General features: G+C 71.4%; 55 protein-coding genes (1 of these 55 cut by a window edge). 28 read left to right on the forward strand and 27 right to left on the reverse strand.

Annotation, left to right across the window (positions count from 1 at the left end; genetic code table 11):
- Positions 1 to 125: 125 nt before the first annotated feature.
- Positions 126 to 1,361, reverse strand: a complete 1,236-nt coding sequence (locus AB0M83_RS31360; protein WP_364522335.1) for an alpha/beta hydrolase — start codon at positions 1,359 to 1,361, stop codon at positions 126 to 128.
- 65 nt (positions 1,362 to 1,426) lie between these two features.
- Here AB0M83_RS31360 and AB0M83_RS31365 point away from each other — a divergent pair, with 65 nt between their 5' ends.
- Positions 1,427 to 2,812, forward strand: coding sequence for a wax ester/triacylglycerol synthase family O-acyltransferase (locus AB0M83_RS31365; protein WP_364522338.1), 1,386 nt, complete (start codon positions 1,427 to 1,429; stop codon positions 2,810 to 2,812).
- On the opposite strand, the gene AB0M83_RS31370 is transcribed toward AB0M83_RS31365, so the two are convergent.
- Positions 2,796 to 3,293 (reverse strand): nitroreductase family deazaflavin-dependent oxidoreductase, encoded by a 498-nt coding sequence (locus AB0M83_RS31370; RefSeq protein WP_364522340.1) that lies wholly within the window; start codon positions 3,291 to 3,293, stop codon positions 2,796 to 2,798. The genes AB0M83_RS31365 and AB0M83_RS31370 overlap by 17 nt on opposite strands.
- 15 nt (positions 3,294 to 3,308) lie before the next feature.
- Positions 3,309 to 4,163 (reverse strand): alpha/beta hydrolase, encoded by an 855-nt coding sequence (locus AB0M83_RS31375; protein WP_364522342.1) that lies wholly within the window; start codon positions 4,161 to 4,163, stop codon positions 3,309 to 3,311.
- A 90-nt stretch (positions 4,164 to 4,253) separates the two neighbouring features.
- On the opposite strand from AB0M83_RS31375, the gene AB0M83_RS31380 reads away from it, so the two are divergent.
- The 6 genes from AB0M83_RS31380 to AB0M83_RS31405 all read left to right on the forward strand — a co-directional run bounded on the left by AB0M83_RS31380 (position 4,254) and on the right by AB0M83_RS31405 (position 9,555).
- Complete coding sequence (locus AB0M83_RS31380; RefSeq protein WP_364522344.1) at positions 4,254 to 5,324, forward strand: acyl-CoA dehydrogenase; 1,071 nt, start codon at positions 4,254 to 4,256, stop codon at positions 5,322 to 5,324.
- Positions 5,309 to 6,463, forward strand: coding sequence for an acyl-CoA dehydrogenase family protein (locus tag AB0M83_RS31385; protein ID WP_364522346.1), 1,155 nt, complete (start codon positions 5,309 to 5,311; stop codon positions 6,461 to 6,463). The genes AB0M83_RS31380 and AB0M83_RS31385 overlap by 16 nt, the downstream gene beginning before the upstream one ends.
- Complete coding sequence (locus AB0M83_RS31390; RefSeq protein WP_364522348.1) at positions 6,460 to 7,377, forward strand: OB-fold domain-containing protein; 918 nt, start codon at positions 6,460 to 6,462, stop codon at positions 7,375 to 7,377. The genes AB0M83_RS31385 and AB0M83_RS31390 overlap by 4 nt, the downstream gene beginning before the upstream one ends.
- Positions 7,374 to 7,760, forward strand: a complete 387-nt coding sequence (locus AB0M83_RS31395) for a MaoC family dehydratase (RefSeq protein ID WP_364522350.1) — start codon at positions 7,374 to 7,376, stop codon at positions 7,758 to 7,760. Before AB0M83_RS31390 ends, AB0M83_RS31395 begins: the two co-directional genes overlap by 4 nt.
- Complete coding sequence (locus tag AB0M83_RS31400; RefSeq protein WP_364522352.1) at positions 7,757 to 8,926, forward strand: lipid-transfer protein; 1,170 nt, start codon at positions 7,757 to 7,759, stop codon at positions 8,924 to 8,926. Before AB0M83_RS31395 ends, AB0M83_RS31400 begins: the two co-directional genes overlap by 4 nt.
- Positions 8,927 to 9,006: 80 nt before the next feature.
- Entirely contained in the window at positions 9,007 to 9,555 is a 549-nt protein-coding gene (locus tag AB0M83_RS31405) for a DUF5134 domain-containing protein (protein ID WP_364522465.1), read from the forward strand.
- A gap of 306 nt (positions 9,556 to 9,861) precedes the next feature.
- On the opposite strand, the gene AB0M83_RS31410 is transcribed toward AB0M83_RS31405, so the two are convergent.
- The 6 genes from AB0M83_RS31410 to kstD are packed head-to-tail and all read right to left on the reverse strand — an operon-like array spanning position 9,862 to position 15,285.
- Entirely contained in the window at positions 9,862 to 10,317 is a 456-nt protein-coding gene (locus AB0M83_RS31410; protein WP_364522354.1) for a riboflavin kinase, read from the reverse strand.
- A 34-nt stretch (positions 10,318 to 10,351) separates the two neighbouring features.
- Positions 10,352 to 11,200, reverse strand: a complete 849-nt coding sequence (locus AB0M83_RS31415; protein ID WP_364522356.1) for a MaoC/PaaZ C-terminal domain-containing protein — start codon at positions 11,198 to 11,200, stop codon at positions 10,352 to 10,354.
- A 9-nt stretch (positions 11,201 to 11,209) separates the two neighbouring features.
- Positions 11,210 to 12,241, reverse strand: coding sequence for a ferredoxin--NADP reductase (locus AB0M83_RS31420; RefSeq protein WP_364522358.1), 1,032 nt, complete (start codon positions 12,239 to 12,241; stop codon positions 11,210 to 11,212).
- Positions 12,234 to 12,491 (reverse strand): hypothetical protein, encoded by a 258-nt coding sequence (locus tag AB0M83_RS31425; protein ID WP_364522360.1) that lies wholly within the window; start codon positions 12,489 to 12,491, stop codon positions 12,234 to 12,236. The genes AB0M83_RS31420 and AB0M83_RS31425 overlap by 8 nt, the downstream gene beginning before the upstream one ends.
- The gene (locus tag AB0M83_RS31430; protein WP_364522362.1) at positions 12,488 to 13,624 is read right to left on the reverse strand and encodes a Rieske 2Fe-2S domain-containing protein; all 1,137 of its coding nucleotides are present in this window, start codon (positions 13,622 to 13,624) and stop codon (positions 12,488 to 12,490) included. The genes AB0M83_RS31425 and AB0M83_RS31430 overlap by 4 nt, the downstream gene beginning before the upstream one ends.
- Positions 13,621 to 15,285 carry a 3-oxosteroid 1-dehydrogenase gene (kstD, locus tag AB0M83_RS31435; protein ID WP_364522364.1) on the reverse strand — a complete coding sequence of 555 codons (1,665 nt, stop codon included), beginning with the start codon at positions 15,283 to 15,285 and terminating at the stop codon, positions 13,621 to 13,623. Before kstD ends, AB0M83_RS31430 begins: the two co-directional genes overlap by 4 nt.
- Before the next feature lie 100 nt (positions 15,286 to 15,385).
- Between kstD and AB0M83_RS31440 the strand changes: the two genes are divergently transcribed.
- The 8 genes from AB0M83_RS31440 (at position 15,386) to AB0M83_RS31475 (ending at position 25,166) form a co-directional block, all read left to right on the forward strand.
- The gene (locus AB0M83_RS31440) at positions 15,386 to 16,987 is read left to right on the forward strand and encodes an FAD-binding protein (protein WP_364522366.1); all 1,602 of its coding nucleotides are present in this window, start codon (positions 15,386 to 15,388) and stop codon (positions 16,985 to 16,987) included.
- Between the two features lie 31 nt (positions 16,988 to 17,018).
- The gene (gene hsaA, locus AB0M83_RS31445; RefSeq protein ID WP_364522368.1) at positions 17,019 to 18,182 is read left to right on the forward strand and encodes a 3-hydroxy-9,10-secoandrosta-1,3,5(10)-triene-9,17-dione monooxygenase oxygenase subunit; all 1,164 of its coding nucleotides are present in this window, start codon (positions 17,019 to 17,021) and stop codon (positions 18,180 to 18,182) included.
- Positions 18,182 to 19,027 carry a 4,5:9,10-diseco-3-hydroxy-5,9,17-trioxoandrosta-1(10),2-diene-4-oate hydrolase gene (gene hsaD / locus AB0M83_RS31450; protein ID WP_364522370.1) on the forward strand — a complete coding sequence of 282 codons (846 nt, stop codon included), beginning with the start codon at positions 18,182 to 18,184 and terminating at the stop codon, positions 19,025 to 19,027. Before hsaA ends, hsaD begins: the two co-directional genes overlap by 1 nt.
- Positions 19,027 to 19,938, forward strand: coding sequence for an iron-dependent extradiol dioxygenase HsaC (gene hsaC / locus AB0M83_RS31455; RefSeq protein WP_364522372.1), 912 nt, complete (start codon positions 19,027 to 19,029; stop codon positions 19,936 to 19,938). The genes hsaD and hsaC overlap by 1 nt, the downstream gene beginning before the upstream one ends.
- On the forward strand, positions 19,935 to 20,474 hold the full coding sequence (hsaB, locus tag AB0M83_RS31460; RefSeq protein ID WP_364522374.1) for a 3-hydroxy-9,10-secoandrosta-1,3,5(10)-triene-9,17-dione monooxygenase reductase subunit: 540 nt from the start codon (positions 19,935 to 19,937) through the stop codon (positions 20,472 to 20,474). The genes hsaC and hsaB overlap by 4 nt, the downstream gene beginning before the upstream one ends.
- A 60-nt stretch (positions 20,475 to 20,534) precedes the next feature.
- Complete coding sequence (locus AB0M83_RS31465) at positions 20,535 to 21,599, forward strand: hypothetical protein (RefSeq protein WP_364522376.1); 1,065 nt, start codon at positions 20,535 to 20,537, stop codon at positions 21,597 to 21,599.
- 121 nt (positions 21,600 to 21,720) lie between these two features.
- Positions 21,721 to 22,320: a hypothetical protein gene (locus AB0M83_RS31470; RefSeq protein WP_364522378.1), complete on the forward strand. Its 600-nt coding sequence runs from the start codon at positions 21,721 to 21,723 to the stop codon at positions 22,318 to 22,320.
- A 59-nt stretch (positions 22,321 to 22,379) separates the two neighbouring features.
- The gene (locus AB0M83_RS31475; protein ID WP_364522380.1) at positions 22,380 to 25,166 is read left to right on the forward strand and encodes a transcriptional regulator; all 2,787 of its coding nucleotides are present in this window, start codon (positions 22,380 to 22,382) and stop codon (positions 25,164 to 25,166) included.
- Between the two features lie 7 nt (positions 25,167 to 25,173).
- On the opposite strand, the gene AB0M83_RS31480 is transcribed toward AB0M83_RS31475, so the two are convergent.
- The 8 genes from AB0M83_RS31480 to AB0M83_RS31515 all read right to left on the reverse strand — a co-directional run bounded on the left by AB0M83_RS31480 (position 25,174) and on the right by AB0M83_RS31515 (position 32,379).
- Positions 25,174 to 25,428, reverse strand: a complete 255-nt coding sequence (locus tag AB0M83_RS31480; protein WP_364522382.1) for a Smr/MutS family protein — start codon at positions 25,426 to 25,428, stop codon at positions 25,174 to 25,176.
- A complete protein-coding gene (locus AB0M83_RS31485) occupies positions 25,425 to 26,486 on the reverse strand; it encodes an MBL fold metallo-hydrolase (RefSeq protein WP_364522384.1) in 1,062 nt (353 codons plus the stop codon). Before AB0M83_RS31485 ends, AB0M83_RS31480 begins: the two co-directional genes overlap by 4 nt.
- 9 nt (positions 26,487 to 26,495) lie before the next feature.
- Entirely contained in the window at positions 26,496 to 27,518 is a 1,023-nt protein-coding gene (locus tag AB0M83_RS31490) for an acyl-CoA desaturase (RefSeq protein WP_364522386.1), read from the reverse strand.
- A 340-nt stretch (positions 27,519 to 27,858) separates the two neighbouring features.
- Positions 27,859 to 30,234 (reverse strand): excinuclease ABC subunit UvrA, encoded by a 2,376-nt coding sequence (locus AB0M83_RS31495; RefSeq protein WP_364522388.1) that lies wholly within the window; start codon positions 30,232 to 30,234, stop codon positions 27,859 to 27,861.
- Positions 30,231 to 30,494, reverse strand: coding sequence for an AraC family transcriptional regulator (locus AB0M83_RS31500; protein WP_364522390.1), 264 nt, complete (start codon positions 30,492 to 30,494; stop codon positions 30,231 to 30,233). Before AB0M83_RS31500 ends, AB0M83_RS31495 begins: the two co-directional genes overlap by 4 nt.
- An 11-nt stretch (positions 30,495 to 30,505) precedes the next feature.
- Complete coding sequence (locus AB0M83_RS31505) at positions 30,506 to 30,916, reverse strand: VOC family protein (protein ID WP_364522392.1); 411 nt, start codon at positions 30,914 to 30,916, stop codon at positions 30,506 to 30,508.
- A gap of 10 nt (positions 30,917 to 30,926) precedes the next feature.
- The gene (locus AB0M83_RS31510) at positions 30,927 to 31,370 is read right to left on the reverse strand and encodes a helix-turn-helix transcriptional regulator (protein WP_364522394.1); all 444 of its coding nucleotides are present in this window, start codon (positions 31,368 to 31,370) and stop codon (positions 30,927 to 30,929) included.
- Between the two features lie 130 nt (positions 31,371 to 31,500).
- A complete protein-coding gene (locus tag AB0M83_RS31515; protein ID WP_364522396.1) occupies positions 31,501 to 32,379 on the reverse strand; it encodes a LysR family transcriptional regulator in 879 nt (292 codons plus the stop codon).
- Positions 32,380 to 32,490: 111 nt separating this feature from the next.
- Between AB0M83_RS31515 and AB0M83_RS31520 the strand changes: the two genes are divergently transcribed.
- Positions 32,491 to 33,903, forward strand: coding sequence for an MFS transporter (locus AB0M83_RS31520; protein ID WP_364522467.1), 1,413 nt, complete (start codon positions 32,491 to 32,493; stop codon positions 33,901 to 33,903).
- Between the two features lie 378 nt (positions 33,904 to 34,281).
- On the opposite strand, the gene AB0M83_RS31525 is transcribed toward AB0M83_RS31520, so the two are convergent.
- Genes AB0M83_RS31525 through AB0M83_RS31545 form a run of 5 tightly spaced genes read right to left on the reverse strand, consistent with a single transcriptional unit; the run spans position 34,282 to position 37,807 of the window.
- Positions 34,282 to 35,721: an FAD/NAD(P)-binding oxidoreductase gene (locus AB0M83_RS31525; protein ID WP_364522398.1), complete on the reverse strand. Its 1,440-nt coding sequence runs from the start codon at positions 35,719 to 35,721 to the stop codon at positions 34,282 to 34,284.
- A complete protein-coding gene (locus tag AB0M83_RS31530; protein WP_257922546.1) occupies positions 35,714 to 35,944 on the reverse strand; it encodes a ferredoxin in 231 nt (76 codons plus the stop codon). The genes AB0M83_RS31525 and AB0M83_RS31530 overlap by 8 nt, the downstream gene beginning before the upstream one ends.
- A gap of 1 nt (position 35,945) precedes the next feature.
- Positions 35,946 to 36,563, reverse strand: coding sequence for a ferric reductase-like transmembrane domain-containing protein (locus AB0M83_RS31535; protein WP_364522400.1), 618 nt, complete (start codon positions 36,561 to 36,563; stop codon positions 35,946 to 35,948).
- Positions 36,556 to 37,353 (reverse strand): DUF4142 domain-containing protein, encoded by a 798-nt coding sequence (locus AB0M83_RS31540; protein WP_364522402.1) that lies wholly within the window; start codon positions 37,351 to 37,353, stop codon positions 36,556 to 36,558. Before AB0M83_RS31540 ends, AB0M83_RS31535 begins: the two co-directional genes overlap by 8 nt.
- Positions 37,337 to 37,807, reverse strand: coding sequence for a hypothetical protein (locus AB0M83_RS31545; protein WP_364522404.1), 471 nt, complete (start codon positions 37,805 to 37,807; stop codon positions 37,337 to 37,339). The genes AB0M83_RS31540 and AB0M83_RS31545 overlap by 17 nt, the downstream gene beginning before the upstream one ends.
- A 357-nt stretch (positions 37,808 to 38,164) precedes the next feature.
- On the opposite strand from AB0M83_RS31545, the gene AB0M83_RS31550 reads away from it, so the two are divergent.
- From AB0M83_RS31550 to AB0M83_RS31565, 4 genes are all read left to right on the forward strand, one after another.
- Entirely contained in the window at positions 38,165 to 38,725 is a 561-nt protein-coding gene (locus tag AB0M83_RS31550) for a sigma-70 family RNA polymerase sigma factor (RefSeq protein WP_364522406.1), read from the forward strand.
- A gap of 7 nt (positions 38,726 to 38,732) precedes the next feature.
- On the forward strand, positions 38,733 to 39,530 hold the full coding sequence (locus tag AB0M83_RS31555; protein ID WP_364522408.1) for a zf-HC2 domain-containing protein: 798 nt from the start codon (positions 38,733 to 38,735) through the stop codon (positions 39,528 to 39,530).
- A gap of 490 nt (positions 39,531 to 40,020) precedes the next feature.
- Positions 40,021 to 41,523 (forward strand): DUF1996 domain-containing protein, encoded by a 1,503-nt coding sequence (locus tag AB0M83_RS31560; protein WP_364522410.1) that lies wholly within the window; start codon positions 40,021 to 40,023, stop codon positions 41,521 to 41,523.
- A 43-nt stretch (positions 41,524 to 41,566) separates the two neighbouring features.
- On the forward strand, positions 41,567 to 42,511 hold the full coding sequence (locus AB0M83_RS31565) for an SCO0930 family lipoprotein (RefSeq protein WP_364522412.1): 945 nt from the start codon (positions 41,567 to 41,569) through the stop codon (positions 42,509 to 42,511).
- Between the two features lie 771 nt (positions 42,512 to 43,282).
- On the opposite strand, the gene AB0M83_RS31570 is transcribed toward AB0M83_RS31565, so the two are convergent.
- A complete protein-coding gene (locus tag AB0M83_RS31570) occupies positions 43,283 to 44,347 on the reverse strand; it encodes an Lrp/AsnC ligand binding domain-containing protein (RefSeq protein WP_364522414.1) in 1,065 nt (354 codons plus the stop codon).
- Between the two features lie 68 nt (positions 44,348 to 44,415).
- Here AB0M83_RS31570 and AB0M83_RS31575 point away from each other — a divergent pair, with 68 nt between their 5' ends.
- From AB0M83_RS31575 to AB0M83_RS31590, 4 genes are read left to right on the forward strand one after another with little or no spacing between them, the layout of a single operon-like run.
- A complete protein-coding gene (locus AB0M83_RS31575) occupies positions 44,416 to 45,609 on the forward strand; it encodes a M20 family metallopeptidase (protein WP_364522416.1) in 1,194 nt (397 codons plus the stop codon).
- Positions 45,610 to 45,614: 5 nt separating this feature from the next.
- Positions 45,615 to 45,812: a hypothetical protein gene (locus AB0M83_RS31580; RefSeq protein ID WP_364522418.1), complete on the forward strand. Its 198-nt coding sequence runs from the start codon at positions 45,615 to 45,617 to the stop codon at positions 45,810 to 45,812.
- Positions 45,809 to 47,230 carry a sodium:solute symporter family protein gene (locus AB0M83_RS31585; RefSeq protein ID WP_364522420.1) on the forward strand — a complete coding sequence of 474 codons (1,422 nt, stop codon included), beginning with the start codon at positions 45,809 to 45,811 and terminating at the stop codon, positions 47,228 to 47,230. The genes AB0M83_RS31580 and AB0M83_RS31585 overlap by 4 nt, the downstream gene beginning before the upstream one ends.
- A complete protein-coding gene (locus tag AB0M83_RS31590; protein WP_364522422.1) occupies positions 47,227 to 48,429 on the forward strand; it encodes an amidohydrolase family protein in 1,203 nt (400 codons plus the stop codon). The genes AB0M83_RS31585 and AB0M83_RS31590 overlap by 4 nt, the downstream gene beginning before the upstream one ends.
- A 4-nt stretch (positions 48,430 to 48,433) precedes the next feature.
- On the opposite strand, the gene AB0M83_RS31595 is transcribed toward AB0M83_RS31590, so the two are convergent.
- Positions 48,434 to 48,796 carry a DUF2255 family protein gene (locus AB0M83_RS31595; RefSeq protein WP_364522424.1) on the reverse strand — a complete coding sequence of 121 codons (363 nt, stop codon included), beginning with the start codon at positions 48,794 to 48,796 and terminating at the stop codon, positions 48,434 to 48,436.
- On the reverse strand, positions 48,793 to 49,593 hold the full coding sequence (locus AB0M83_RS31600) for an alpha/beta hydrolase family protein (RefSeq protein ID WP_364522426.1): 801 nt from the start codon (positions 49,591 to 49,593) through the stop codon (positions 48,793 to 48,795). Before AB0M83_RS31600 ends, AB0M83_RS31595 begins: the two co-directional genes overlap by 4 nt.
- 64 nt (positions 49,594 to 49,657) lie before the next feature.
- On the opposite strand from AB0M83_RS31600, the gene AB0M83_RS31605 reads away from it, so the two are divergent.
- Positions 49,658 to 50,044 (forward strand): RidA family protein, encoded by a 387-nt coding sequence (locus AB0M83_RS31605; RefSeq protein WP_364522428.1) that lies wholly within the window; start codon positions 49,658 to 49,660, stop codon positions 50,042 to 50,044.
- Here the strand turns inward: AB0M83_RS31605 and AB0M83_RS31610 are convergent.
- Entirely contained in the window at positions 50,041 to 51,198 is a 1,158-nt protein-coding gene (locus AB0M83_RS31610) for a steroid 3-ketoacyl-CoA thiolase (protein WP_364522430.1), read from the reverse strand. The genes AB0M83_RS31605 and AB0M83_RS31610 overlap by 4 nt on opposite strands.
- Positions 51,199 to 51,426: 228 nt before the next feature.
- Between AB0M83_RS31610 and AB0M83_RS31615 the strand changes: the two genes are divergently transcribed.
- Complete coding sequence (locus AB0M83_RS31615; RefSeq protein WP_364522432.1) at positions 51,427 to 52,653, forward strand: cytochrome P450; 1,227 nt, start codon at positions 51,427 to 51,429, stop codon at positions 52,651 to 52,653.
- On the opposite strand, the gene AB0M83_RS31620 is transcribed toward AB0M83_RS31615, so the two are convergent.
- Positions 52,625 to 53,206, reverse strand: coding sequence for an alpha/beta fold hydrolase (locus AB0M83_RS31620; RefSeq protein WP_364522434.1), 582 nt, complete (start codon positions 53,204 to 53,206; stop codon positions 52,625 to 52,627). The genes AB0M83_RS31615 and AB0M83_RS31620 overlap by 29 nt on opposite strands.
- 22 nt (positions 53,207 to 53,228) lie before the next feature.
- Between AB0M83_RS31620 and AB0M83_RS31625 the strand changes: the two genes are divergently transcribed.
- The gene (locus AB0M83_RS31625) at positions 53,229 to 54,020 is read left to right on the forward strand and encodes a transglutaminase family protein (RefSeq protein WP_364522436.1); all 792 of its coding nucleotides are present in this window, start codon (positions 53,229 to 53,231) and stop codon (positions 54,018 to 54,020) included.
- Positions 54,021 to 54,076: 56 nt separating this feature from the next.
- On the forward strand, positions 54,077 to 54,994 hold the 5' portion of the coding sequence (locus AB0M83_RS31630; protein ID WP_364522438.1) for a YhjD/YihY/BrkB family envelope integrity protein. 102 nt of this gene lie beyond the right edge of the window; the window shows 918 of its 1,020 coding nt (coding positions 1-918); the start codon lies at positions 54,077 to 54,079; its stop codon lies beyond the right edge, outside the window.

Consider the following 54,994-nt stretch of genomic DNA (forward strand, 5'->3'; position numbering starts at 1 on the left):
CCCCACGCCTACGAAACAACAGCCCAGCCGGCTACCACACCTGCGATAGCCTGAGCTAACTCATCAACCCTGTCCGCCCAAACGGGGCAAGCCCAGCCAGGAATGAGTCATTCACTGCATAGCCACTACCGGTTCTCGGCCTTCCAGGCGTTGTACGTGTAGTCCAAGAACCGCGCCACCCCGCGGACCACGTGCGCCGACCGCACCGAAGTGAACACGTCGAACGCGTGCTGGGCCCCGGCCAGCTCCGCATAAGCCACCGGCTGCCGGGACTTCTCCCGCAACCGCCGCACGAACTCACGAGCCTCACGCACCGGCACCAAGGAATCGTCCCGTCCGTGGATCACGAAGAACGGCGGTGCCTCCGAAGAAATCCGGTCCAGCGGCGAAGCGGCGATGTAGTCGTCGAGGTGCCGCACCGGGTCGCGGTCCGCCGCGAACACCCGCCGCGCGATCAGGCTCTCCAACCGGTACTGACTCGCCCGGGATCCCGACGTCGCCGCGAAGTCGTACACCCCGTAGTGCGGTACGCATGCCTGAATGCTCGTGTCGACGTCCTCGAAGTCCGGCTGCAACGCCGGGTCGTTCTGCGACAACGCCAGCAGCGCCGATAGATGCCCTCCCGCGGAACCGCCCGTCACCGCCACGAAATCCGGGTCGCCCCCGTAAGCGGAAATCGAAGAACGGATCCACGCAAGCGCTTGCTTGGCCGCCACGATGTGCGCCGGCCAGCGGTGGGTCGGCGACAGCGGGTAGTTGATCGCGACGCACACCCAGCCCCGGCGCGCCAGGTAGCGCATCAGCGGCCGGCCCTGCTCCTCCTTGTTGCCGATCACCCACGCTCCGCCGTGGACCTGCAGGAGCACCGGGGCGCCGGTGACCGGCGACGAGGGCCGGTACACGTCCAGCAGGAACCGCTTGCCGCCCGGGGCGTACGCGATGTTGCGGTCGACGCGCACGTCCGGCGCGCCCATCCGGAACGGCAGCGCCAGCTCGCCCCACGGGAGCCCCAGGTCGGAGCGGCCCAGCTCGGCCGCGTAGTCCTCGCCCAGGGCGTTGGTCAGCGCCGCCTCGATCTCCTCGCGAGCGCCGTGACCCGTCCGGATCAGCGCGGCGAGCCCGGCGGCGGACGCGGCGGCCATCGCCAGCCCGGCCTGCGTCGAGCGGTCGCGGACGCCGTGGCGGGCCACCTGCACAGCGGTATCGGCGGCCGTCAACGCCAGGAACTGGGGTGCGAGCTCCGCGGTCAGCCACCCGGCGAAGAACGCCGGGATGGTCGTGGACCGGGCTCGCAACGGGCGGAGCGCGTTCGCGGTGAGGCCGAGCTGGACCGCGCGACGGATCAGGAAATTCGGCTGCACCACCGCGATGATACCGGCGAGTAGGGTGACGCGCCGCTCACCGGAAGTGGCTTACGCTGATCGTCATGCAGAGACTGAGCGGCCTCGACGCCAGCTTCCTCTACCTCGAGACGTCGTCCCAGGTCCTGCACGTCTGCGGGCTGCTCACCCTCGACGGCTCGACCGTTCCCGGCGGCTACACCTTCGCGAAGCTCGAAGCGCAGCTCGAAGAACGCGTCCGCAGGATTCCGGCGTTCCGGCGCAAACTGCACAATCCACTCTGGAACATCGGGCATCCCGTCTGGGTCGAGGACGAGGAGTTCGACCTCGACCACCACGTGCACCGCATCGGCGTGCCGGCCCCCGGTGACCGCACCGAGCTGGCCGCCCTGTGTGCCCACATCGCGGGGCAGCAGCTCGATCGCGCGTACCCGCTCTGGCAGCTGTACGTCATCGAGGGCCTGGCCGACGGCCAGATCGCCGTGCTGCTGAAGATGCACCACGCGAGCGTCGACGGCGTGAGCGGGGCCAGCCTGATCACCTACCTGGCCGGGCTGGAGCCCGACGCGCCGATGCCGGAGATCGAGGACCACCGCAACCCGGTGCTGCCCTCGCCGCTGAACCTGCTCCGCACCGGCGTCGAAAGCCTCGCGAAACGCCCGGCCGAAATCGCGCGGCTGCTGCCGGACCTGCTGGAGCTCGTCCCTCGGTGGCTCGGGAAAGCCCTGCGCGGCAAGGGGATGCCGATCCCGTTCACCGCGCCGCGGACGTCGCTGAACGGCACGATCACCGGGCACCGCAGCGTCGCGTTCGCCCAGCTCGACCTCGACGAGGTCAAGGACGTGAAGAACGCTTTCGGGGTCACGGTCAACGACGTCGTGCTCGCGCTCGTCGCCGGGGCGCTGCGGGAGTTCCTGGCTGCCCGCGGCGACCTGCCGGACGACCCCCTGGTGGCGACCGTCCCGGTGTCGGTGCACGACCGAACCGAGCGCGACCACGGCAGCAACAAGGTCTCCGCCTTCTTCGCCTCGCTCCCGACGCACCTGGCCGACCCGGCCGCGCGGGTGTTCTTCCTCGCCGAGGCCAACCGGCTGTCGAAGGACCACCACTACGACATCGACGCCGACATGCTCCAGGACTGGGCGCAGTTCTCGGCCGCGACGGCGTTCGGCCTCGCCGTGCGCGCGTACTCGGCGCTGCGCCTGGCCGAAAAGCACCCGGTGGTGCACAACCTGGTCGTCTCCAACGTGCCCGGCCCGCCGATGCCGCTGTACCTGCTCGGCGCGCGGATCACCGGCTTCTACCCGCTCGGCCCGGTCTTCCACGGCGCCGGCCTGAACGTCACGGTGCTGTCCAACGCCGGGAAGGTCCACGTCGGCCTGCTCGGCGCGCGGGAGCTGGTCAAGGACCTCTGGCCGCTCGCCGACGCGCTGCCGGAGGCCCTCGCCGACCTGGTCAAGGCCGCGGGCTGAGCACCACCACGGGAATCTCCCGCTCGGTCCAGGCCTGGTACTTCGCAAAGTCGGCGTACAGCTCCACCAGCCGCGGCCACAGGTCGGCGCGCTCTTCCGGCGAGGCCACCCGGGCCGTGACGGGCACGTCGCGCCGGCCCTTGAGGTGGACGCGGGTTTCGGGGTGCGCCAGGAGGTTGCGGTACCACTGCGGGTGCCGCGGCAGCCCGCCCTGGGAGCCGACGATGACGAGGTCCTCCCCGGACCGCAGGTAGAGCAGCGGCGTCGTGAACAGCCGGCCGGACTTGCGCCCGCGGTGCTCGAGCAGCAGCGTCGGCACGGGCTTGCGGAACCCGGCCCCGATCCGCCAGGTGCTGCCGACGCGCCCGCCGGTCAGCTTGAAGACCGCCACCTGGGCTTTCGACCCGTACTTCATGACGTTGGCCGTCACCGGTGAGTCCAGGCCGCCGGGCTTCTCATCGGGCAGGCTGAAGCGTCCCATCGTGAGTTCCTTCCTTCAGAGGGAGTGGACCGCAGCGAGCAGGGCGGGCACCCAGCGGTCGGCGGCGAGCACGCAGGCGGCGTGCCCGGCCGCGACCTCGTAGGTCGCCGCGCCGGGGATGCGGCGGGCCAGAGACCGCTGGTGGTCGGGGGCGATGAACCGGTCGCGGCTGGTCACGACGACCGCCGCGGGCAGCCGCACCGTGGGGAGCCAGCGCGTGGAGTCGAACCGGCCGATCTCGTCGACGGCGACCGCGATCTCCCACGGCGTCGTCGACCGGAACTCCCGCAGCCCCCACCGGTAGTCCCCGACGCGCTCACGCGGGACGGCGGCGGCCACGGCCGGCAGCTGCACGCGCTCGCGCAGCTGCCGCAGCGTCCGGCCGAACACGTCGAGCGCGACGCGCTGGCGCAGCCCGCGGCGGAAGTTGCTCGCGGTCGAACACAACACCAGTCCGGTAACACGTTCTGGTTCCGCGTGGGCGACGAGCTGGGCGACCATCCCGCCCATCGAGTACCCGGCGAGCGCGAACCGCCCGATGCCCAGCGCGTCCGCCACGGCGGTGACGTCGCCGGCGCAGTCGGCGAGCCGGAACTCCGGCGACCGGATGCCCCGGCCGTGCCACCGCTGGTCGAACACGACGACGCGGTGGTCCCTGGCCAGCCGGTCGAGCGCGGGGTACCAGGTCAGCAAGCCTGTGCAGGCCACCGAATGCAGCAGGACGAGCGCGGGCGCGTCCCGCGGGCCGACGTCGGTGACCACCGTCCGGCCGCGCCCGGGCAGGTCGAGGGGGACCGGTTCGGGCACACCCGCGGTCGGCGGCACGGTGATCCGCCGGCGGCGCGCGCCGCCGCGTTCGGTCACCGCCATCCAGGTCCTCCGCCGGGGGTTGCCGTGCTGACCCTTTCCGGTTAAGACTAGAACAGGTTTCAGTATTGCGCCGAACCCGGAGGGACGGGCGTGGACTTCACCCTTGACGATACGCAGACGGAGATCGCCGCCCTCGCCGCGAAGGTGCTCGGTACGGACGACGCTCCGTGGCGCGCGCTCGCGGCCTCGGGCCTGCTCGCCCTCGCGCTGCCGCCCGATCTGGAGGGTGACGGCCTGGGCATCGCGGAGATCGCGCAGGTCCTCACCGAGGTCGGCCGCGCCGCCGCGCCGGTGCCCGCCTACGCCGCCCTGGCGCTGGGGGTCCTGCCGATCGAAACCCTCGGCACGCCCCAGCAGCGCGCGGATCTCCTGCCGCCGGTCGCCGCGGGGGAGGCGCTGCTCACCGCCGCCCTGCACGAACCGTCCGCCCCGCTCGCCGCCGAGCCCGCGACGACCGCGCGCCCGGGCAACGGGAAGTGGCTGCTCACCGGCGTGAAGACCGCCGTTCCGTACGCGAGCGAAGCCGCCAGGATCCTCACGCCGGTGTCCACACCCCACGGCACCGCCGTCTACCTGGTCGACCCGCACGCCGACGGCGTCACGCTCGTGCGGACCCCCACCTCGGCCGGCACGCCCGAGTACACCGTGCGGCTGGCCGACGTCGCCGTCGAGGAGACGGACCTCCTGTTCGACCGGGGCGCCGTCGAAGCGCTGCACCGCCTCGCGCTCGCCGGCGCGCTGGCGGTCGGCGACGGCCTCCTGGCCGGCGCCCTCGCCCTGACGGTCAAGCACGTCGGCGAACGCGTCCAGTTCGGCCGGCCCCTCGCGACGTTCCAGGCGGTGGCCGGCCAGATCGCCGACGTCTACGTCGCCTCGCGGACCGTGCACCTGGCCGTGACGTCCGCGGTGTGGCGGCTCGCGGCCGGCCTGGACGCGGACGCCGAACTCGACGTCGCCGCCTACTGGCTCGCCGAAGAGGCGCCCAAGGCTCTCGCGACCTGCCACCACCTGCACGGCGGGGTCGGCGTCGACGAAACCTATCCACTGCACCGGTATTCGTCGGCGGTGAAGGACCTCGGCCGGACGCTCGGCGGCGCCGCGCACCGGCTCGGCAGGCTCGGCGAACGAGTGGCGGGGGTGCGCGGATGCACGTCGAACTGAGCGCGGCGCAGAAAGCACTGCGCGCCGAACTGCGTGATTACTTCGCCGGGCTGGTCAGCCCCGAGGAACGCCGGGCGATGCTGCGCGAGCGGCACGGGCCGGTGTTCCGCGAGATCGTCCGGCGGATGGGCCGCGACGGCCGGCTCGGCGTCGGCTGGCCGGTCGAGTACGGCGGGCAGGGCTTCGGCGAGATCGAACAGCACCTGTTCGTCGACGAGGCCGTGCGCGCCGACGTCCAGCTGCCGTCGGTGACGCTCCAGACCGTCGGGCCCACGCTGCAGCAGTACGGCACGGACGAGCAGAAGTCCTTCTTCCTGCCCAAGATCCTGGCCGGGGAGATCCACTTCGCGATCGGCTACACCGAGCCGGAGGCCGGCACCGACCTCGCGGCGCTGCGGACGACGGCGGTGCGCGACGGCGACGAGTACGTCGTCAACGGCCAGAAGATCTTCACCACCGGCGGCCACGACGCCGACTACATCTGGCTCGCCGTGCGGACCGCGCCGGACGCGCCGCGGCACAAGGGCATCTCGATCCTCATCATGGACACGAGCGACCCCGGTTACTCGTGGACGCCGATCATCACCTGCGACGGCGCCCACCACGTCAACGCGACGTACTATTCGGACGTTCGCGTGCCGGTGAACCGCTTGGTGGGTAAGGAGAACGAAGGCTGGCGGCTGATCACGACGCAGCTCAACCACGAGCGCGTCATGCTCGGCCCGGCCGGGCGGATCGGCGGGCTGTACGACCGCGTCCGCGCCTGGGCCGCCGCCCACGGCCTGCTCGACCTCGCCGACGTCCGGGCCGTGCTGGCCGAGACGTGGGCGGTGACGCGGGTGAACGAGCTGCTGAACTGGCAGGTCGCGGTGTCCTCGGCGAGCGCGCCGGTGGCCGTCGCCGACGCGTCCGCGACCAAGGTGTTCAGCTCCGAGGTCATCCAGCGGATCGGCCGGAACCTGGAAGAGCTGGTCGGGCGCCACGGCGACCTGGCCGACCCGGACACCGCCGAGCTGGCGGAATGGCTCGACGTCGCCGCGAAGCGCAACATCGTGCTGACGTTCGGCGGCGGCGTCAGCGAAATCCAACGGGAGCTGATCGCCTCGATCGGCCTGGGCCTGCCGAGGGTGCCGCGATGAACGACCAGGACATCATCGAAGCCGCCGAGAAGGTCGCCGCCCGCGGCGAGTGCGCGCCGCGGCTCGCGCGCGACCCGGTGAACCAGGCCATGGTGAACAACTGGGTCGAGGCGATCGGGGACGGCAACCCCGTCTACACCGACCCGGAGTTCGCCGCGCGGAGCGTCCACAAGGGACTGATCGCGCCGCCCGCGATGGCCCAGGTGTGGACGATGGGCGGCCTGAACGTCCCGCGCGGGACCGACGACCCGCTCGGCCTGATGATGGAGCTGCTGGACGAAGCCGGGTTCACGTCCGTCGTCGCGACGAACTCGGAGCAGACCTACCACCGCTACCTGCGCCCCGGCGAACAGGTCGAGGTGCGGACGGCGCTGGAAAGCGTCGTCGGCCCCAAGAAGACCGCGCTGGGGGAGGGCTGGTTCGTCACCACGCGGGCGCGGTGGTACGTCGGGGACGAGGCCGTCGCGGAGATGATGTTCCGCGTGCTCAAGTTCCGGCCGCCCGCCCCGAAGCCGCCGCCGGCGCCGGTGCTGCGGCCGGTGATCAGCCGCGACACCGAGTTCTTCTGGGCCGGCCTTCGCGAAGGCGAGCTGCGGATCCAGCGCTGGGGCGAGACCCTGCGGCACCCGCCCGGGCCGATGCCGCCCGACGGGTCGCTGGACGCGAAGCCGGACTACGTCGTCGCCAGCGGGCGGGGCACCGTGTTCTCCTACGTCGTGCACCACCACCCGCCGGTGCCGGGCAAGGATCTTCCGTTCGTGGTGGCCCTGGTGGAGCTGGAAGAAGGGGTCCGCGTGATGGCCGAACTGCTGGACGCGTCACCCGAGGAGGTCCACATCGGACTGCCGGTGGTGGCGGCGTTCGTCCGCGTGGACGACGACCTGACGCTGCCGGCCTGGAAGGTGGCGCGATGACCGTCATCGAAGGGACCGAGCTGCCGCCGCTGACGATCGAGGCGACGCCGACGTTCGTCGTCAGCACCGCCCTGGCCACCCGCGACTTCCAGGACGTGCACCACGACCGCGACGCGGCCGTGGCGCGCGGGTCGAAGGACATCTTCCTCAACATCCTCACCGACACCGGCCTGGTGCAGCGGTTCGTGTCGGCGTGGGCCGGGCCGGAGGCGCTGATCCGGTCGATCAAGATCCGGCTCGGCGTGCCGTGCTACGCCTACGACACGCTGACGTTCACCGGCCGCGTGGTTTCCCGTGCGGGCAATGACGTCGTGATCTCGGTGTCCGGAGTGGACTCGCTCGGCGAGCACGTCGCCGGGACGGTGGAGGTGACGCTGCCGTGACGCTCTCGGGCAAGGCCGCGATCGCCGGGATCGGCGCGACGGAGTTCTCGAAGGACTCCGGGCGCACCGAACTGCGGCTGGCGGCGGAATGCATCTCCCACGCCTTGGCGGACGCGGGACTGTCGCCGTCCGATGTGGACGGACTGGTGTCGTTCACGATGGACGGCAACGCCGAGATCGCCGTGGCCCGCGAGCTGGGCATCCCCGAACTGAAGTTCTTCAGCCGCATCCACTACGGCGGCGGCGCGGCGGCGGCGACCGTGCAGCAGGCCGCGATGGCGGTGGCGACCGGCGTCGCGGACGTCGTCGTCGCCTACCGGGCGTTCAACGAACGGTCGGGCATGCGGTTCGGCCAGGTGTCCTCGGCCGCGGCGGGGCAGGTCAACTCGTCCGGCGTCGACAACGCGTTCCACTACCCGATGGGCATCGCGACCCCGGCGGCGACGGTGGCCATGGTCGCCCAGCGCTACCTGCACGACTACGGCGCGACGAGCGAGGACTTCGGCCGGGTCGCCGTCATCGACCGCAAGCACGCGGCGACCAACCCGAACGCGTGGTTCCACCAGCGACCGATCACCCTGGCGGAGCATCAGTCGTCGCGCTGGGTGGCCGAGCCGCTGCACCTGCTCGACTGCTGCCAGGAGAGCGACGGCGGGGTGGCGCTGGTCGTCACCAGTGTCGAGCGGGCGCGTGAGCTCGCCCAGGCGCCGGCGGTGATCGCGGCGGCGGCGCAGGGGAGCGGGCCGGACCAGTACGTGATGACCAGCTACTACCGCGACGACCTGGCCGCGCTGCCCGAGATGGGCGTCGTCGGGCGGCAGCTGTGGGACCAGTCCGGGCTCGGACCGTCCGATGTGGACGTCGCCGTGCTGTACGACCACTTCACGCCGTACGTGCTGATGCAGCTGGAGGAACTGGGGTTCTGCGGCCGCGGGGAGGCGAAGGACTTCATCGCCGACGGCGCGCTGGAGCTCGACGGCGTGTTGCCGCTCAACCCGCACGGCGGCCAGCTCGGCGAGGCGTACATCCACGGCATGAACGGCATCGCGGAGGGCGTCCGGCAGATTCGCGGCACGGCGGTCAACCAGGTCGCCGGCGCGGCGCGGGTGCTGGTCACGGCGGGGACGGGCGTGCCGACGAGCGGCCTCGTCCTGACGGGTGACTGAGGCGTCACCTCATTGACGGCTGGTGCCCGGCCGTCGTGGATGTCACGGTGGAGACACCTTCCACGACGGAGAGTGAGGCGATGGTCGTCGACTGGGCGCTCACCGCGGTGTTCGCGGCGCTGGCGCTGCCGTGCGTGCTGCGGCTCGTCCGCCTCGACTACCAGCGGCTGGGCCCCGGCGTCCGCCACGGTGATCTGGCCGAGCTGCTGCTGGTGGTCGCGATGGTCGCGATGTTGTCCCCGGTCGGCGGCCCGATCCCGGCGGCGGGCTGGCAGGCGGTGCTGGTGCTGACGGCGGGCTGGTTCGCGGTGGCCTGGTGGCGGAACCGGGCCTGCGCCCACCACGCGCTCTCGGCGGCGGCGATGCTTTACATGGTGACGGCGATGCCCCACGGCGGCACGGCGCACGGTCCGTGGCTGACGATGGCGACCATGGACGCGCGGCTGGCGTTGCCGCTGGTCGCGGTGGCGGCGGCGGGCTATTTCGTGCTCGACGCGGCCCGCGCGGGGGTGCTCGTGGTGCGCGGGTCGGCGGTCGCCGCGGGCGGGCCCGGGCAGGCGTCGCGTGCGGTCTGCCGGGCGGTGATGGGGGCCGGGATGGGATACATGCTGCTGGCCTCGGCTTTGTGAGCCTGGGCCGGGTACCGCGAATGACTCATTCGCGGCGCCGGAGGTCCCGAATGAGTCATTCGCGACACCCGGCCGGGTGAGAGGCCGCGCCCGCCAGCCCGCGGTCCGCCGGAGTTCGGATGGTGAGCGCCCGAACTCGCGTGATCGGGCCCGGAACTCGTGTGATCAGGGCCGGAACTCGCGTGATCCGGCGCGGATCTTGCGTGCGCTGAGAGGTATCGCATGTGTTTGGAGGGGCATCTCGCGTGCGCTGAGGGGTATCGCGTGTGTTTGGAGGGGCATCGCGCCGGGTGGAGCCCGGCGCGTTCAGCCCTTGATGCGGCGGACCTCGCCCAGGGGGCTTTCGCCGGCGGGCGGGAGCCCTGCCGCCGGGTGGGCGGCTGTCCACTGGGTGGCCGCCGCGATGTCGGTCTTCAGCGCCGTGATCAGGTCCTCCGCCGAGGCGTACGCCTGCTGGTCGCGCAGGTGGGACCCCAGCCACACCACCAGCGTCTCGCCGTACAGGTCGCCCGTGAAGTCCAGCAGGTGGGCCTCCAGCAGCCGGTAGCCGTCCGCTCCGTAGTACGTCGGGCGGCGGCCGACCGAGATCGCCGCCGGGACGCGCGAACCGTCGGCCCGGCCCACCCAGCCCGCCCACACGCCGTCGCCCACGGAGCCCGCCTGGTCGCCCAGTGCGATGTTGGCCGTGGGAAAGCCCAGCTCACGGCCACGCTGGTCGCCCGGCTCGACCGTGCCCCGCACCACGAAGTATTCCGAAGTCACCCCTCCACGTTAGCGGGCGACCGCCGGGACACTCTCACGAAGTGGACACCAGCACCGTGTCCGCCAGCACCGGCGCGTCGTCGCGCTCCACCGCCGTCGTCGTCACGAGCAGCCGGTCGGACGAGCGCCACACCCGGATCCGCAGCGTCTCGCCCGGGAACACCACTCCGGCGAACTTCGTCGCGAACGACGCCACCCGTGCCGGGTCGCCGTCCAGGAACTCGTTCACCAGCACCCGCGCCACGACCCCGTACGTGCACAGCCCGTGCAGGATCGGCTTCGGGAACCCGGCCGCCGCGGCGAACGCCGGGTCCGCGTGCAGCGGGTTCCGGTCGCCGCACAGCCGGTACAGCAGCGCCTGCTGCGGCAGCGTCGGCGTCTCGAAGACGAAGTCCGGCTCGTGCGAAGGCCATTCGATGCGATCCGACGGACCCCGCGAGCCGCCGAAACCCCCTTCACCGCGGGCGAAGATGCTCGACCGGGCCGTCCACAGTGGATCACCCGACGACGACGTCACCGCCACCTCCTGGATCACCACCGCGGCCTTGCCCTTGTCGTACACGTCCGCGATCCGCGAGCGGGCCACCGCCTTCCCCGACGTCGGGATCGGCCGGTGCAGCGTGACCTCCTGCTTGCCGTGCAGCACCTTCGCCAGGTCGATCTCCACGCCCGGGAACGACAGCGCCGGCGGCTCGAAGACCCGCAGGTTGGCCGCGACCGTCGCGAACGTCGGCAGCACCACCAGGTCCTGCTCGTAGGTGTAGCGCAGCTCGTCCGGACCGGCCCCCAGCGCCAAGTGGTAGAGCAGCACGTCCGACGACGTCCAGGCGAAGTTCACCTCGCCGATCTCGGCGCCGACGGCGACCGCGGGATCGATGGGCACGCGGAGCTCCTATTCGTAGCTGATCGAGACGTCGTCGGTGACCGGCAGCGACTGGCAGGCCAGCACGATGCCGTCCGCGATGTCCTCGGCGTCCAGGACCTCGTTGTGCAGCATCTTCACCTCACCCGACACGACCCGGCACGCACACGCACTGCATTGTCCCTCGCGGCACGAGTACGGCGCGTCCATCCCCGCCTCCAGCAGGTGGTCGAGCAGCTTCCGCCGCCGCGGCCAGGCCATCGAGCGCGTGTCGCCGTCCAGGGAAACGGTCAGCGACGCCGGCGCCTCGTCCGACGCCGGCTCCTCCTCGACGGGGACGTCTTCGAACGGGTTGCCCGTCAGCGACGTGAACTTCTCGACGTGCACCCGGTCCCGCGGCACGCCGAGCTGCCCGAGCGCCTCGCGCGCGGCCGCCATGAACGGCGCCGGCCCGCACAGGAAGGCCTCGTGAGACGTGTACGCCGTGGCCAGCCCGCGCAGCTGCGAGACGTCCGGCAGCCCCTGCACGCTCTCCAGCCAGTGCACGACGACCAGGCGGTCTCCGTAGCGCTTCGCCAGCGACGCCAGCTCGCCCGCGAAGATCACCGAACTTTCGTCGCGGTTCGCATAGACCAGCACGACCCGGCCGGAACCCTGCTCCAGCGCCGTCTTCAGGATCGCCATCACCGGCGTGATCCCGCTGCCGCCGGCGAACAGCAGGAAGTCCTCGTCCACCGACGCCGGGCAGAACACCCCCGCCGGCGCCAGGACGTCCACGGTCATCCCGGGGCGAAGCGACGAGCAGACCCAGCTCGACCCGTACCCGCCGTCGGTGCGCTTGACCGTCACCTGCACGCGGTTCTCGTGCGGCGCGCTCGACAGCGAGTAGCACCGGGCCACCGAACCGGTCCGGTCGCTGGGGATCTTCACCGTCAGGAACTGGCCGGCGGAATACCGGAACGCCTCGGCGTGCTCGGCGGGGATCTCGAACACGACCGACCGCGCGTCCGGCGTCTCGACGACGACGTCGGCGACCGTCAGCGTGTAGACCCGCTCACCCATCGGCCACCGCCAGCGTGCCGTCGCGCACCGCGTCGCCGATGCTGTCCGCCAGCTTCGGGCACGTGTCGAGCAGCGCCGACGGCCCGTCCGCGTCGGCGAACACCGGGCACGTCTCCGCCGGTGAGGACGTCCACTGGATGCTCGTGTGCTGGATGCTGTTCTTCTTCACCAGCACGCACGTCCCGCAGCTGCGGCACTCGTGCGGCCGCAGCCCGCCCGACAGGAACTCGGCGGTCTCGGCGGTGGTCACACTTCCGCCTCGGTCTTCCGGCGGGCCAGGTTCTCCGCCACCTCGGCCGCCCACGCCTCGTTGGCCTTCGAAGTGTCCACTTCGAACTCGAACCGCCGGGTCATGTCCTCGGTGACGTCGGCGACGTCGACGTAGAACTGCTGGTACCAGCGGCGAAGCTGGTAGACCGGACCGTCCTCTTCGCACAGCAGCGGGTTGTCGATCTGCGTCTTGTGCTTCCAGATCTCGACGTCCTGCAGGAACCCGGCGCCGATGCCCTTGGCCAGCTTCGCCGCGATCTTGTCCGCGTGCTCGTCGGTCAGCCCGTTCTGCTTCTTGACCTTCATCCCGTACTGCAGCACGAACGACGTCGGCGTCACGGGGTAGTGGCAGTTGATGAGCACGCTTTCGATCTCGTAGCCCTGGAACGAGTTCACCAGCTTGTTGATCATGTAGGACGGCCCGAAGTACGACGCCTCCGACCGCAGCAGGTTGTCCTCGCCGCCGTAGTTGGACGCCATGCCCATGTCCGGGCGGCCCTTGGTGTTGAGGTACTGCGTCGCGATGTGGCCCTCGAAGACGTTCTTGAAGTACGTCGGGTAGGCGTAGTGGATGTAGAAGAAGTGCGCCATGTCGACGACGTTGTCGATGATCTCGCGGCAGTTGGAGCCGTCGATGAAGATCGAGTCCCACGTCCAGTTGCTCCACTCGGAGCTGTCGGCGGCTTCGATGTGCGGGATCGCCAGCTCCTCCGGCGGCGGGTTGCCTTCCGGGTCGTGCCAGACCATGAGCTGGCCGTTCTGCTCCGACGCCGTCCACGACCGCGTCCGCGCGCGCAGCGGAACCCGCTTGGCGTAGGGGATCGAGACGCACTTGCCCTTGCCGTTCCAGCGCCAGTCGTGGAACGGGCACGCGACCTCGTCGCCCTTGACCGTGCCCTGGGTGAGGTCGCCGCCCATGTGCCGGCAGTAGCCGTCGAGGACGTTCAGCTCTCCGTGAGAGTCGGCGAACACCACCAGCTTCGTGCCGAACGCCGTGACCGCGTGGGGTTTCCCGTCGCGGAAGTTCTTCGCCAGGCCGAGGCAGTGCCAGCCGCGCGCGTAGCGGGTCGGCGGCTCACCGGCGTAGATGGTGCGTACGGACTCCTGCGTCATCGCTCGCCTCCCGTGGTCCTCTGATCTTCGTGCGCCAGCCGCGTCGCCGCAAGGTAGCCGAACACCATGGCGGGACCGATGGTCGCGCCCGGCCCGGCGTACGTCCGGCCCATCACGGCCGCGCTGACGTTGCCCGCGGCGTAGAGGCCCGGCACGGCGGAGCCGTCTTCGCGCAGGACCTGCGCGTGCTCGTCGGTGCGCAGGCCGCCCTTGGTCCCCAGGTCGCCCGGCACGATCTTCACCGCGTAGTAGGGCGCCTTGTCGAGCGGGCCGAGGCTGGGGCTGGGTTTGTTGCGCGGGTCGCCGTAGTAGTGGTCGTACTTGCTGACGCCGCGCTGGAAGTCTTCGTCGACGCCGTTGCGCGCGAAGCCGTTGAAGCGCTCGACGGTCGCTTCCAAGCCGTCCGGCGGGACGTCCATCTTCGCGGCCAGCCCGGCCAGCGAGCCGGACTTCACCGCGATCCCGGCCTTGAACCAGCGCCCGGGCAGCGGCTGGCGCGGCCCGACGCCGGTGAACATGTACCGGTCCTTGTAGCGCTGGTCGAACACGAGCCAGGTCGGGATGTGCTCGCCCGGCCCGTCACCTTCGCCGTACATCGCGTGCACGGCTTCGACGTAGGGCGCCGACTCGTTGACGAACCGCTGCCCGCGCGCGTCGACCATGATGCAGCGCGGCCGCGACCGCTCGGCGAGCGCGAACCACGGCCCGCCGGTGAGCGGCAGCGACGGCCCCCACCAGGCGTCGTCCATCAGGTCGAGGGCCGCGCCCAGCTTGAGGCCGGCGGTGATGCCGTCGCCGGTGTTGGCGGCCGCGCCGACGGTCCAGTCGGTGCCGATCGGCGCGCGCTGGTACTTCTCGCGCATTTCGAGGTTCTGCTCGAACCCGCCGCTGGCGAGGATCACGCCCCGCCGGGCTCCGATGACTCCCTGCCCGGTGACGACGCCGGTGACGCGGTCGTCCTCGACGTGCAGGTCGACCAGCGGGGTGTTCAGCCGGACGTCGACGCCCGCCCTGGTCAGGCCCACCCGCAGGCCGGCCGCAAGCGCTTGCCCCATGCTCAGCAGCCGCTGCCCGCGCAGCTTCCCGGCCAGCCACTGGACGCCGAGCGACAGCACCCGGACGGCGCCGCGCGGGTGCCGGGCCAGCAGGCTCAGCCAGCGGTAGTCCGCCTGGGTGATGGGTACGCCGAGCGGGGGAGCGCTGTAGGGCGGTTCGAGGTGGGCCAGGTCGTCGCCGAGCAGCTTGCCGTCGAAGGCCATCGGCTCGACCGACCGGCCGCCGGGGCGCCCGCCCGGCGCTTCGGGGTGGTAGTCGCTGTAGTCGCGGACCCAGCGGAACTTCAGTGGCGTGTGGTCGCAGACGAACTTCAGCACCTCGGGGCCGTGCGCGAGGAACGTGTCGCGCCGGACGGCCGGGACGACGTCGCCGACGATCGAGGCCAGGTACTCGCGGGCCCGTTCGGGTGGTTCGTCGATGCCGGCGGCGCGCAGCGCGTGGTTGCCCGGCAGCCAGACCCCGCCGCCGGAGCGGGCGGTCGAGCCGCCGAAGCAGGCCGCCTTTTCGAGGACGACGACGCTCAGACCGGCTTTCGCCGCGGCCAGCGCGGCGGTCATCCCAGCGGCTCCGCTGCCGACCACGACGACGTCGAACTCCTCCGTCATGCCACCTCACCTGTAACGTGTTCCACAAGAAGAGTATCCAGTTGAGAGTCGCTTTCGGCCACCATAGACGAGAACGTGTTCCAGTTCTAGGGTGGTGACCATGGACGAACTCGTCGCGGACGTGGTGATCGTGGGGTTCGGGGCGGCCGGCGCCTGTGCCGCCCTGGAAGCGGCCGACGCGGGCGCGGACGTCGTCATCGTCGAGCGCTTTGCCGGCGGTGGCGCCAGCGCGGTCAGCGGTGGCGTGGTCTACGCGGGCGGCGGCACGCGCCAGCAGCTCGACGCCGGTGTCGACGACTCCGTCGACGCGATGTACGCCTACCTGCGGCTCGAGGCCGGCGACGTCGTGTCCGAGAAGACGTTGATGCGGTTCTGCGAGGGCAGCCGCGAGATGATCTCCTGGCTGGAGACCAACGGCGTGCCGTTCGAAGGCAGTCTCTGCCCGTACAAGACGTCGTACCCGAGCGACGAGCACTACCTCTACTACTCCGGCAGCGAAGCCGCCGGCGGCTTCCGCGACGCGGCGAAGCCGGCTCCGCGCGGCCACCGCGTCAAGGGGCCCGGCACCTCGGGGAAGATGCTGATGGCGCGGCTCAAGGAGGCCGTCCGCAAGCGCGGCATCCGCGTGCTGACGCAGACCACCGCGCGGGCCCTGGTCCGCGACGGCGAAGGGCGCGTCACCGGCCTCGTCGTCGACTCGCTCGGCGACGCGCCCGCGTGGGTGCGGGCCCGGCACCAGCGCTTCGCGCAGTACGCCGCGAAGCCGGGCATCTACGTGCCCGCGCTGCGCAAGTCGCTGCACCGCCGGGTCGAGCGCTTCGAGCGCAGTCACGGCCGTGAGCTGCGGATTTCCGCGCGACGCGGGGTCGTCCTCGCCGCGGGCGGGTTCATCGCCGACCGGGAGATGGTGCGCGAGCACGCGCCGCAGTACCGTGGCGGGCTTCCGCTCGGCACGTCCGCCGACGACGGCTCGGGCATCCGGATGGGCATCGAGGCCGGCGGTGCGACCGGCGAGCTGGGCCGGATCTCCGCGTGGCGGTTCGTCACGCCGCCGAGTGCGTTCCTCGGCGGGATCATCGTCGACGCCGAGGGGATGCGGGTCATCGACGAAGCCCGGTACGGCGCCGCCGTCGGCGAGAAGCTCATCGAGGAGCACGGGAGCAAGGGCTGGCTGCTCGTCGACGCTCCGATCGTGGCGGAGGCCCGCCGGGACGGCCGGAAGCAAAGCCAGTGGTTCCAATGGCTTCAGCTGCGGTACCTGCTGCGCCGCGGCCGCGTGCTCGGCTCCACGCTGGACGAGGTGGCGCGCAAAGCCGGGGTCGACGCCGAGGGCCTGCGGGCGAGCGTCGAGGCGTACCACGGCGACGAAGACCCGGTGGGCAAGCCCGCCGAGTTCCGGCGGCGGCTGGAGCACCCGCCGTTCTCGCTCATCGACATCTCGGTGCGGCCCAACCTCGGTTACCCCACGCCGATGCTCACCCTCGGCGGCCTGGTCGTCGACGAGGACACCGGCGCGGTGCGGAGCGCGGCGGGGGAGCCGATCGCCGGGCTGTACGCCGCCGGCCGCACCGCCGTGGGAATCTGTTCCAGGTCCTACGTCAGCGGGCTCTCGCTGGCCGACTGCGTGTTTTCCGGCCGCAGGGCGGGGATCAACAGCGCGCTGGCGCAGGGCGTTCTCGACAAAAACGAGAACGTGTTCTAGTCTTGGCGCAGCGAGAAAGAGAGGACTGCGCATGAGCGAGCAGGTGATCGCCGGGGTCCGGGACCTCCTGCCGGTCCTGCGGGAACGGGCCCAGGACACCGAGGACGCGCGAAACGTGCCCGAGGAGTCCGTCAAGGCCCTGCAGGAGACCGGGTTCTTCAAGCTGCTGCAACCGAAACCGTACGGCGGTTTCGAAGCCGACCCGGTGAGCTTCTACACCGCGGTGAAGCTGATCGCGAGCGCGTGCGGGTCCACCGGCTGGGTCGCCTCCATCCTCGGCGTCCACCCGTGGCACGTGGCGCTGTTCGACGCGCAGGCCCAGCAGGAGGTCTGGGGCGAGGACGAAGACGTGCGGATCTCCTCGTCGTACGCCCCGATGGGCAAGGCGGAGGTCGTCGAAGGCGGCTACCGGCTGTCGGGCCGCTGGAGCTTCTCCTCCGGCTCCGGTCACTGCACGTGGGTGCTGCTCGGGGGACCCGCGTTCTCCGGCGGCAAGCCGGTCGACTTCTGCACGTATCTCCTGCCCATCGCGGACTACACCATCGTGGACGTCTGGGACACCGTCGGCCTGCGCGGCACCGGCTCGAACGACATCGTCGTCGAGGACGTCTTCATCCCGCAGCACCGCGCGCTGAGCTTCATCGCGACGTCGAAGTGCAAGGTGCCCGGCCAGGCCGTCAACCCCGGCCCGCTGTACCGGCTGCCCTACGGTTCGGTGCACCCCAGCACGATCACGGCACCCATCATCGGCATGGCGCAGGGCGCCTACGACGCGCACGTCGAGCACCAGCGCAAGCGCGTGCGGGCCGCGTACGCCGGCGAGCAGTCCAAAGAGGACCCGTTCGCCAAGGTGCGGATCGCCGAAGCCGCCAGCGAGATCGACGCCGCGTGGCTGCAGCTGACGCGCAACATCGACGAGCTGTACGAACTGGCCAAGCGCGAGGAACGGCTGCCGTCCGACCTGCGCCTGCGCGTCCGGCGTGACCAGGTGCGCGGCACCGAACGCGCGATCTCCGCGATCGACCGGCTCTTCGAGAACTCCGGCGGCCGCGCGATCCAGCGCGGCACGCCGATCCAGCGCTTCTGGCGCGACGCGCACGCCGGCCGGGTCCACGCGGCCAACGACGCCGAGCGCGCGTACGTCATGTTCGGCACCGGGGTCTTCGGGCTCCCCGTCGAGAACGCGATGTACTGATGGCCGGTCCGGAAGGGAAGTACGTCCAGGCGGGCTCGCTGAAGCTGCACTACCACGAAGCCGGCGCCGAACACGCCGAGACCGTGATCCTGCTGCACGGCGGCGGGCCCGGCGCGTCGGCGTGGAGCAACTTCGGGCGCAACCTGCCGGAGTTCGCCAAGCACTACCGGACGATCGCCGTCGACCAGCCAGGCTTCGGGCGCTCGGACAAACCGGCCGAGCATCCGCAGTACTTCCGCCACAGCGCGGACGCCGTCGTCGGCCTGATGGACGCCCTCGGCGTCGAGCGCGCCCATTTCGTCGGCAACTCCCTGGGGGGCGGGGCCGCGGTCCGGCTCGCCTTGAACCACGGGAAGCGGGCCGGGCGGCTGGTCCTCATGGGACCCGGCGGGCTGAGCGTCAACGTCTTCGCGCCCGACCCCACCGAAGGCGTCAAGAACCTCGGCAAGTTCGCCGCGAAACCCAGCCGGGAACGCATGGAAGCCTTCCTGCGCATCATGGTCCACGACCAAGGGCTGATCACCGACGAGCTGATCGACGACCGCTTCGCCGCGGCGAACACGCCGGAGTCGCTGGCCGCGATGCGGGCGATGGGGATGTCGTTCGCCCAGCCCGAAACCTACGAAGAAGGCATGCTCTGGCGCGAAGCCCACCGCCTGCGCCAGCGCGTGCTCCTGATCTGGGGCCGCGAGGACCGCGTCAACCCCCTCGACGGGGCACTCATGGCGCTCAAGACGATTCCGCGCGCGCAGCTGCACGTGTTCGGCGGCTGCGGGCACTGGGCCCAGCTGGAGAAGTTCGACGAGTTCAACCGGCTGGCCCTCGACTTCCTCGGGAGTTCCTGATGGGCATCCGGTCACTGGGCTACCTCCGCATCGAAGCCACCGACATGGCCGCGTGGCGCGAGTACGGGCTCAAGGTGCTCGGCATGGTCGAAGGCAAGGGCACCAACCCCGATGCGCTCTACCTGCGCATGGACGACTTCCCCGCGCGGCTGGTCATCTCGCCCGGCTCCGCGGACCGGCTGGCCGTCACCGGCTGGGAGGTCGCGAACGCGGGCGAGCTCGCCGAGCTCCGGTCGCGTTTGGACGGTGCCTCGGTGCCGTACAAGGAGGGCACCCCCGACGAGCTGGCCGATCGCCGCGTCGACGAGCTGATCAGCTTCGACGACCCGTCCGGGAACACCCAGGAGGTGTTCCACGGCGTCGCGCTGCAGCACCGGCGCGTCGTGAGCCCCTACGGCCACACGTTCGTCACCGGCGAGCAGGGTCTCGGCCACGTCGTCTTGTCCACAAAGGACGACGAAGCGTCGCTGCGGTTCTACCGCGACGTCCTCGGCTTCCGGCTGCGCGACTCGATGCGCCTGCCGCCGCAGATGCTCGGCCGGCCCGCCGACGGCCCGCCCGCGTGGCTGCGCTTCTTCGGCTGCAACCCCCGCCACCATAGTCTGGCGTTCCTGCCGATGCCGACGCCGAGCGGGATCGTGCACCTGATGGTCGAGGTGGAGAACACCGACGACGTCGGCCTGTGCCTCGACCGCGCGATCCGGCGGAAGGTGCCGATGTCGGCCACGCTCGGCCGGCACGTCAACGACCTGATGCTGTCGTTCTACATGAAGACCCCCGGCGGTTTCGACGTCGAGTTCGGCTGCGAGGGCCGCCAGGTCGACGACGACAACTGGATCGCCCGCGAGAGCACCGCGGTTTCCCTGTGGGGGCACGACTTCTCGGTCGGCGCGCGGCCGCCCGGGTCATGACCTCGGTGGCGGTCGACCAGACCGAGTTCCGCAGTGTGCTCGGGCACTTCTGCACGGGCGTCACCGTGGTCACCGGCCGGGACGGCGACACCCTCGCCGGGTTCGCCTGCCAGTCGTTCGCCGCGCTGTCGCTCGACCCGCCGCTGGTGCTGTTCTGCCCGGCCCGCACGTCGCGGACCTGGCCGGTGCTCGCCGCGGCGGGCCGGTTCGCGGTCAACGTCCTGGCCGAGGACCAGCAGGAGGTCAGCGCGGTGTTCGGGGCCCGCGGCGAGGACAAGTTCGCGCGGATCGGCTGGACGCCCGCGCCGTCCGGGGCCCCGCTGCTCGACGGCGCGCTCACCTGGATCGACTGCGCACTGGAAGCCGTGCACGAGGCCGGCGACCACTACGTCGTGATCGGGCGGGTGACGGCGCTCGGCACGCCGTCGGACGCCCGGCCGCTGCTGTTCCACCGGGGCCGGTACGCGGTCACCGAGCCGGCCCGGGACGCGTTCGCGGCGCTGATGCCCTGGCCGCGTCCCGACGACTGGCTCTGACGTAACGGCCGCCGCGCCGCGGGCGACTTCCGGGGAAGTCGTCGCCCGAGGAGGACCACCGTGCAGCTGTGCGGTTTCCCGGCCGCCGAGGTCGAGTTCGACCGGGCGGGCGAGCTCGTCGGCGACCGGGGCGCGGGCGTGCGGGCGATCGCCGTCGAAGCCACCGATCTGCTCGTGCTCTGCCACGGCTGGAGTCACCGGCTCTACGCCGCGCTCGCCAAGTCCCTGCGCTCGGTGCGCGACGGCGTGCCCGGCCGCCGGGTCGCGCTCGCCTGCGTCCGGTGGCCGTCCCCCGAGTCGCCCGGCGCCGACCTCGCGGAGCGGCTGGACCGGCTGCGGGACCTCCGGCCCGGGGAACGGCTCACCATCGACGCGGCCGCCGACCTCGTGCCGGCGCTGACGGCCCGCGCGACCGCGCGCACGGCGTTCGCCGCCGCCGTGCTCTCCGTGGCCACCCGAGGTGCCGAAGACCACGAAGACGCGTCGGCGCAGCTGTTCTCCCTGCCCGGCGGCACGGTCATGGACCGGCTCGCGAAACCGGCGGCCGAGCGGCTGCTCGACTACCTGGTGCACTACGAGCTCAAGGCCCGCGCGAGCACGGTGGGGGAGCACGGGCTCGCTCCGCTGCTCGGCGCGCTCGCCCGGCCGGGCCTGCGGATCCACCTCGCCGGGCACGGTTTCGGCGGCCGGGTGGTGACGGCGGCGGCGAACGCGCGTCCGGCCGGCTCGGCGGCCACGGTGGCGCTGCTGCAGGCGATGGTCTCGCAGTACGGCTTCGCCGCGGACCGGGGCGACGGGCAGCCCGGTGAGTTCCGCCGGATCCTCGACGAGCGCGTCGTGACCGGGCCGATCCTGATCACGCACACCCTCCACGACGTCGCCGCCGACGTCCCCTACTCGATCGCGGAAATGCTGGTGGGCGGCTCCTACGGCGGCATCGGCCGCCACGGCGCGCAGCGGACGCCCGAAGCCGTCACCGCCGAGCTGTTACCGGTGAGCGGGACCTACCGTTGGCGTCCGGGCGTCCCGCACAACTTGCCGGCCGACGGGTTCGTGCGCGGCCACGACGACGTCGGCGGCCCGGAGATCGCTCACGCGTTGTGGTCGGCGATCGCGGCGAGTTAGGGCGACCGGGTGGTTGTGCAGGGTTTCACAGGTGGGCCGCATCCCAATCACGAGAGAAAGTCGAGCCTTAGCGCGCACACTGTTACCCAGTTGCAGTGTTTCCGGGAGGAGTGTGTCGCGCATGCGTGGGCCCAGCGGACGGATCGCCCGGTTCCGGCGCCGGTTGCACCCCGGCCGCAATCCGCTGACCAGGTTCGGCGACCGCGTCGAGGCCGCGCTGCTGGCGCTGGTCTTCGCCGGCGCGCTGCTGGCGCTGCCGTTCGCGGCGGCGTTCGGGTCCGACACCTACGCGTCGCAGACCGCCCGCGCCGAGCAGGAACGCACGACCCGGCACCCGGCGACGGCGGTGTCCCTGGCCGCGGCGCCCAACCAGCCCTACAGCACCGACGGCGCGGGAGCCCCGGCCGACCAGACGACGGTCCAGGCCGCCTGGTTCGACGCCCGCGGCGCCCGCCACACGGGCGACGTCCTCGCCGACGCGGGCAGCCCGGCGGGCACGCACGTGCCGGTGTGGCTGGACCAGCGCGGCGAGCTGGCGAACGAGCCGCTCTCGCCGGCCACTTCGGCGGCGGACGGAGTCTTCGCGGCGATCCTGCTGTGGGTCGCGATCACCGGGTCCCTGGCGGGGTTGTACGGAATCGCCCGGTTCGCGGTGGGCCGCTTCCACTCCGCGGCGTGGGACCGGGCCTGGGCCGAAGCCCGCCACGACAGCCGGTTCTGAGTCACCGAAAAGCCGATATCGCCCGGCCGGGACGCTCACGTTCGTTAACATCCCGCTCCGTGACCGCTTCGCCACAGGCCGACTCCGGTTCCCGGAGTGACCACGGGAACCCGGACAGCAGGGCCCCGGAGGATCTCGTCGACGAGCTGGGCAAGCTGGCCGGCGAGGTGCTCGACGACCTCGAGCGCCGGCTCGACCGGAAACGTCCGGAGATCGACCTCGGCGAGCTGCGCCCGGACGTGATCACCAGGGTGACGGGCGACTGGCCGGCTTTGCTCAGTGAGGTGAAGAGCGAGACCGCCGCGCTCGAGGACGCTCGCCAAGCCCTGTCGGCCCACCGGCACCCGCCCGGCCCCCCGGCCGGTCCGCCGGATCTCCGGGACAAGAGGGCACACGCGGCGCTCGGCGCCGCGCTCGCGCTCGGCGTGCTCGGTCCGGTGGCCTTCTGGCAGTTCCTCCAGGCGCCCTTGAGCCCCACCGGCCACTTCTGGGTGGCCGTGGCCGTCGTGGTCGTCGGCTTCGCCCTGCTCCGCCCGATTTACGTGGCCGTCGAGCGGGCGGGTCGCAGGCTCACCGGCGTACCGGCCCGCGGTGGCGCGGGATGGCCGTTGGTCACCGGCTTCGTCACGGTGTACCTGCTGATGCTCTGGCGGTACTGGACGGCTTTCGAGGAGTTCGCGGGCCCGGTGCTGTCGAAGGGAGTCTGGATCGTCGCGGGCGTGGGCATCCTCGTGCTGGCTTTCGGCGCTTACGCGGCCACCAACGAGCCCGCTCGACCGGAGCTGAAAGCGCGCCGCATCCCGACCTCGGTCGTCGGCCGGGAAGTCCGCGTCACCGCAGTCGCGATGGTTCTCGCGGCTCTCGTGCTGACCGGAGTGGTGCCGGTGCCGGGGCCGGATTGGGTGAGCTGGTCGTCGGCCGATGTGCTGGCCCTGCTGACGATGGTGCTCGGGGGGCCGCTGGTGCTGAGCGCACGACTGCCCCGGTGGCTGTCGCGGGACGTGAGCCGCGTCGGCAGCCGCGGGTGGAAACAGCAGGAAGACCGGCTGGCGAAGAAATGCGAAGAGGCCATGAGCGCGTGGCGGAAAGCAGCCGAGGGACCCGTCCGGCAGCTGGTCGTGCACCACACCAACGAGGCGCGCCACCCACCCTTCAGCACGGTGCTGCCGAGCTACGACCCCCGCGCCCTCGGCCGTATGCGCGCGGACCAGCCGATCGCTCGCAAGACCGCGGCCGGCCAGCGGCTGGAGATGGTGCTGGCCGGCCTGAGCGGTGGCGCGGTCGGCGTGGCGGGACCGCGGGGCGCCGGCAAGTCGACCTGGCTCGAGGCGTTCCGGGACGGCAAGCTCCAGGACTTCCGCGACGCGCACATCGCGTTGCTCGAGAGCGTGCCGGTGCGCTATGACATGCGCGAGTTCGTCCTGTACCTGTACGCCCGCATGTGCGGCGCGGTCATCAAGTTCTGCGACGGACCCGGAGGTGGCGATGCCGGGCAGCCGGCCTTCCGGCCGGTCTGGCGCGCCCGGCTGCGGCGGTGGTGGCCGTTCGCCGCGATCGTGGCCTCATGGCTCGTCCTGGGACTGGCCGGCTCCCTGTCGTTGCGCGACCCGAAGGTCGACATCAGGACGTGGCTCACGTCGCTCTGGTGGCCCGTGGTGTCGTTGTTCGGGGTGGGCGGTCTGCTCGCCGTGGCGGTGCGCCACCGGCCGGCCGGTCCTCCCGCTCCCGCACCGAGCCGCGCAGGCGGACCGGGGGAAACACCGCCGGAAGACCTGCCCGCGCTGCGGCGCCTGGCGGTGGACCGGCTCGAGGAGATCGAGTTCCAGCAGAAGCACACGGCGGGCTGGTCGGGGAAGGTCGGTGTGCTCGCCGGTGCCGAAGTGGGACTCAGCGGCTCGCGGGAGGTGACCCGGCAACCCCGGACGTACCCGCAGATCGTTCGCGATTTCGGCGAGTTCCTCAGGGCGACCGTCGCGTGTGTCGAGCGAGAGCCCGGCGTCGCGACCCCCTCGGTGGTGATCATCCTCGACGAGCTCGACAAGATCGCCACACCGGAAGCCGCCCAGGACTTCGTCAACGAGATCAAGGCGCTCGTCGACGTGGGCGTGCCGGGATTCCTGCTGCTCGTGTCGGTGTCGGAAGACGCCCTCGCGTCCTTCGAGCGGCGCGGACTCCCGGTCCGGGACGCGTTCGACAGCACGTTCGACGTCATCCTCCGGCTGGAGTACCTGACCCTCGGCGAAGCGAAAGAGATGTTGAGCAATCGCGTCCTCGGCCTGCCGGAGCCCTTCACCTGCCTGGCCCACTGCCTGGCGGGCGGACTGCCCCGGGAACTGATCCGGGTGACCCGGGAGATGATCCGCGAAAGCGGCTCACTCCCTGACGTCGCGCACCGGATGGTCGCCGGGGACCTGAGGAACAAGCTCGGCGCGCTGCGCACGGTCGTCGCACACGGCACCTACGACGACGTCGCCGCGAGTGAACTGGTCCGGCACGTCGACGCGCACGCCGTCGCCGACCCGGCCGTGTTGCTGCGCGCGGTGCGGCAGCCACCTGCGGCCGCCGGCCACGCGGCGGAGCCGGCCTCGTTGCACCGGTTGCGGCTGGAGACGCTCGGGTACCTCTACTACCTGGCCACCGTGCTCGAAGTGTTCGGCGCCGGCTTCGCTCCGGCGGATCTCGACCGTGGCCGCACCGAGGGGGACACGTCCTTCGACACCCTCGGCTCGGTGCGCCAGCTCTTCTCCGTCAACGCCCGGCTGGCCTGGCTGACCGTCAGCGCGTTCCGCCAGGCGTGGGAGCTCGCGACCGTCGCGCCACCCGATGCCGACGAAGCCGGGCGGTGACTCGCCTTCACTTCCAGCGGAAGTGCACGAACACCCGGCCGAAGTTGTCCTTGTCCTTCTCGATCCGGTGGTAGAGCGCTTTGACGTCCTTGCGCTCGAGGAACCGCAGGACGTGCTTCTTCAGCTGGCCTGAACCCTTGCCGGGGATGATCTCGACGAGCGGTGCCTTCTTCGCGACGGCCTCGTCGATGATCCCCTTGAGCGCCCGGTCGATCTCCCCGCCGCGGTTGTAGATGTCGTGGAGGTCCAGCTTCAGCTTCACAGCGCCTGCCACCAGCCGTCGACCGGGGGCGGCTCCGTCACGTCGATGCGCTCGCCCGGGCGGGGGATCGCCAGCGCCAGGTCCGCCGCCTTCGCCTCCCGCCACACCCGGTCCGCCGGCTCGCCCCACGGGTGCATCGCCAGCTGGAACGTCGCCCAGTGGACCGGGATCAGCAGCTTCGCCCGGACGTCGAGGCCCGCCGCGACGCCTTCCTCCGGGGTCATGTGGATGTCCGGCCAGTGCGGGGCGTACGCGCCGACCTGGATCAGGGCCGCGTCGAACGGGCCGTGCCGCTCGCCGATCGCGGCGAAACCGTCGAAATATCCCGTGTCGCCGCTGTAGAACACGCGGTGCGCCGGCCCCATCAGCGCCCACGACGTCCACAGCGTGTCGTCGTTCGTGATGCCCCGGCCGGAGAAGTGCTGGGCCGGCGTCGCGACGAAGCGGACGCCGGCCACCGTGGCCTCTTCGTGCCAGTCCAGCTCGATGATGCGCGACGCCGGGACGCGCCAGCGTTCGAGGTGCGCGCCCACCCCGAGCGGCACCAGGAAGGGCGCCTCGGACGACGCGACCAGGGTGCGGACCGTCGCCAGGTCCAGGTGGTCGTAGTGGTCGTGCGAGATCACCACCGCGTCGACCCGGCCGACCCCGGCCAGCGTCACCGGGGGCTCGTGCAGCCGCCGCGGGCCGGCGAACGCCGCGGGCGACACCCGGTCGCTCCAGACCGGATCGAGCAGCACGCGGGCGCCGTCCAGCTCGACCAGCGCCGACGCGTGGCCGTACCACGTCACGTGCAGGCCGTCGGCCGACAGCACCGGCTCCGACGCCACCAGCGGCACCGCGCCGGCGGGCTTGCGCAGCTCGCGGTGCTCGCCGAAGAACATCTCGCGGAAGATCGTCCGCATCGCCGCCGCCGTCATCGGGTGCCGGGGCGCCACGTTGCGGAACACCTTGCCGTCGAACTGCGGCGAGGTGCGGACCCGCTCGGCCCGGGCGCCGGCGGCCTTCGCGCCGAACGCCGCCGGCAGGTCCCGCAGGGCCGCGATCGTCTTCCTCATACTCCGAGTCTACGAACGGTTCCTGAGAGGGGCCCCAGCTTCGTGCAGGTGGGTGAGGGCCTGGCGGTAGGACTCGACGAGGCTCGTCTGCAGGTAGGGGACGCCCAGCTCGGCGCAGTAGCCCTCGACGATCGGCTGCGCCAGCCGCAGGTGCCGCGACGGCATGCTCGGGAACAGGTGGTGCTCGATCTGGTAGTTGAGGCCGCCGAGGGCGACGTCGATCACGGCGCCGCCGCGGACGTTGCGGGAGGTCAGCACCTGCTTGCGGAGGAAGTCGAGCTCGGGCTGCCCGGTCAGCGTCGGCATGCCCTTGTGGTTGGGCGCGAAGATCGATCCCATGTAGATGCCCCAGAGTGCCTGGTGGACCACGAAGAACAGGATCGCCATGCCGGGGGAGAGCACGGTGATCAGCGCGCCGAGGTAGACGACGACGTGCGTGGCGAGCAACGCGGCTTCCACCCAGCGGCGGCGCAGGCCCGGCTTGCACACCGCGCGGATCCCCGACACGTGCAGGTTGAGGCCTTCGAGCGTCAGCATCGGGAAGAACAGGAACGCCTGGTAGCGCCCGATGAACCGGGCGGCGCCGCTCGCTTCCCGGGCCTGGCCCTTCGACCACACGAAGATGTCCGGGTCGACGTCGGGGTCGAGCTCCTCGTGGTTCGGGTTGGCGTGGTGGCGGGTGTGCTTGTCCATCCACCAGCCGTAGCTCATCCCGATGCCGAGGTTGCCGACGAGCATCCCGGCGATCTCGGTGGGCCGCCGGCGGCGGAAGACCTGCTTGTGCGCGAGGTCGTGCGAGAGCAGCGCGGTCTGCGCGAACATGACGGCCTGGAACGCGGCGACGGCGAGCTGCCACCACGAGTTCCCGAGCAGGGCGAAGGCGACCCACCCGGCGGCGAACAAGCCGCCCACGACGGCGAACCGGGCGGTGTAGTAGCCGGGACGGCGCACCATCAGGCCGGCGGCGGAGATGCGTTGGCTCAGCCGGGCGAAGTCGCTACCGGTGCTGACGGGGTTCTCGGTGGTGGTCACCGTCCCTAGTCTTCCGGGTAGGGGTCGGCCCGGGAAACCCGGAGTGCCCCCGGCACATTCCGGGGGCCTGCCCCACCGCCGAATCTGGTATAGGGGCCCGTAACGATCAGCCGGCGTACTCGGCGAGGTGTTCACCGGTCACTGTGGACCGGGCGGCGACCCGCTGGGGGGGCTTCGGCCGGGGAGCAGGCGGTCGAGCGCCCCAAGGTGGCCTTGGTTGCGTCAGACGCACCCAAGGGGCCCTTCGGTGCTCCTCCCATGCCCCGACCGCCGCCCTCAACGGAGGCGCTTCGCGCCGCAGCGCCGATCCAACGCACCGAAGGCCACCTTGGGGCGCTGGTCAGCCGACGTACTCGGCGAGGTGTTCACCAGTCAATGTGGACCGCGAAGCGACCAGTTCGGCGGGTGTGCCTTCGAACACCACGCGGCCGCCGTCGTGGCCGGCGCCCGGGCCGAGGTCGATGATCCAGTCCGCGTGGGCCATCACCGCCTGGTGGTGCTCGATCACGATCACCGACTTGCCCGCGTCCACCAGCCGGTCCAGCAGGCCCAGCAGCTGCTCGACGTCGGCCAGGTGCAGGCCGGCCGTCGGCTCGTCGAGGACGTACACCCCGCCCTTCTCCGCCATGTGCGTCGCCAGCTTGATGCGCTGCCGCTCGCCGCCCGACAACGTCGTGAGCGGCTGGCCGAGCGTCAGGTACCCCAGGCCGACGTCGGACAGGTGCGTCAGGATCTTGTGCGCCGCCGGGAGGGCCGCGTCGCCGCCCGCGAAGAACTCGAGCGCCTGCGCCACCGACATCGTCAGCACCTCGCTGATGTCGCGGCCGCCGAACTGGTAGTCCAGCACCTCGGCCAGGAACCGCTTGCCCTCGCAGACCTCGCACGGCGTCGCGGTGCCGGCCATGATCCCCAGGTCGGTGTAGACCACGCCCGCGCCGTTGCAGTTCGGGCACGCGCCTTCGGAGTTCGCGCTGAACAGCGCCGGCTTGACGCCGTTGGCCTTGGCGAACGCCTTGCGGATCGGCTCCAGCAACCCCGTGTACGTCGCCGGGTTGCTCCGGCGCGAGCCGCGGATCCCGGTCTGGTCGACCGTCACCACCCCCTCGCCGCCGGACACCGAGCCGTGGATCAGCGAGCTCTTGCCCGAGCCGGCCACCCCGGTCACGACGGTCAGCACGCCGAGCGGGATGTCGACGTCGACGTCCTGGAGGTTGTGCGCAGAGGCGCCGCGCACCTCCAGGAAGCCCGACGGCGACCGCACGGACGACTTCAGCGACGCGCGGTCGTCCAGGTGCCGCCCGGTGAGCGTCTTGCTCTTCCGCAGACCGTCCACAGTGCCCTCGAAGACGATCTCGCCGCCCTCGGCGCCGGCGCGCGGCCCGAGGTCGACGACGTGGTCGGCGATCGCGATCGCCTCCGGCTTGTGCTCGACGACCAGCACCGTGTTGCCCTTGTCGCGCAGCTGCAGCAGGAGCTCGTTCATGCGCCGGATGTCGTGCGGGTGCAGCCCGATCGTCGGCTCGTCGAAGACGTAGGTGACGTCGGTCAGCGACGACCCGAGGTGGCGGATCATCTTGGTGCGCTGGGCTTCCCCGCCCGAGAGCGTGCCCGACGGCCGGTCGAGCGAGAGGTAGCCGAGCCCGATCTCGACGAACGAGTCGAGGGTGCGCCGCAGCGCGTCCAGCAGCGGCGCGACGGACGGCTCGGCGAGCTTCCCCACCCAGCCGGCCAGGTCGCTGATCTGCATCGCGCACGCGTCGGCGATGCTGATCCCGTCGATCTTCGACGACCGGGCCTCTTCGGACAGCCGCGTGCCGGCGCAGTCCGGGCAGGTGGTGAACGTGACGGCCCGCTCGACGAACGCGCGGATGTGCGGCTGCATCGAGTCGACGTCCTTGGACAGCATCGACTTCTGGATCGCCGGGACCAGCCCCGAGTAGGTCAGGTTGATGCCCTCGACCTTGATCTTGGTCGGTTCCTTGTACACCAGGTCGTTGAACTGCTTCTTGGTGTACTTCTTGATCGGCTTGTCCGGGTCGAAGAAGCCGGAGCCGCGGAAGATGCGGCCGTACCAGCCCTCCATGCTGTAGCCCGGGATCGTGATCGCGCCTTCGTTGAGCGACTTGTCCTCGTCGAACAGCGCGGTCAGGTCGATGTCGTTGACCTTGCCGCGGCCCTCGCAGCGCGGGCACATGCCCCCGGTGATGCTGAAGCTGCGCCGCTCCTTGATCTGCCGCCCGGCCTTCTCGATGGTGACGGCGCCCGCGCCGCTGATCGAGGCGACGTTGAACGAGAACGCCTGCGGTGAGCCGATGTGCGGCTGCCCGAGCCGGCTGAAGAGGATCCGCAGCATCGCGTTGGCGTCGGTGGCGGTGCCGACCGTGGAGTGCGCGTTGGCGCCCATCCGCTCCTGGTCCACGATGATCGCCGTGGTGATCCCGTCGAGGACGTCGACGTCGGGGCGGGCCAGCGTCGGCATGAACCCCTGCACGAAGGTGCTGTACGTCTCGTTGATCAGCCGCTGCGACTCCGCGGCGATCGTGCTGAACACCAGCGAGCTCTTGCCGGAGCCGGAGACCCCGGTGAACACCGTCAGGCGCCGCTTCGGCAGCTCGACGTCGACGTCCTTGAGGTTGTTCACGCGCGCGCCGTGGACGCGGATCAGGTCGTGGCTGTCGGCGACGTGCGGCGCGGACTTCCTCGTGGGCTTGGTCATCGGGTCTCCAGCACTCGGTGGGTGGTGAGCGTACGGCCGGCCCGCACCGCTTGGGCGGCCCGCTGGTAGGCGTGCGGGGAAAGCCCGTACGCCAGCCGGAAACGGTCCACGAACCGGGGCGCCGGCAGGTTCGCCAGGTGCGCCAGGGCCTCGAGGTCGAGGGGGCGCGCGGGGTTTCGGTCGATGTGGTCGCGGACGCGCCGCAGCAACGTCAGCTCACGGAAGTGCTCGCGGGCGGCGACGGTCAGGCCGAGGCACATGCGGGTTCCCTTCAGCGCAGCTCTTGGATGCGCAGGAGGTTGCCGGCGGGGTCGCGGAAGGAGCAGTCGCGGATGCCGTAGGGCTGCTCGACCGGCTCCTGGACGACCTCGGCGTTGCCCGCCTCGAGCTTGGCGAAGAGCGCGTCGAGGTCCTTGGTGGCGAGGTTGACCGAAGCGTAGGTGCCCTTGGCCATCATCTCGTTGATCATGCGGCGCTCGTCGTCGGTGAGGCCGGGCGTCGCGGCCACCGGCGACAGCACGATCGCCGTGTCGGGCTGGTTCGGCGGGCCGACGGTGATCCAGCTCATCTCGCCGTACTTGACGTTCTGGCGGACCTCGAAGCCGAGCAGGTCGCGGTAGAAGGCGAGGGACGCTTCCGGGTCGGTGTGGGGGAGGAAGCTCGAGTGAATGGTGACGTCCATGGTCGTCACCCTAGGTGGCCGCCGAGGGCCGCGCTTCTCGATTCCTGATCGGTCTGGTGACCTGCTTGGCCACGCACGGCGGCATCCCGACGGTGGCCGCCGCCTGCTCCTCGCGGTAGACGCTCGGCGGCACGCCCACCAGCTCGGCGAACCGGGTGCTGAAGGTGCCCAGCGACGAGAAACCGACGGTGAAGCAAACCTCGGTGACGCTCAGCTCGCCCGTGCGCAGCAGCGCCATCGCCCGCTCGATCCGCCGCGTCATCAGGTACGAATACGGTGACTCTCCGTAGGCCTTGCGGAACTGCCGGCTGAGGTGCCCGGCGGACATGCCGACCCCGCGCGCGAGCGCTTCGACGTCGAGCGGCTGGGCGTACTCCCGGTCGATCCGGTCCCGGACCCGGCGCAGCAGCGCGAGGTCGCGCAGGTACTGAGCCGTGGCGGCAGTGCTGGTCACGGGACCGATCGTCCCACACCGGACCGTTCCCGCGGGACGCTTCGGCGGCTCCCGAAACGTCTTGAATGACTCATTCAGGACCTCCCAAGACCTGAATGACTCATTCAAGACGCCGGAAGCGGGGGCGCGGTCAGCGGAGCGCGTCGGTGATCGTGTCGCGCAGCCAGCGCTGGGCCGGGTCCGCGGCCAGCCGCGCGTGCCAGGACAGCCGCACCTCCACCTCCGGCAGCTCCGCCGGGACCGGGAACCACCGGAGTCCCAGCGCCGGGCCGTGCTGCTCGGCCAGGCGCTGCGGGAGCAGCCCCACGTAGTCGCTCGACGAGACCACCAGCGCGGCCACCGCGGACGTCGGCACGACCGCGGCCACCCGCCGCTGCAGGCCCGCCGCGGCGAGGACTTCGTCCAGCGGCCCGCGCGCCCGGCCCCGCCGGGACGCCGATATGTGCGGGTGGCGGCACAGCTGCGCCAGCGTCGGACGGCGGTGCCTGCCCAGCGGGCTGTCCGCGCGCACCGCCGCGACGAGGCGTTCGCGGTAGAGCACGGCGCTGTGGATGTCCGGGGCCGCGTGCTCGCCCACGCCGATGTCCAGGTCGATCGAGCCGTCGCGGAGCGCCTCGGCGCTTTCGGTGCCCTCCGCGACGAAGCGGAGCGTGACGCCGGGGGCGGTGGCAGCCGTCGCTTCGGCCGCCGCCGTGGCCAGGGTCGCCGCCACGCCGTCGTTGATGCGGATCGTGAACGTCCGCTCGAGGTCGGCGATCGCCACCTCGGTGCTGATCAGCGCCGACGCCTCCTCCAGCAGCGACCGCACGCGCGGGGCGGTGCGCAGCGCGAACGGCGTCGGGGCCATCCCGCGGCCCGCGCGGACCAGGATCGGGTCGTTCATCGCCCGCCGCAGCCGGCCGAGCGCGCGGCTCGTGGCCGGGATGGACAGGTTCAGGCGCTCGGCCGCGGCCGTGACGCTGCCCTCCCGCAACAGCGCGTCGAACACGCGCAGCAGGTTCAGATCCATGGTTGCACTGTACGCAAAGTTGCGTTGCCGAAGTTGCGTGGCGCGCAGCACGTGGCGTTTCCTACCGTCAGGCACATGCACCTCGAGAAACGAAGCGGCCTGCTCACGCTCATGTGCGCCTGCGTCGTGCTCGTCGTCGGCATGGTCGCGGCGGTCAACCTCGCCGTCCCGATGCTCGCGGCGAGCCCACTGCACCCGTCCGCGTCCACGCTGGTCTGGATCGTCGACACCTACGTCATCGTGTTCGCCTGCCTGGTGATCCCGGGCGGCGCGGTGGGCGACCGGTTCGGCCGCAAGGGCGTCCTGCTGGCCGGGCTCGGGCTGTTCGCCGCCGGCGCGCTGCTGTCGGCGGTGGCCCCGGACGTCCCCCTGCTGCTCGCCGGCCGGGCGCTCACCGGGGTCGGCGCCGCCGCGGTGCTGCCCAACTCGCTCGCCGTCCTGCTCCACGCCGTGCCGCCGGAGAAGAAGGCCGCGACCATCGCGACCTGGGCGTCGATGACCGGCATCGGCGGCGTCCTCGGCAACGTCGGCGGCGGGCTGGTCCTGACCGCGGGGTCGTGGCGCTGGCTGTTCGCCGCTGCCGGGCCGCTCGCCCTGGTCGCCGCGGCCCTGGTGGCGCGCACCGCGCCGGTGTCGTCGCGCCACGACCGCCGGCTCGACCCGCTCGCCGCGGTGCTGCTCGTCGGCGCGTCGGTCGCCCTGCTCGTCGGGATCGTCCAAGGCCCGGAAGCGGGCTGGGGGAGCGCGGTGGTCGTGACCGGGTTCGCCGGCGCCGCCGTGCTGTTCGCCGCGTGGACGTTCGTCGAACTCCGGGCCGGGCACCCGCTGCTGGACCCGCGGCTGTTCCGGATCGCGGGCCTGCGCAGCGCCTGCCTCGGGATGACGGCGATCTTCTTCGGCATGTTCGCGCTGTTCTACGTCAACGCGTCGTTCCTGCAGTACGCCAAGGGATTCGGCGTCCTCGGCACCGGCCTGGGGATCATCCCGCTGACCGTCCCGATCATCCTCGGCGGCCGCCACGCCGGCCCGCTGGCGCGGCGGATCGGCCTCGACACCACCGTCGCCCTGGCCTTCGCGTTCGTCGGCGGTGGCCTGCTCGGACTGTCCACGAGCGACGCGGAGACGCCGTACGCGGGTTACGCGGCTTGGCTGGTGGTGACCGGGATCGGTGTGACACTCGCACTGCCGACGCTGTCGGGCGTCATCGCCGGTTCATTGCCGCCGGACCGGGCAGGCGTCGGCACCGGGCTGCAGGCCACCACCCGGGAGTTCGGCAGCGCGCTCGGCGTCGCCGTCATCGGGACGGTCGTGACCGCGAAGTTCGCCGCCGCGCTCCCGCCCGAGGCTCGCGGCGCGCACACGGTGGCCGAAGCACTGGCCAGGGCGCGAAGCGCGCACGACGTCGTCACGGCCTTCGTCGCGAGCGCGGACGCCGGCCTGCGGGTGGTCGGGATCGCGGTCCTCGTCCTCGGCGTGCTCGTCGTGGCCGAATCGAAGGTGTCCCAAGGGGTCCGGACGAGGTGAAGGCCGTCTCGAGGGTTCCCGTTCCCTCGAGACGGCCCGCACCGGTGCAACCCCGACCCGACTTTTCGACCGGGCCGGCCGTTCCGGCGGCATACCCTTCCGCCGGAACGGCCGGCCCGGACGTGCACGCCGCGACAGCGGAACCGCCGTGACGCTCGACCCCGGGCCCCCGCCCGGTGCGCCGGAAGAAGGCCACCCCGGGGGTGTCGGGTTCCCTCGGGATGGCCCTCTTCCGGCCCGCCGGGCGCTCGTTCCACTACGGACGCGAGGCGGGCAGAGGGACGTTGGGGGCCGGTCACCACACCGCCCAGCCGCGGAGGGGGTGTGGTGACCGGCGAGGGACGATGGCCGCCGCGCGCAGCCACGTCCCGGCTTCTGCTACCTCCCGATCGGGATGGCCATGGTCGGCGGCGCCGCCGCGCCGGGCTGCGCGGCGAACGCCGTGGTGGGCGGGGCCGCCAGCGCGGGGAACGCCGTCGTGGGGATGTCGTTGGCGAACTCGCTCTCGAACTCGCGCTCGAAGGCCTGGTGGTCGAAACCGCTGTCGAACTCCGGCGGCACGTCGGCCGCCAGCGCGGCCGGCGACGGTTCGACCGTCGGGACCTCCGCCACCTCGGGGGCGGGAGCGGGCTCCGGCTCCGGCACGTAGTCGGGTGCGGGCAGCCGGCGGTCGAGCTCGGCCATCCAGTCGAGCATCGCCCGCGGCTTGTCCCACGAGGAGATGCCGACGAGCCGGCCGTCGCGGATGAAGCCGGTGATGCCGTCCGCCAGCGTCACGGTGTCCTCGGCCAGGCTGGGCATCCCGCACATCTGCAGCCGCGTGTCGTACAGCGTCGACCAGGCCCGGGGGAGCGGGGTGAACGGCTTCGCGCTGGACTGGCCCATCAGCAGGTTGTCCGCCGCGTGCCGGGCCGACTCGACGGCGTTGATCCAGTGCTCGACCCGCCGCGGGGTCTCGTCGAACCGCAGGTTCGGCCAGCGCGCGATGTCGCCGGCGATGACGACGTCGGAGGCGCCCTCGGCGAACAGCTTCGAGTCGCAGAGCACGCCGTCGCTGATGTCGAGGCCGGAGCCGCGCATCCAGTCGACCGACGGGACGCTGCCGATGGCGAGCACGACGACGCTGGCGACCAGCAGCTGGTTGTTCGTCAGGTGCAGCCCGACGGTGTCCTTGGTGCTGATCCAGTGCCGCACTTCGCTCTTCATCGCGAGTTTCGCGCGGTGCTCGTGGTGCGCTTCGACGATGCCGCTCGAGACGCGGTCGCCGAAGCGGTGCAGCGGGGCCTTCGCGTGCCCGATGAGCGTGACGTCCCGGCCGATGTGCCGCATGCTCGCGGCGAACTCGTTGCCGATCAGGCCGGCGCCGATCACGACGGCCGGCTTCTTGCTGGCGTTGAGGCAGCGCCGCACCGCCATCGAGTCCTCGACCGTGCGCAGGATCCGCACGCGCGGGTCGTGCCGCGGCGCTCCGGGCAGGTGCCGCGGGTAGACGCCGGTCGCGGCGATCAGGCCGTCGTACCAGAGAGATTCGCCGCCGGGCAGGTGAACGACCCGTTCGGTGGTGTCCAGGTGCGTGACCCGCGCGCCGAGGCGCCAGTGCACGTCGAGGTCCGGCAGGTAGTGCGAAAGGCCCACGTCGCTGGGCCGTTCGGTCCCCATCACCAGTGCCTTGGAGACCATCGGCCGGTGGTAGGGCCGCCGGGCTTCATCGCCGATGAGGACGATCTCGCCGTCGAAGTTCTGCTCGCGCAGCCGTTCGGCGGCGCGCAACCCGGCGACACCCGCGCCGACGATGACGATCCGGTCGCCGTCAGCCATCGAGCTCTCCTCTCATCACGACCGCCTGCATCGGGCAGCAGCGGGCCGCCATCTTCGCCTGTTCCATGGTCGTTTCGTCCAGCAGCCGCGTGTGGAAGCGCAGGCGGCCGTCCTGGCCGAGGTCGAACACGTCCGGCGCCTCCATGGCGCAGATGCCGTAGAGCTCGCACCGGTCGTTGTCGACGCTGATCCGGGGGCCGCCACCGGGCAGTCGGAAGGGCATGTCAGGCCACCTGCTCTTCCACGAGTCCGATGCGTTCGAGGGTCCGCGCGGGCATGAACCGCAGCAGCGACGTCGTGACCGCCGGGATGAGCAGCGTGATGCCGCCCAGCCAGACGACCGCGAGGTGGCCGTTGGCGATCGAGCCGAACCACGCGTGCAGCGCGGTCAGCGCGACGGCCGGGTAGGCGCAGCGGTGCAGCCACAGCCAGCGGCGGTAGGAGGTGAACCGCTGCAGGCCCGCGGTGAGCGCGATGGCCAGCATGACCTCGAAGCCGACGATGCCGATGCTGTGCCGGGTCTCCTGGCCCGACAGGAAGGGGAGGAACAGGTACTGCAGGCTGTAGGGCTGGACCGTCAGGTAGAAGAAGCCCAGCGCGTGGATGCCGCCGAAGATCAGCGTGCCGGTGGCCAGCACCATGTGGGAGCTGCGCAGCGCCTTGCGGCCGGTGACCGAGCGCACCCAGCCGGTGGCGGTGAGCACGCCCCAGGTGAGCGTCAGCATCATCGCCGCGTAGGACGCCCGGGCGGCGAAGGCCGCGAGGCCGCGGGCCGCCGGGTCGGTCTTCGGCTGGAACTGCTGGGTGAGGAAGAGCGTCGCGTCGTGCCAGGTCTCAACCATGGCTACCCCCGGTTCTGACGGTGGCCGGCCGGCGGGACGCCCGGGCGCGGCCGCGGTTGCCCTTGATCTGGCGCAGCACGTAGAAGAGGCCGCCACCGACCAGGAGGAACAGCGCCGCCACCACGGCGATCTGGGACGAGTCGAGGCCGAGCGGCTGCCCGACGGGCGCGGCCGTGGTGGAGACGGCCGGTGCGGGAAGCGCGGTGTAGTCGACCATGCCGCTGCTCTCGAGCATCGTCATGTGCCGCAGGACGGCTTGGTTGCCGACGGTCGCGAACGCCCGCACGTCCTCGTTGCGGGTGCCGGCGCGCAGCTGCGCGAGGACGGCGAACACCTGGCCGTGCGCGGCGCGCAGGCGGTTGGCGAAGACGCTGTCGAACGACGGCCCGGGGGGCGCGTTCATCTCTTCGAGCAGCCACCCGCGTTGTTCGTCCGAGGGCTGGTCGGGCACCGGCGAGTTGAGCTTCGCCGACAACGCGCGGGTCGCGACGTCGAGGCGGCCGTGGTCCATCATGATCGCGAAGCCGATCGCCTGGACCTTCGGGCTGCCCTTCTGCATCGCCATCATGCCGGAGGGCATTTCCCACAGCCCGGCCTGGCGGACCTTGGTCAGCAGCACGGCGTCTTCGGGCGAGACCGCGGTCGTCTGGGCGATCGACGCCGGCGACACCGACGCGAGCAGCGTCAGCACCGCGACCAGCACGAACAGGACCCGGACCACCGGGCGGGAACGCTCGAGCGGGGACGGAGGGGTGAACTCCAGCCCGGCGTACTCAGATGCCGAAAGCATTGGTCCTCCACTCGTCCTGCGTCAGCGTGATCTTCTTGCCGTCCGGCGCGATCGGGTACCAGGCCTGCTCGGCGCCCTGGCCGGACGTGTCGGCCGGTTCGCTGTCGCCGGTGAAGTGGTACAGCGGCCAGCCGGCCAGGGTGAGCTGCTGGGTGCCGTCGTCACGGGTGATCTGGCCGATCAGCGACTGGTCGACGTCGATCGGCGCGGGACCGCCGGTCTTGACCGGGATCCACTTGGCCGCGCACGCGTCGTTGCAGTTCGACCGGGACGGGTTGGTCGTGTCCCGGTCGTAGCGGTAGATCGTGTACCCGGTTCCGTCGACGAGGAGAAGACCGAGGTCGAACGTCTTCGCGGCCCTGATCTGGCTCTTCATCGGGTCGTTGGGGTTCGCGGTGATGGGCTGCGGCATCGCGAGGGTCAACGGGGCCTGCATACCGGGCATCTGCTGCATACCGGCGCCACCGTAACCGGACGAGGTCGTGGCCGCGCCGGCGGTACAGGCGGTGAGCAGGGCGAGTGCGGTGAGGCACACGGCGGCGGGAACCACCGTTCGGGGAATGCGTATCACTGCTCCTCCGTGGGCATGACTACGCGCAGTAGCCTGGGGTGAGGCGAAAATGCGCGCGAAAGATCCACTGTGGACATTCGGTCCGGAGTGAATGCGGAGCGTTGCGGGGGACAACGCGTTGTCGGGGGTCTTCGGTAGGGGATACGGACACGGTCGGGAAACGGTTCAAAAAAGTTTTGGTCCCCGGGTTGCGGCATTTGGTACTAGACGTACGCCGTCCGGCCCACCAGGATGTCCGGCGTGGGACGGCACACTCGAGCGCTGAGATCCGTCGAAGATCAGGAAGTCGTCGTCGAGCCCAACGACGCCCATGACGATCTGGCGAAGGCGCTCTACCAGGAGTTCGGCGGGTCCCTCATGGCGTTCGCGCTCCGGCTGACCGGCCACGACCGGCAGTGGGCCGAAGACGTCGTGCAGGAGACCCTGATCAAGGCGTGGCGGAACGCGGACAAGCTCGACCGCCAGCCGGAGATGCTGCGCGCGTGGCTGTTCACGGTCGCCCGCCGCATCGTCATCGACGGCTGGCGCAGCCGGAGCGTCCGTCCCCAGGAGCTCGAGGAGATCGAGTCCGACGCGATCACGGTGTCCGACGAGTCGGACCGGACGCTCGCCGCCATGATCGTCTACGAGGCGCTGCAGGGCCTTTCGCCCGAGCAACGGGAGGCGATCCAGCAGACCTACCTGCGCGATCGCACCGTGAACGAGGTGGCGGCGACCCTCGGCGTGCCCCCGGGCACCATCAAGTCCCGCATCCACCACGCCGTCCGCGCGCTGCGCCGGGCCTTGCGTGAGCGGGGGTGAACTGAAGGTGGCCGGGTCCGCACACACCGACGTCGCCGCGTACGTGCTCGGCGTCCTCAGTGAGGCCGAGAGCACCCAGTTCGAAGCCCACCTCATGAACTGCCCGCACTGCCAGCTCGACCTGATCGAGCTCTACCAGCTGCCGGACGTGCTCGACCTGGTGAAGCGCAGCTGGCCGGAGCCGCCGCTGCCGGCGCCCAGCCCGCGCACCCTGGCGCCCGGGCCCCGCGTGCTGCGCGGCCTGATGGAAGAGGCCTCGGTGAAGCGCCGCCGCCGCAAGCGGCTCGGGATCATCGCCGGCGCCGCGGCCGCCGCGCTCGTCGTGGCCGGCCCGCTGGTGACCCTCGCGGTCCGGCCGGCCGACGCGGTCCCGCCCGCGGCGCTCTCGGCCCCGGGCACGAAGCAGCCACCGCCGGCGACGAGCGTCCTGGCGACGAGCGTCCCGGCCCCGTCCAGCGGCACGTCGAGCGAGCCGGGCGGCGGCCAGACCTACGGCCGCGGCAGCGGGAGCGGCGGGTCCGCGGTGAGCGCGGTGATCAAGGTGTCCCCGGTGGAGTGGGGCAGCCGTGTCGACCTCGAGCTCCGCGGCATCGTCGGGCCGCTGAAGTGCCAGCTGTTCGCCATCTCGACGACGGGCGACGCCCGCGTCGTGTCCGGCTGGTCGGTGCCGCCCAAGGGGTTCGGCATCCCCGGCTCCCCGGAGCCGTTGCGGCTGCAAGGTTCCATCTCCCTGCCGATGGACCAGATCGCCCGCTTCGAGGTCCGCGGCGACGACGGAACCGTGCTCGTCGTCGTGCAGCGCTGACTCTTTCCTCTCCCCGGACCGGCCGCGCAGGCCCGCCCTGCCGCAGTGAATGACTCATTCCTGGCGCCGGACGCAAGGAATGAGTCATTCACTGCATCGGAGGCGACCCGGCGCGAGGTCGTGTGGCGTCGGCACTTCCGGTGTCACAGCGCGCGTCCGGTTCTGGTCTGAACCACGGCCTCCGCTGACTCGTGGTTCAGGATATGAGCGAGTCGTTCAGGAAGTTCTTTTTCCGGTCTCACCGCGATGACCTGGGTGAATGGCGTCCGGTTGCATTTTGCTTGATAACGAACAGATAACGGGCTGGTCGCTTTTGAACCTCGGCGCGCTCACGTCCGTATCCCCCAATGCATCCCCCGATGCATCCCGACAGCCGGAACCAGAGCTCCCCGCGGGTTCCGTGCGATCTCGACCTCAACCAACGGTAGTTCTTGCCCGGGCCGCCGCGCTATTCGGCGTGCCCGGAATAACGAACGAGGTGAACTAGTCTATGGCCCGGAATTCTCGGTCCCCCGTGACGGGCAAGCATCGCGTCGCCCGCCGTACGAAGATCGCCATGGGCGCGATCGGCCTGGCGATCGCCGTCGGCGCACTCGCCGTCGCGGTCAGCACGGGCCGCACGGGCGAAGCGAGCGCGGACCCCGCGGACCCGTCGTTCTTCATCGACATCAACAAGGTTCCCGCCGGCAACAACGTCAACGCGGCCTTGCAGAAGAAGGGTGCGCAAGGATCCTTCACCGTCGACTGTGGAACGAACGCGGACGGCGCGCACCACAACCCGGACAACTTCATCGCCCAGCCCGGGATCAAGAACGGCGCGCAGCACCTGCACGACTACGTCGGCAACGTGACCACCGACGCCGACTCGAGCCTCAAGAGCCTGCTCGCCGGTGACACCACCTGCAAGAACGGTGACCAGTCGGCCTACTTCTGGCCCGTGATCCGCATCGACCGCGAAGACGACGCGGCGAACGAGAACGAGAACCAGCAGGCCCAGCAGAAGCAGCAGGGCAAGACCGGTGACGTCGAGCAGGACCAGAGCGCCAAGGACGCGCAGGCCGCCGACGACGCCGGTCAGGGCCAGAACGCCCAGGACCAGCAGGACCAGGGCGCGCAGGACCAGAACGGGCAGGACCCGAACGCGCAGGACCAGCAGGACCCGAACGCCCAGGACCAGAACGGGCAGCAGCAGAAGCGCCGGAACACCGGTGGCGGCGCGACCCGCAACGGTGACCAGAGCGCCCAGCAGCAGGGCGACCAGGGCCAGCAGGACCAGCAGGACCAGCAGCAGGCCCAGGACCGCCGTCGTGGCGGGCAGAACGGCAACCAGAACAACGGCGGTCAGAATGGCGGCCAGAACAACAACGGCGGCCAGAACGGCAACCAGAGCAGCTCGGCCGCCGCACCGCCGGCCGAAGAGCTCGGCGGGCCCGAAGGCGAGAACGAAGAGGTCGGCGACAACGACGGCGAGATCATCGAGCCGGAGTCCGCGACGCTGAAGTTCATCGGCGGCGGCGCCCGGAACGTCGTCCCGATGCCGCTCGGCCTCCGCGTCCTCTACGGTGACGCCAAGCAGAGCACCAACGGCCCGGCCAACGCCCGGCCCAGCTGGACCTGCACCGGGTTCGAGGACCGGCTGACCGACCTCTACCCGATCTGCCCCGCGGGCAGCAAGGTCGAGCGCATCCACGCCTTCCCGAACTGCTGGGACGGCAAGAACACCGACAGCGCGAACCACCGCACGCACATCGTGTTCGCGAACCAGCAGGGCAAGTGCCCGCAGGGCTTCAAGAACGTGCCCCAGCTGCAGGTGACCCTGGTCTACGACGTCCCGCAGGACGTCCAGCAGAAGGGCCAGTACAAAGTGGACGCCTTCGCCCAGGAAAAGCACAACCCGCGGTCCGACCACGACGACTTCGCGAACGTGATGAGCAAGAAGATCATGGGCCGCCTGGTCAACTGCATCAACTCCGGCAAGGCCTGCGCGGAATAACCCTTCCGCACCAGTCACTCCACGCCAGGAGGGAGAACTTCCGATGAACCGTGCTCGTCCGGGTGCCGCCGCCTTGTCCGCCGTCGCCGGTGTCGCGCTGGTCGCGGCCTGCGGGACCAACCCGTACGCCACGACCGGCCGGCAGGTGTCGCTCGGCGCACAGCAGCAGCTCTCGGCGAGCACGGTTCAGGCGAACTCCGGGGCCGGCCAGGCCCACCTCGTAACGTCCACAGTGGAAGGTCTCGGCGCGGTCCTCGCCGATGCCGAAGGCCACACGCTTTACCGCTACGCCCAGGACACCGCCAAGCCCCCGAAGGTCGCTTGCGTGGACGCTTGCGCGGAAATGTGGCCACCGCTGGTCTCCGACTCCCCGGCCCTGGCCGCCGGGGTGGACGCTCAGCTCGTCAGCCTGGTCACCCGGCCCGACGGCCGGCGACAGGTGACCGTCGGCGGCTGGCCGGTCTACCGCTATGCCAAGGACACCGGCGCCGGCATCGCGCTCGGCCAGAACGTCAGCGCGGACTGGGCGGCGATCACGCCGGAGGGGGAGAAGGCGGCGGCCGCGAGCCGGCCCGCCGAACCGACCACCCTCGGCACCGCCGACATCGGCGGCCTCGGCCCGGTCCTGACCGACCAGGCCGGCCGCACGCTCTACCTCTTCACCCGGGACGGCAGAGGTTCCGGGAAGTCCACTTGCGACACCGCGTGCGCGCGGACGTGGCCGCCGCTTCTCGTCACCGGCCGCAGCACCGTCGCCGAAGACATCGACACCGGCCTCGTCGGGCAGATCGCCCGCGCCGACGGGAGCAGGCAGGTGACCGTCGGCGGCTGGCCCGTCTACACCTACGCCCAGGACGGCGCGCCCGGCGAGGCGGCCGGCCACGGCGCGGGGGGCACCTGGTACGCCATGGAACCCAACGGCTGCCGGGTCGACCCGCGGCGCCGGCCCGACACCGCCCTCGCGACGGTCTCCACCGGCGGGTACTGACCCGCCCCACGAACCCCGGCCCGGCGGACACTTCCCTCCACCTCACCCCCCAGTCCGCCGGGCCGGTAGCACCACCCGAAGTACCGCGGGACCCCTCGTCCCGCGCCCCGAGCCCCGGCCCGGGTGGACACTTCCCTCCACCTCACCCCCCATGTCCCCCCGGGCCGGGATTCCTCACCCCACCCCCGATCCGGCTTCGCCGGGTCAGCGAAGGAGGAAACAGGCGGGCGCCTTCCCGCCCCGCGAGTTCCGGCCGGTGGACGCTTCCCTCCACCTCACCCCCCGAGTCCACCGCGCCGGAACTCCTCCCCGTGTCGACCCCCCAATCACACGAGATGCCCCTCCAATCACGCGAGATCCCCCTCCAATCACGCGAGTCACGTCCCCGATCACGCGAACCGACTCTCCAGGTACGCGAGCCGACCGTCCAGGTACGCGAGTTCCGCCTCAAACCACGCGAGTTCCGTCATCAATCACGTCAGATCCGGCTTCAGTCACGCGAGTCACGTCCCCGATCACGCGAACCGACTGTCCAAGTACGCGAGCCGACTCTCCAGGTACGCGAGCCGACCGTCCAGGTACGCGAGTCCCGCCTCAAACCACGCGAGATCCGGCTCCAGTCACACGAGTTCCGCCCTCAGCCACGCGAGTCACGGCTCCCCTCACGCGAGATCCGTCCAGACTTCCCGGCCCGCCGGCCACCCCTAGGTCACCCGGCCGGAACCCCCGAAGACCCCGGTCCGGTGGATGCTTCCCTCCACCTCACCCCCCTCATCCCCCGGGCCGGCCCCCGCTGCGGTCCCCGTGCTCCGGCACGGGGACCGCGGCCCAGAAGTCCAGCGGCACGCGCCCGATCCCGCGCCCGGCCGCGTCGAGCAGGCGGCCCATCAGCTTGACGTTCCGCAGCGTCACCGCCCGGCCGGTGATCTCCAGCCACGGCAGCTTCGCGGCCAGCACCGCTTCCAGCGCCACCGTGTCGTGCTGCGAAGGCAGCCACACCACCAGCATCAGGTTCGCCGCCCCGGTCAGCGCCGCGCACATGCGCACCTCCGGCAGCATCGCCAGCGACCGCGCGGTCGTCTCCAGCTTGTCCGGCGGCACCCGCAGCCACAGCGTCACCGTGACCGGCGCGGGCGACGCCGACCGCGCGATCTCGCACCGGACGCGGATCGCGCCCCGGCCCAGCAGGGCGTCCAGCCGGCGCCGGACGGTCGTCGCCCCGACGCCGAGCTCGTTCGCCAGTGCCGCGGCCGACGCCCGGGCGTCCACGCCGAGGGCGAGGATCAGCGCCCGGTCCGCGTCGTCGAACCGCAGCGGCGCGCGGTTCTTCGCCGGCTTCGGGGAGAGGGCCTCGCGCTGCCCCGGCGAAATCGCCCGCACCCGCCACCGGCTGCCCTCGGTGAACATCCGCGGCGACAGCACCGTGCGCACCCGCGCCACCCCGGGCACCGCCGCCACCCGGTCCAGCACGTGCGCGCCCAGCTCCCGCACCGTCGGCGCGACGACGTGGGCGAGCAGGTCGCACGGCCCGGCGACGTACTCGACCGTGACCACGTGCGGGTCCGCGGCCAACGCCGACGCCACGCGCAGCGCGGCCCCTGGCGAGCAGTCGATCTCGACGAAGGCCAGGGCCAGCTGCGCGGTCAGCTCCCCGCCGACGTACGCGGTGAGCCACGCGTCGCCACGCTCGACCAGCGCGTCCCAGTGCCGGGCGGCGGTCACCGCGCCCAGGCCCAGCGCGCGGCCCACCGTCGACCACGACGCCCGCGGCGCCGCCTGCAGCGCGTCGACCAGTTTGAGGTCCTGCTCGGTCAACATGGCGGATTCTTCGCTCATCGGCTCCCGCAACGGTGGTTTCGGTGCTTTTCCCCGGCCATTGTGCTCGACACTTGCATGATCTGCGGATGACCCTGCGTTCGGACGCCGCTGCCCTGCTCGACGACCTGGTCGCCCTCCGCCGCGACCTCCACCGCATCCCCGAGATCGGTCTGCACCTGCCGCGCACCCAGGAGCGGGTCCTCGCGGCCCTCGACGGCCTGCCCCTCGAAGTGAGCCTCGGCAAGAACCTCTCGTCGATCACGGGAGTCCTCCGCGGCGGCAAACCCGGCGGTACCGTGCTCCTGCGCGGTGACATGGACGCGCTCCCCGTCACCGAAGCCAGCGGCGAGGAGTTCAGCTCGACCCTCGACGGCGCCATGCACGCCTGCGGCCACGACCTGCACACCGCGGGCCTGGTCGGCGCGGCCCGCCTGCTCGCCGCCCGCAAGGACGACCTGCCCGGCGACGTCGTCTTCATGTTCCAGCCCGGCGAAGAGGGCTGGGACGGCGCCGGCCGCATGATCGACGAAGGTGTCCTCACGGCGTCGGGCAAGCACGTCGACGCCGCCTACGGCCTGCACGTTTCGGCCGCCAGCTACGCGAAGGGCCAGTTCGCCGCCCGCCCCGGCACGCTCATGGCGGCCTCCGGCGCCCTCGAGGTCCGGGTGCTCGGCGCGGGCGGCCACGGCTCGTCCCCGCACGACGCCCGCGACCCGATCCCGGCGGCCTGCGAGATGGTGACCGCCCTGCAGACGATGGTGACGCGCACCTTCGACGTCTTCGACCCGGTCGTGGTCACCGTCGGCTCGTTCCACGCGGGCACCCGGCGCAACATCATCCCGGACGACGCGGTGTTCGAAGCGACGCTGCGGTCGTTCTCGCCCGAGGTCGCGGCGCGGGTGGGGGAGCGGGCCGTCCAGGTCTGCCAGGGCATCGCCCAGGCGCACGGCCTCGACATCGACGTCACCTACGAGCCGGAGTACCCGGCGACGGTCAACGACGCGGCCGCGTACGACTTCGTCGCCGCCACGATCCGTGACGTCTTCGGCGAAGAGCGGTTCACCGAGATGGCCGACCCGATCACCGGCTCGGAGGACTTTTCCCGCGTGCTCGAACGCGTGCCCGGCGCGTACCTGTTCCTCGGCGCGTGCCCGACGGACCCGGCCTCCGCGGCGGACAACCATTCGCCGCGCGCCCGCTTCGACGACAGCGTGCTCGGCGACGGCGCCGCGCTGCTGGCCGAACTCGCCGTCCGCCGGCTCGGGCTCCTGGCCGGGTGACGGGCGTGCGCAGCTACCACTGGCCGCCGGTGCTGCCCGTGCTCGCGCTGGTCCTGATGCCGTTCCTGCCGTTCGTCAACACCACCGGGCTGTGGCTCGGCCTGCCGCGGATGATGGTCTGGGGCGCGTTCTGGTGCCTCATGTTCACCCCGGCGCTGCTGCTGTCCGAACGCCTGATGCGCGGGCGGGAGGAGGAGCCGTGATCCTCACCTTCACCCTCGCCGGCATCGTGCTGATCGGCGTCCTCGGCTTCGTCGGGCGGCGCAAGCCCGTCGCCGACCTCGCCGAATGGACCGTCGGCGGCCGCCGCTTCGGCGCGCTGACGATGTGGTTCCTGCAGGCGGGCGAGGTGTTCACCACCTTCACCTTCCTCGGGATGGCCGGCCTCGCGTTCTCCGGCGGCGTCGCGGCGATGTACGCGCTGCCGTACGTGCCGATCGCCTACGTCGTGCTGTTCTTCCTCGCCAAACGCCTCTGGACGCTGGGCAAGGAACGCGGCTACCTCACGCAGGGCGACTTCCTCGAGGACCGGTACTCCAGCCGGGCGCTCGGGACGCTGTCCGCGGTGCTCGGCGTCGTGTTCGTGCTGCCGTACCTGCAGCTGCAGATCACCGGGCTGGGCCTGATCGTCCGGCTGGTCACCGGCGACAGCGCGTCGGGCACGCTCAGCATGGTGACCGGCAGCGTGCTGGTGGTCGCGTTCGTGCTGTGGGCCGGGCTGCGCGGCGTCGCGGCGACGTCCTACTTCAAGGACGGGATCATGCTGGTCGCGCTGGTGGTGCTGATCATCGCCGTGCCGACGCACTTCGCCGGCGGGATCGGGGGAGTGTTCCACAAGATCGAGCAGCTGCACCCGGAGAAGCTGATCGTCCACAGTGGAGCGAACGACCACGTCTGGTTCGTGACGAGCATGCTGGTCAGCGCGATCGGCGTCGGGCTGATGACGCTGCCGCACTCGTGGCCGGCGCTGATGTCCGCGCGCGACCCGAAGGTGCTGCGGCGCAATTACACCTGGATGCCGGTGTACGAGCTTTCGCTGTTGCTGCCGATGATCATCGGGTTCGCGGCGATCGTCGTGGTGCCCAAGGGCAGTGACCCGAACGGCGTATTGCTGACGCTGTCGAAGGATGCTTTGCCCGGCTGGGTGACCGGGGTCGTCGTGGTCGCCGCGACGGCCACCGCGATGGTCCCGGCGGCCGGGATCCTGATCGGCATCTCGTCGCTGGTGGCGCGCAACATAGTCCGCGTCCGCAGTGGCCGCAAGCAGTTCTGGATCAACCACGGCACGGTTGTGCTCGCGAGTACTCTTGCCCTCGTGCTCGGCATCTTCCGGCCGGATCTGCTGGCCAACCTGCTGTTGCTCACGTATTCGGGCTCGGTCCAGCTGGCCCCGGCCAACCTGCTGGGCTTCCTGCGACGGGTGCCCGTCGGCAAGGGCCCGGTGTTCGCCGGGCTGATCGCCGGCGAGCTCGTCGTGATCTGGCTGACCTTTGTGGACACTCACTTCGCCGGCACGGTCAACGTGGGCCTGATCGGGCTCGGCGTCAACGTCGTCGTCCTCGGCCTGGCCGTCGTGGTGGACCGGTTCGTGGTTTCGGCTTCGGCCAAGGAGGCGGCGTGACGCGCACGGTTTTCACGGGCGGTTCGGTGTTCGACGGCACCGGCGCGGAGCCGGCGGCGGCGGACGTCGTCGTCGAGCACGGCCGGATCGTCGACGTCGGCACGGACCTCGACGGCGACGAGGGCGTCGACTGTTCCGGTGCGGTGCTGCTGCCCGGGCTCTTCGACTGCCACGTGCACGTCACGGTGTCGGAGATCGGGCTGCTGTCGCGGGTGCAGAAGCCGTTCTCCTACCAGTTCTACGAAGCGGCGCGGAACCTCTGGGCGACGCTCGGGCTGGGCATCACGACGGTGCGCGACGCGTCGGGCGCGGACCTCGGCATCAAGCAGGCGGTGGACGACGGGCTGATCCCGGGGCCGCGGCTGCAGATCTCGATCGGGCTGATCAGCCAGACCGGCGGGCACGGCGACAGCTGGAACCCGTCGAGCATCTGCGTGCCGCTGCTGGTGCCGCACCCGGGGCGCCCGGACGCGACGGCCGACGGCCCCGACGAGATGCGCCGCGTCGCCCGGACGCTGCTGCGCGCGGGCGCGGACGTGCTGAAGGTGTGCACGACCGGCGGCGTGCTCTCGCCGCGCGACGACCCGCGGCACTCGCAGTACACCCCGGAGGAGCTGGAGGTCCTGGTCGCCGAGGCGGCCGCGCAGGGCCGTCCGGTGATGGCGCACGCCCAGGGCGCGGCGGGCATCAAGAACGCGGTCCGGGCGGGCGTCCGGTCCATCGAGCACGGCATCTACCTCGACGACGAGGCGATCGAGCTGATGCTGGGCCACGGGACGTGGCTGGTCCCGACGCTGATCGCGCCGGTCAACGTGGTCCGCGCGGCCGACGCGGGGGTCGACCTGCCGGCGTCCGTGGTCGCCAAGGCGCGCGAAGTGGTGGAGGCGCACCGCGATTCGGTCCGCCGCGCGTACGCGGCCGGGGTCCGGATCGCGATGGGGACCGACAGCGGGGTCGGGCCGCACGGCACGAACCTGGAGGAACTGGCCCTGATGGCGGCGTGCGGCATGACCCAGGCGGACGTCCTCGAGGCGACGACGTCGTCGGCGGCCCGGTTGATGGGGCTGGACGGCGAGCTGGGGCGGATCGAGCCGGGGCTGCGGGCGGATCTTGTCGTGGTGGCGGGGGATCCGTACGACTTCCCGGCGCTGGCGTCGAACATCCGGGAGGTCTGGAAGGACGGGATCCGGGTGGTCTGAGGCGCTACCGGGGGTCGAGCCGGAGGGTGGTCGCCGCGGCCTCGGCCGTCACCATCGCGTCGGTGCCGCCGCTGTACTTGGTGCGGTAGGCGGCATCCACGTCCGCTGTGGCCTGCGGCGAGGCGGCGCCGAGGTCTTCGATCGCGACCTCGGCTTCCAGGCCCGGCACGCGAACGCGGGCCCGGCCAGTCCGCACCGCGGCGCCGAACCAGCCGGTGTCCCGCCGGTACCAGGTCCGGACGTACACCTGCCCGCCCGTGCACACGACCCAGATCGGTACCCACCGCCGCGAACCGTCGACGGCGATCTCCAGCTCCCGGGCCGCGTCCAGGAGGCGCAAGTCGGCGGGCGTCCAGGCGTTCGTCACGACGCCTCCGGGCCCAGCAGTTCCTTCAACGCCACCGCGAACTTCGCCGGGTTCCGCTGCGGAGCCAGATGGGCACCCGGCATCTCCGTGAACGGCAACCCCAGCTCCAGCGCCAGGATCTTCGCCGGCTGGTAGTGGTAGCGCCCGCGGCTGCCTTCGCCCGCCACCGGGATGATCTCCGTGCTCGCCCTGCGCAGGGCACGCAGGTCCGGCAGGTAGTCGAAGAACTCCGTCAGCTCGCGGTCGAACAGCCGGATCCAGTCGGCCTCGTGCGGGAGGCGCAGGTTGGGCAGGTCGGGCAGCGCCGCGCCCGCGATCGCGTCGGCGAAGCGCGTCACCGCGGTCAGCAGCTCGCCCGACCGGGCCAGCCGGACCTGGTCCGCGGCCGCTTCGAGCCAGCCGCCCGCGTCCGGCATCAGGTGCACCGCCGGGGGTTCGTGCGCGACCAGCGTCGTCACCCGGTCCGGGAAGCGGGCCACCAGGTCGAGGCCGATCAGCGCGCCCGCGCTCGTGCCGAACACCAGCGCCGGGGCGCCGGTCGCGTGGTCGAGCACCGCCCGCGCGTCGTCGGCCTGGCGGGACACCGGGACCGGGCCCGTGGTGGTGTCCGTGCTGCCGAAGTGACCGCGCCGGTCGTAGGTGATGACGGTGTAGTCCGCGTACAGCTGCTTCGCCAGCGCGCGGTAGGAGTCACCCGCCCCGGTGCCGCCCGCGATGAGCAGCAGCGCCGGGCCCTCGCCGCCGCGGCGGACGAGGAGCTCGCCGTCCTCCACCGGGCAACGGCTCTCCGAGATCATGCCCTGAAGTCAAGCACAGCCAATGAAGTGGACGGCGCGGTGGTCGTTCCCTAGCGTGCGGGTCATGGCTGAACGGCGAGCGATCCTGAGCGGGTCGACTTTCGAGGAGCAGATCGGCTACGCCCGGGCGGTGGTCGACGGCGACCGCGTGTACGTCTCGGGCACGACCGGCTTCGACTACGCGACCATGACCATTTCCGACGACGTCGTCGAGCAGGCGGCCCAGTGCCTGCGCACCATCGAGGCCGCGCTGACGGAGGCGGGCTGCACGCTCGCGGACGTGGTCCGCGTGCGTTATCTGCTACCCGAGCGCGAGGACTTCGAGCTGTGCTGGCCGGTACTGCGCAAGGCTTTCGCGGACGTCCGCCCGGCGGCGACGATGCTGCAGTGCGGCCTGGCGGACCCGCGCATGAAGATCGAAATCGAGGTGGACGCGCACCTTCCCGGTTAGAGGCGTTCGATGATCGACGCCGTGGCGAGGGCGCCGCCGGCGCACATCGTCACCAGGGCCGTCGAGGCGTCCCGGCGCTCCAGCTCGTGCAGCGCCGTCGTCAGCAGGCGGGCTCCCGTGCTGCCCACCGGGTGACCCAGCGCGATCGCGCCGCCGTTCACGTTGACCCGGGCCGGATCGGGCGCCAGAACACGCTGCCACGACAGTGCCACCGAAGCGAACGCCTCGTTCACCTCGAACAGGTCCGGGTCGGCGATCGTCATCCCGGCGCGGGCGAGCACCCGCTCGGTCGCGCGGATCGGGCCGTCCAGGTGGTAGTACGGCTCCGCGCCGACCAGGGCCTGCGCCACGATCCGGGCCCGTGGACGCAGTCCGAGCGCCGAAGCCCGCGAAGAGTCCATCAGGAGCAATGCCGCCGCGCCGTCGGAAATCTGCGAGGACGTCCCCGCCGTGTGGATGCCGTCCGCCACCACCGGCTTCAGCCGCGCCAGGCCTTCGGCCGTCGTCTCGCGGAGGCCCTGGTCGCGGCCGACCAGGCGGGTCTCCCCGGTCGGGGAACCGGAATCGGACAGGACCGGGGCCTTCACCGGGACCACTTCGCGGTCGAAGTGCCCGGCCTCCCACGCGGCCGCCGCCTTCTGCTGGGACGCCGCGCCGAACGCGTCGACGTCGGCGCGCGTCAGGCCGCGCCGGACGGCGATGCGCTCCGCCGCGCCGTACTGGTCGGGCAGGTCGATCGACCACGACGCCGGCCGCGGGGACGCTCCCGCCCGGTTCGTGCCCAGCGGCACCCGGCTCATCGCCTCGACGCCGCACGCGACGCCGACCTCGATGGCGTCCGCGGCGATCAGACCGGCGATCAGGTGGGTCGCCTGCTGCGCCGACCCGCACTGGGCGTCGATCGTCGTCGCGCCGGCCGTCTCGGGGAGGCCCGCGTGCAGCCACGCCGTGCGCGTGACGTTGTTGGACTGCTCGCCGGCCTGCGTGACGCAGCCGCCGATCAACTGCTCGACCAGGGCCGGGTCGATCCCGGCGCGGTCGAGCAGGGCCTGCTGCGCGGCACCCAGCAGCTCGGCCGCGTGCAGGCCGGCCAGCAGCCCGCCCCGCTTGCCGATCGGGGTCCGCACGGCTTCGACGATGACCGGCACGCCCATGTCATCCCTTTCGTCGGTGTCCTGCTGTGACCAAAAAGTAGAACAGGTTATCGTTCTGTGCAAGCGACCCCGGGGTCGACGCGATCTTGATCTCTGCCGAGTGAGCGCACGCTCACCTGGCCTCATCGGTCAAGTTAACGGGTTTCACTGAACGGTCTTCCGCAAGTTAACACCGTATGCTCTAATCGGTCTTAGAACGTGTTTCAAAGGCGAACCGTGGGAGGCAACGTGGCCGCTCCGCTCATCCCCGCCGGTTTCGACTTCACGGACCCGGACCTCTACGCCCAACGGCTGCCCCTGGCCGAATTCGCCGAACTCCGGCGGACGGCGCCCGTGTGGTGGAACCCCCAGAAGACCAACACCGCAGGCTTCGGCGACGACGGCTACTGGGTCGTCTCGCGGCACGAGGACGTGAAGGAGGTCTCGCGCGACAGCACGCTCTACTCGTCCAGCGAGAAGACCGCGATCATCCGCTTCGACGAGAGCATGACCGAGGACCGCCTCAACGCGAACCGCCTGGTCCTGCTCAACATGGACGCGCCGCAGCACACGAAGCTGCGGAAGATCGTGTCGAAGGGCTTCACCCCGCGCTCGATCGCGAAGCTCGAAGACACCCTGCGCGACCGCGCGGAGAAGATCGTCTCGGAGGCGCGCAAGAAGGGGTCCGGCGACTTCGTCACCGACGTCGCGTGCGAGCTTCCCCTGCAGGCCATCGCCGAGCTGATCGGCATCCCCCAGGAAGACCGGCTCAAGATCTTCGACTGGTCGAACCAGATGGTCGCCTACGACGACCCGGAGTACGAGGTCGAGCCCCTCGAGGCGTCCGCGCAGCTCATCGGCTACGCGTGGAACATGGCCGAGGACCGCCGCAAGTGCCCGATGGACGACATCGTCACGAAGCTGATCCAGGCCGACGTCGACGGGGAAGCGCTCGGCTCCGACGAGTTCGGCTTCTTCGTCATCCTGCTCGCCGTCGCCGGCAACGAGACGACGCGCAACGCCATCACCCACGGCATGAAGGCGTTCCTCGACCACCCGGACCAGTGGGAGCTCTTCAAGGAGCAGCGGCCGAAGACGGCGCCGGACGAGATCGTCCGCTGGGCCACCCCGGTGGTCGCGTTCCAGCGCACGGCCACCCGTGACACCGAGCTCGGCGGCGCGCACATCCGCAAGGGCGACCGCGTCGGCATGTTCTACAGCTCCGCCAACTTCGACCACGAGGTCTTCGCCGACCCGGAGAAGTTCGACATCCTCCGCGAGGACAACCCGCACGTCGGCTTCGGCGGCACCGGCTCGCACTACTGCATCGGTGCCAACCTGGCCCGGCTGGAGATCGACCTGATCTTCAACGCGATCGCGGACGTGATGCCGAACATCACCGAGGCCGCGCCCCCGGTGCGGTTGCGGTCGAGCTGGCTCAACGGGATCAAGCACTACCCGGTGCGGTACGCCTGACGAAGTCCAGGGCGCGCTGCCAGGTCAGCGACGCGGCCGGCTCGTCATATTCGGGCCCGTCCGCGTCGGTGTAGAAGTGGCCGATGCCGGGGTAGCGGAACACCTCGGCATCGGCGCCCGACCGGGTCGCGGCGGTGAGCCACGCCGCGACCTGCGCCGGAGGTGCGATCGGGTCGGGGTCGGCCACGTGGACCTGCGCCGGCAGACCCGCGCGGACCGACGCGGGCAGCGCTCCCACCGCGTGCAGCAGCAGGACGCCGCCGGCGTCCGGACGGTCGGTCAGCACCTCCTGGACGACGCCCGCCCCCATCGACACGCCCACCAGCACAGTGTTCGCGGGCAGGTCCCGCACGGCCTCCCGGGCTCGCCGGACGATGGCCGTCCAGCCGACGGCGTCCTTCAGCGTGAAGCCCTCCTCGATCGTCGAAGCGGTCGATCCGCCGTAGAGGTCCGGGGTGGCCACGCGGTGCCCGGCCTCCCGCAGCCGGCCGGCGAAGCCGAGCTCGACGGGCCGCAGCCCCAGCACGGAGTGGAAGAGCGCGATGTCGGTCATCGGACCATGACATCATGAGGTGATGGCCCCGCGAGCGACCGTCGACGTCGAGTTCTCCGTCCGCGTCACCGAACCCGGTCCCGCCGCGGTCTCCATCGCCGCGGCGCACGCCGACACCGAGGAGCTCGACGTCTCCTGGCACGGCGAAAGCGAGCTCGTCGAGTTCGAGCACGGCACCCGCGCCGAGGTCTTCGACTTCCCCGCCGGCGAGCACCGCGTCACCTACCACGCCGAACGCGTGCTGGCCGAGCCCGAACCCGAGCCCGTCACGCGCGCCGAGGCCGCCGTCTTCACCCGGCCGAGCCGGTACTGCCCGTCCGACCGGATCGCCGGGCTCGTGCCGCCGGAGCTGTTCTCCCTGAAGAGCACCAAGAAGAAGGTCGACACGATCGTCCGCACCGTCCACGAGCGACTGTCCTATGTGGTCGGATCCAGTCGGCCGACGGACGACGCGATCGACACGCTCCTCGCCGGGCAGGGCGTCTGCCGCGACTTCGCACACGTCTGCGTCACCCTGTGCCGGTTCCTCGACATCCCCGCGCGCTACGTCGGCGTCTACGCACCCGGGCTCTCCCCGATGGACTTCCACGCCGTCTTCGAGGCCGGGGTCGACGGTCACTGGTACGTCTTCGACGCCACCCACCTCGCGCCGCGCCAGACCATGCTCCGGATCTCGACCGGCCGCGACGCCGCGGACACGTCCTTCCTCGCCACCCTCGGCTGCGAGCTCGACTTCCTCGGCAGCACGGTCTTCGCGACGACCGACGCCGCGCTCCCGGTGGACGACGGCACGGGGCTCGTGGTCCTGGGCTGATGGGCCAACCGCGTGTTGCCCGCGCGAAGTGGCCGTCCGCTGGGTAGACAGTGTCCGTGAAGAGTTCCCCGAAGGCCCCGAGCCCCTGGGCGCGGGCCCGTGCCCGGTACCGGTGGCTGGACCACATCGCCCGCGCCGCCGACCGCTACCTCGACGCCGGCGGTTACCACTACATCGCGTCCATCACCTACTTCAGCCTGCTGTCGCTGGTGCCGCTGCTGATGGTCGCGTCGTCGGTCGCCGGGTTCGTGCTGGCCAGCCAGCCGGCCCTGCGCGAGACCCTCGTGCACGCGATCGTGTCCACGCTGCCCGGCGGGCTCGGCGACAAGGCCACCGACCTGCTCACCGGCTTCGTCGAGCAGCGGACCAGCGTCGGGCTGTTCGGCCTGGCCATCGGCCTCTACTCGGGCTGGAACTGGATGAACGCGCTGCGGGACTCGCTCACCGCGCTGTGGGGGCAGAACCGGTCCGACCAGTCGCTGCTGCGGCTCATCGCCGTCGACCTGCTCGCGCTGATCGGCCTGAGCGCGGCGCTGGTGGTGTCGTTCACGATCACGATCTCCGGCACGGCGCTCGGCAGCTACCTGCTGCGGCTGGCCGGGCTGGACGACACGAGCTGGGGGCACCAGCTCGTGTCGGCGTCGTCCGTGCCGCTGGCGCTGGTCGCCGACTGGCTGGTGTTCCTGTGGGTGCTCACGCGGCTGCCGCGGCAGAAGGTGGGCGTGCGCAGCGCGGTGCGCGGCGCGATCGCCCTGGCGGTGGGGTTCGAGCTGCTCAAGCTGGCCGGCGGGTTCTACCTCCGGCTGATCGGCGACTCGCCGACCGGCATCGCGTTCGGCTCGGTCATCGGCCTGATCTTCTTCATCTCGCTCGTCGCCCGGCTGCTCGTCTACGTCACGGCGTGGACGGCGACCGGCTCCGACGCGCCGCCGAAGCCGGTCCAGCCACCGGCGCCGGTCGTGCTCGAGCCGGTG

It is taken from the genome of Amycolatopsis sp. NPDC051106 (assembly GCF_040682775.1).
GTDB lineage: Bacteria > Actinomycetota > Actinomycetes > Mycobacteriales > Pseudonocardiaceae > Amycolatopsis.

What these genes read in the sequence shown, in the direction of transcription:
- AB0M83_RS31545 (WP_364522404.1), bottom strand. Translation starts at nt 37,807, where the DNA reads ATGCAGCAGATGCCCGGTATGCAGGCCCCGTTGACCCTCGCGATGCCG.
- AB0M83_RS31500 (WP_364522390.1), bottom strand. Translation starts at nt 30,494, where the DNA reads ATGTGCCTCGGCCTGACCGTCGCCGCCCGCGAGCACTTCCGTGAGCTG.
- hsaA (WP_364522368.1), top strand. Translation starts at nt 17,019, where the DNA reads ATGAGCGAGCAGGTGATCGCCGGGGTCCGGGACCTCCTGCCGGTCCTG.
- AB0M83_RS31565 (WP_364522412.1), top strand. Translation starts at nt 41,567, where the DNA reads ATGAACCGTGCTCGTCCGGGTGCCGCCGCCTTGTCCGCCGTCGCCGGT.
- AB0M83_RS31365 (WP_364522338.1), top strand. Translation starts at nt 1,427, where the DNA reads ATGCAGAGACTGAGCGGCCTCGACGCCAGCTTCCTCTACCTCGAGACG.
- AB0M83_RS31575 (WP_364522416.1), top strand. Translation starts at nt 44,416, where the DNA reads ATGACCCTGCGTTCGGACGCCGCTGCCCTGCTCGACGACCTGGTCGCC.
- AB0M83_RS31395 (WP_364522350.1), top strand. Translation starts at nt 7,374, where the DNA reads ATGACCGTCATCGAAGGGACCGAGCTGCCGCCGCTGACGATCGAGGCG.
- AB0M83_RS31385 (WP_364522346.1), top strand. Translation starts at nt 5,309, where the DNA reads ATGCACGTCGAACTGAGCGCGGCGCAGAAAGCACTGCGCGCCGAACTG.
- AB0M83_RS31610 (WP_364522430.1), bottom strand. Translation starts at nt 51,198, where the DNA reads ATGGGCGTGCCGGTCATCGTCGAAGCCGTGCGGACCCCGATCGGCAAG.
- AB0M83_RS31560 (WP_364522410.1), top strand. Translation starts at nt 40,021, where the DNA reads ATGGCCCGGAATTCTCGGTCCCCCGTGACGGGCAAGCATCGCGTCGCC.
- AB0M83_RS31535 (WP_364522400.1), bottom strand. Translation starts at nt 36,563, where the DNA reads ATGGTTGAGACCTGGCACGACGCGACGCTCTTCCTCACCCAGCAGTTC.
- AB0M83_RS31570 (WP_364522414.1), bottom strand. Translation starts at nt 44,347, where the DNA reads ATGAGCGAAGAATCCGCCATGTTGACCGAGCAGGACCTCAAACTGGTC.
- AB0M83_RS31375 (WP_364522342.1), bottom strand. Translation starts at nt 4,163, where the DNA reads ATGGCGGTGACCGAACGCGGCGGCGCGCGCCGCCGGCGGATCACCGTG.
- AB0M83_RS31420 (WP_364522358.1), bottom strand. Translation starts at nt 12,241, where the DNA reads ATGGGTGAGCGGGTCTACACGCTGACGGTCGCCGACGTCGTCGTCGAG.
- AB0M83_RS31485 (WP_364522384.1), bottom strand. Translation starts at nt 26,486, where the DNA reads ATGAGGAAGACGATCGCGGCCCTGCGGGACCTGCCGGCGGCGTTCGGC.
- kstD (WP_364522364.1), bottom strand. Translation starts at nt 15,285, where the DNA reads ATGACGGAGGAGTTCGACGTCGTCGTGGTCGGCAGCGGAGCCGCTGGG.
- AB0M83_RS31405 (WP_364522465.1), top strand. Translation starts at nt 9,007, where the DNA reads ATGGTCGTCGACTGGGCGCTCACCGCGGTGTTCGCGGCGCTGGCGCTG.
- AB0M83_RS31605 (WP_364522428.1), top strand. Translation starts at nt 49,658, where the DNA reads ATGGCTGAACGGCGAGCGATCCTGAGCGGGTCGACTTTCGAGGAGCAG.
- AB0M83_RS31440 (WP_364522366.1), top strand. Translation starts at nt 15,386, where the DNA reads ATGGACGAACTCGTCGCGGACGTGGTGATCGTGGGGTTCGGGGCGGCC.
- AB0M83_RS31515 (WP_364522396.1), bottom strand. Translation starts at nt 32,379, where the DNA reads ATGGATCTGAACCTGCTGCGCGTGTTCGACGCGCTGTTGCGGGAGGGC.
- AB0M83_RS31390 (WP_364522348.1), top strand. Translation starts at nt 6,460, where the DNA reads ATGAACGACCAGGACATCATCGAAGCCGCCGAGAAGGTCGCCGCCCGC.
- hsaB (WP_364522374.1), top strand. Translation starts at nt 19,935, where the DNA reads ATGACCTCGGTGGCGGTCGACCAGACCGAGTTCCGCAGTGTGCTCGGG.
- hsaD (WP_364522370.1), top strand. Translation starts at nt 18,182, where the DNA reads ATGGCCGGTCCGGAAGGGAAGTACGTCCAGGCGGGCTCGCTGAAGCTG.
- AB0M83_RS31525 (WP_364522398.1), bottom strand. Translation starts at nt 35,721, where the DNA reads ATGGCTGACGGCGACCGGATCGTCATCGTCGGCGCGGGTGTCGCCGGG.
- AB0M83_RS31370 (WP_364522340.1), bottom strand. Translation starts at nt 3,293, where the DNA reads ATGGGACGCTTCAGCCTGCCCGATGAGAAGCCCGGCGGCCTGGACTCA.
- AB0M83_RS31625 (WP_364522436.1), top strand. Translation starts at nt 53,229, where the DNA reads ATGGCCCCGCGAGCGACCGTCGACGTCGAGTTCTCCGTCCGCGTCACC.
- AB0M83_RS31540 (WP_364522402.1), bottom strand. Translation starts at nt 37,353, where the DNA reads ATGCTTTCGGCATCTGAGTACGCCGGGCTGGAGTTCACCCCTCCGTCC.
- AB0M83_RS31530 (WP_257922546.1), bottom strand. Translation starts at nt 35,944, where the DNA reads ATGCCCTTCCGACTGCCCGGTGGCGGCCCCCGGATCAGCGTCGACAAC.
- AB0M83_RS31495 (WP_364522388.1), bottom strand. Translation starts at nt 30,234, where the DNA reads ATGACCAAGCCCACGAGGAAGTCCGCGCCGCACGTCGCCGACAGCCAC.
- AB0M83_RS31620 (WP_364522434.1), bottom strand. Translation starts at nt 53,206, where the DNA reads ATGACCGACATCGCGCTCTTCCACTCCGTGCTGGGGCTGCGGCCCGTC.
- AB0M83_RS31600 (WP_364522426.1), bottom strand. Translation starts at nt 49,593, where the DNA reads ATGATCTCGGAGAGCCGTTGCCCGGTGGAGGACGGCGAGCTCCTCGTC.
- hsaC (WP_364522372.1), top strand. Translation starts at nt 19,027, where the DNA reads ATGGGCATCCGGTCACTGGGCTACCTCCGCATCGAAGCCACCGACATG.
- AB0M83_RS31520 (WP_364522467.1), top strand. Translation starts at nt 32,491, where the DNA reads ATGTGCGCCTGCGTCGTGCTCGTCGTCGGCATGGTCGCGGCGGTCAAC.
- AB0M83_RS31470 (WP_364522378.1), top strand. Translation starts at nt 21,721, where the DNA reads ATGCGTGGGCCCAGCGGACGGATCGCCCGGTTCCGGCGCCGGTTGCAC.
- AB0M83_RS31505 (WP_364522392.1), bottom strand. Translation starts at nt 30,916, where the DNA reads ATGGACGTCACCATTCACTCGAGCTTCCTCCCCCACACCGACCCGGAA.
- AB0M83_RS31430 (WP_364522362.1), bottom strand. Translation starts at nt 13,624, where the DNA reads ATGACGCAGGAGTCCGTACGCACCATCTACGCCGGTGAGCCGCCGACC.